The sequence below is a fragment of the Pseudomonas sp. NPDC077408 genome (assembly GCF_050269105.1).
Classification (GTDB): Bacteria; Pseudomonadota; Gammaproteobacteria; order Pseudomonadales; family Pseudomonadaceae; genus Stutzerimonas.
Genome location: NZ_JBNNHS010000002.1, coordinates 622,322 through 679,797, shown reverse-complemented (window position 1 = coordinate 679,797; position 57,476 = coordinate 622,322). Strand labels below are relative to the sequence as shown.

Below are 57,476 nucleotides of genomic sequence, written 5' to 3'. Positions count from 1 at the left end.
ACTCGCGTCCGACTCGCAGCATCTCCTTGAGCAGCTTGTCCGGGTAGTGGACCGCTTGCAGTGCCTGGGTCATGACCACCATGTCGAAACTGTCACTGGCGAAGTTGCCGAGGCCCTTGTCGAGGTCCTGCTCGATGACGTTGACGCCTTTTTCGACGCAGGCGGCAATGTTGTCTGCATCGATTTCCAGACCATAGCCGCTCACCTGCTTGTTGTCCCGCAGCCATGCCAGCAAGTCACCATTACCGCAGCCCAGGTCGAGCACGCGGCTTCCCGCCGGTATCCAGTTTTGGATGATTTCCAGGTCGGCGCGCATATAGGTTCCTTATACGGCGATGCGGTTCATGTAACCGCGAAAGGCCTGTAGATATCGAGGGATCGGAATCAGGAAGGCGTCGTGGCCTTGAGGGGCGTCGATCTCCAGATAACAAACGTTCTTGCGCGCCGCCATCAGCGCGTCGACGATTTCGTGCGAGCGCTCCGGTGAGAAGCGCCAGTCGGTTGTGAACGATATTACGCAGAAGTCCGCTTTCACCGTGGACAGGGCCTTGGCCAGATCATCGTCGTGCGTCGCCGCCGGGTCGAAATAATCCAGCGCCTTGGTCATCAGCAGATAGGTATTGGCATCGAAGCGGCCGGAGAACTCTTCGCCCTGGTAGCGAAGGTAGCTTTCGACTTGAAATTCGACGCTGTTGAAATCGTAATTCAGCTTTTCGCTCTTGAGTCCACGGCCGAACTTGGTGCCCATGGCGTCGTTGGACAGGTAGGTGATGTGCCCGACCATCCGCGCCAGCATCAGGCCCCGCTTGGGGATTACACCCTTCTCTTGAAAATGCCCGCCGTGAAACTCCGGGTCGGACAAGATGGCCTGGCGCGCCACCTCATTGAACGCAATGTTTTGGGCTGACAGCTTGGGTGCCGAGGCGATCGCCACACAATGGCGGACGCGCTCCGGGTAGCTCATGGTCCATTGCATGGCCTGCATGCCACCGAGGCTGCCGCCCACCACTGCGGCCCACTGCTCAATGCCCAGCATGTCGGCCAGGCGTGCCTGGCTGTTGACCCAGTCTTCCACGGTGACGACTGGGAAGTCAGCGCCATAAGGCTTGCCGGTTGCTGGGTTGATGCTGCTGGGGCCGGTCGAACCATTGCAGCCGCCGAGGTTATTCAGGCTGACCACAAAGAAGCGGTTCGTATCGATGGCTTTGCCCGGACCGATGCAGCTATCCCACCAGCCGGGCTTGCGGTCTTCAGCGTCATGGAAGCCGGCCGCATGATGATGGCCTGAAAGCGCGTGGCAGATGAGCACGGCATTGCTGCACGAGGCGTTCAGCTCGCCGTAGGTTTCGTAGATCAGCTGGTAAGCGTTCAGCGTGCGGCCGCAGGCGAGTGCCAGCGGCTCGGCGAAATGCGCGACCTTCGGACTCACCAGACCAACGGAATCGGCTGGAATAGCTGTGGGCATCGACCCTGGCTCGTACTGGAAGAAGGCGGCAAAGTCTAAAGGTTAGCGCGCCTCAATTCATCCTCAATCGCAACTTCGGTGTCAGCCGATGCTGGCACTGGTGAGACTGACGACTTTGCCCTGGCGGCGGATCGGTGCGGGTTTTCGCAGCAGTCGCAGCATTTCGCCGGCCTGGGCCAGTTGTTGTTCCAGCTCAAGGCTGTAACGCGTCAGCAGGCGGCCGCGCTGGCTGCTTTGCTGACTGTCCTGCGCCAAGCTCTTGAGGCGCAGCATATGCGCTTCCAGCTGCTGCTTGTGTTCCAGCGAATGCTGCATCAGCGGAAGCAGCGCTTCGTTGGCCCAATGCTCGGCTTCCTGGCGCAGCCGTTGATGCATCATGACCACCTCTTGTACAAGGGTGGCGAAGAAACGTCGGGTCAAGGTGCGCTGCTCGGTGAGCAGAGTCTTGAGCTGCAGGCGAAATTGGTCGGCCTTGCTTTGCAGGCCTTTAAGTTCGTTCTGGTATCGCGCCAGACGGAACAGCGGGGCGTCTACCCCGTGCAGCGGGTTTTCGTCGTTATGGCGCCGGTAGATGGCCGAGACCATCTTGTTTGCCAATGCCGCCTCGTGCTCAAGCGCACCAAGATCCTGCTCTACGGAGCGGAAGAAATGCACGATGCTCAGGTTGATGCCCAGTGTGGTCAGGCTACCTGTGAGGCTGCGACGCAGTCGGGCAAGGTGTTCCTCGAGACGTTCTGGGCGCACCGTCGAACGCAGAAGCTCGCCCTGACGTTGCAGCAGTCGCTGGTTGGTTTTTAACTGCAGCAAACGCTTATGGTGCTGGTTATGGTCATGGCGGGTTCGGGCTGTGAGCTCCATGAGCATCTGGCCGCTATCCTGGCGATGGCTGTCGAGCAGTTCGCATTGCTCGCGCACCTTGGCCAGTCGCTGGGTCAGGATGTGCTGGCTGTTTTGCAGCAGCGCGAGCACCTGGCGCACGACCTGTTGCTCAAGCACGCGCTCCTTTTGGGCGAGAATGCGCTCACAGAGCAGGTGCTCCAGCTCAACCAGTTGACTGCGTTTGAGCAGGTCCTCGTCGCCGCGAATTTTGGCCAGCAGGGCCTGCTTTGCTGAGAGTGGAAGCACATCCTTGATGGCAATACCCAGCTGTTGCGCCGTAGTGGCCTGCATCCGCTGGATCGCCTCACTGACGAAGGCGTCACCGGATACGTCGTCCCACAGGACATCTATCTTGTTAAGCACAGCGAACAAGCGGTTTTGTCCACCGTCGTCGAGTTGGCGAATGTGCTGTTCCCAGATGCTCATGTCGCTTGCCGTCACCCCAGCATCGGCTGACAGCAAAAAAATCACCGCCTGGGCGTTAGGCAGCATCGACAGGGTGAGCTCCGGCTCGCTGCCGAGGGCATTGAGGCCGGGTGTGTCGAGGATGCGCAGGCCTTGGCGCAGCAGGGGATGATCGAAGTTGACCATGGCGTGTCGCCAGGCCGGCACCATCACTTCCCCGTCGACATCGGACACCTCCAGCGCGTCGGGATGGAAGCCCAGCTGAATGGCTTGCTCCGCGGGCAGCGACCGGGTAGAGGCAACCTGGCCGAACGCTTCGACCATGGCGTCAGGGTTAGCGGGATCCAGTGCAATGTTGGTCCATAGATGCGGGGTGCGTTTGAGCTGGGCGATGCTGGTGTCTTCCAGGCGGGACTCGATCGGCAGCAGGCGAATGTATGAACGCTCCGCACGTGGATCGAAGAACAACTCAGTCGGGCACATGGTGGTGCGGCCGGCCCGCGATGGCAGGATGCGTTGGCCGTAGCCAGCAAAAAACAAGCTGTTGATCAGCTCCGTCTTGCCGCGGGAAAACTCGCCGACAAACGCAAGGGTGATGTGGTCAGTGCGTAACAGTTTGAGTGCACGGTCCAGTCTGGCTTCAACCACATCGGAGTTCAGTCGGTTGTGCGCCAGCCAGCTGCGATAACGCGTGATTTCGCGGATCAGGTCGCGTTTCCAGGAGACATAGGCATCCACCTGCCGGTCGAGTCGTTCCATGAGCATGGTGCTTCCTGATGGCGTAGGGGGCGATTATCCCTGCCGCCGGGTACGGGTCAATCGAGCCTTTTGTGATCCACCGCCCAAAAGGCTAAACGAGGCTATGGGCGGTTTCGGTTTTAGATGAGCGAACGCAGGATGTTGGGCATGTGCGTCATCATCGCCAGGTTGTTGATGACCAGCATGTCGATCAGTTTGATTGCCAGAAACGCAAAAATCGGCGAGATATCCAACCCACCCAGGTTCGGCAGCAGGCGGCGGAACGGTGCCAGTGCCGGTTCGCAAATCTGGCTGATCAATTGGGCGCCGGGGTTGTGGCTGCCAGGTGCGACCCAGGACAGGATCACGCTGATGATCAGCGCATAGAAAAAGATGTTGATGAACAGCCCGGTCACGCCAATGATCGCCCAGACCAGCAGCTGCAGCGGATTGCCGATGGTGCCGAACGCGATCATCAGGATAGCGGCCATTAGCAGGACCTGGACGATGATCGCCAATACCAACGACGACAGGTCGAGCCCGCCGATGCTGGGGATTACGCGACGCAATGGTTTGAGTAGCGGATGCGTGGCGCGGACGATGAACTGGCTCAGTGGGTTGTAAAAGTCTGCCCGGACCAGCTGCAGGATGAAGCGCAGCAAGACGATCAGCAGGTACAGGCTGCCTAGCGTTTGAACGATCAGGATCAGGGCTTGCGAGAGTTGCGACATGAAGGCTCCTTAGTTGCCCAATTGTTCAGCGAGTTCGGCCGAGCGTCGTGCGGCTGCAGCCATCGCTTGCTCGACCAGGCTTTCGAAACCGCCCGCCTGGAAGGCTTTGATCGCCGCTTCGGTGGTTCCGTTCGGCGAGGTGACGCGGCGTCGCAGTTCAGCGGCGCCGACATCGCTTTCGCAGGCCATTCGCGCGGCGCCCAAAGCGGTGTGCATGGTCAATTGTGCCGCGGTGTCACGTGGCAAGCCCATTCGCTCACCCGCCGCGGTCATGGCTTCGATCATCAGGAAGAAATACGCCGGGCCACTGCCCGACACAGCGGTCACCGCATCAATCAGCGATTCCTTGTCCAGCCAGAGCGCCAGCCCAACCGCTGAAAGCAGTTGTTCGGCCTGCTGTTTTTGCGTGTCGGTCACTTGATCGTTGGCGAACAGCCCGCTCACACCCTGGCGCAGCAAGGATGGGGTATTAGGCATGCAGCGCACGATCGCGCGCGGGGTTTGTTCACCTAACCACGCCTGCAGACTGGCGCAATCGATACCCGCTGCGATCGAGACAACCAACTGATTCGCTTGCAGGCTTGCGGCCAGATCACGGCAGACTGCTTGCAACACCTGCGGCTTAACTGCCAATACGACTACGTCTGCGCCTGCGATGGCCTGGGCGTTGTCGGCAAAAGCGTCGATGCCATGGGCTGCTTCGAGTTCGCTACGTTTATCCGCGCCGGGATCACTGGCACAAATCGAGGAGGCGGCAACGCCCTGGGCGCGTAAACCGCCGATTAGGCTTGCGGCCATGTTGCCGCCGCCGATGAAGGCGATACGGGGAGTGCTCAAAGTACGGTTCCTTTATTCATGCGTTGGGGCGTCTGCGGCTGCTTTCGAAGGATAAGCGCGGGCACCGAACAGTGCAGTGCCGATCCGAACCCAGGTTGCCCCTTCGGCGATGGCAGCTTCGAGGTCCTGGCTCATGCCCATGGAAAGAGTGTCCAGGTTCAACCGAAGTTCGGTTTGCAGCTGGCGCAGGCGGGCGAAGGCAGCGCGCTGCTCGGCTGGGTCATCGGTCGGTTCGGGTATCGCCATCAGGCCGCGTAGACGCAGACGGGGCAATGCGGAGATAGCCTGAGCCAGTTCGTGAACATCTTGCGGCTCGCAGCCGGACTTGCTGGCCTCACCGCTGACGTTGACCTGCAGGCAGAGGTTCAACGGAGCCAGGTGCTCGGGACGCTGATCCGAAAGACGTTGGGCGATTTTCAAGCGGTCCACCGAGTGCGCCCAGTCGAAATGCTCGGCGATCAGCTTGGTCTTGTTTGACTGGATGGGGCCAATGAAATGCCAGACCAATGGAAGGTCGGCGAGTTTGGCCTGTTTCTCCAGCGCTTCCTGTAGATAGTTTTCACCGAAATCGCGCAGGCCTGCTTCGCTGGCCTCACGGATGGCCTCGGCCGGTTGGGTCTTGCTCACCGCAAGTAGGAGCACTCCGTCGGGATCACGCCCTGCAGCTTGCGCCGCCTCACGGATGCGCGTTCCGACCTTTGCAATATTCGTCGCTATCGTGGACATTACCTGCGCCTGCCACCTTAGGGTCTGCGCGGCATTCTACCTGCTTGCTTGTAATTGGGGAGTCCCATGGATATCACTGAGCTGCTGGCGTTCAGCGCCAAGCAGGGTGCGTCGGATTTGCACCTGTCTTCCGGCCTGCCGCCGATGATCCGCGTTGACGGCGACGTGCGCCGCATCAACCTTCCAGCGATGGATCACAAGCAAGTACACGCGCTGATCTACGACATCATGAATGACAAACAGCGCAAGGATTTCGAGGAATTCCTCGAAACCGACTTTTCGTTCGAAGTGCCCGGCGTGGCACGTTTTCGCGTCAACGCATTCAACCAGAACCGCGGTGCAGGCGCCGTGTTCCGGACCATTCCGTCGAAGGTCCTGACCATGGAAGACCTCGGCATGGGCGAGGTCTTTCGCAAGATCACCGATGTTCCGCGCGGCCTGGTATTGGTCACCGGTCCGACTGGTTCAGGCAAGTCGACCACCCTCGCAGCGATGCTGGACTACCTGAACAGCACCAAATATCACCACATTCTCACCATCGAAGACCCCATCGAATTCGTTCACGAATCGAAGAAGTGCCTGGTCAACCAGCGCGAGGTGCATCGCGATACGCTCGGCTTCTCCGAAGCCCTGCGTTCGGCGCTGCGGGAAGACCCGGACATCATTCTGGTCGGTGAAATGCGCGATCTGGAGACTATCCGTCTGGCGCTGACTGCCGCGGAAACCGGTCACCTGGTGTTCGGCACCTTGCACACCACCTCTGCCGCCAAGACCATCGATCGGGTCGTGGATGTTTTCCCGGCGGAAGAAAAGTCGATGGTCCGCTCGATGCTGTCCGAATCTCTGCAGGCTGTGATTTCCCAGACCCTGTTGAAAAAGGTCGGTGGCGGTCGGGTGGCGGCGCACGAGATCATGATCGGCACCCCTGCGATCCGTAACCTGATCCGCGAGGACAAGGTGGCGCAGATGTACTCGTCCATCCAGACCGGCGGCTCGCTGGGCATGCAAACGCTCGATTCCTGCCTCAAAGGGCTGCTCGCCAAGGGGCTGGTCTCGCGTGACAGTGCCAAAGAAAAAGCCAAACAGCCGGAAAACTTCTAAACCTACCGGGGCCTGGCGCTAAGCCTGGTTCTTCGCTTTGCTATAGCGCGGCTACGCCGGACTACGAGAACGACGATGGAATTCGAGAAACTGTTGCGCCTGATGGTGGAAAAAGGCGGTTCCGACCTGTTCATTACCGCTGGCGTGCCGCCGTCGATGAAGGTCAACGGCAAGATCCTGCCAGTCAACAAGACACCGATGTCACCGGAAATGACCCGCGAAACGGTTCACGCGGTGATGAACGAGCAGCAGCGTCGCGAGTTCACGGAAAACCACGAATGCAACTTCGCCATCAGCGCGCGCGGCATTGGTCGTTTTCGGGTCAGCGCCTTCTATCAGCGCAACCTCGCGGGCATGGTATTGCGCCGTATCGAGACCAACATACCAACGCTGGAAGACCTGAAACTTCCCGAAGTGCTGAAAAAGCTGGCAATGACCAAGCGGGGGTTGGTGCTGTTCGTCGGTGCGACCGGTACCGGCAAATCGACCTCGTTGGCTGCGATGATCGGCTACCGCAACAAGAACTCCAGCGGCCATATCATCTCGATCGAAGATCCGATTGAGTTCATTCACCAGCATCAGAGCTGCATCGTCACCCAGCGTGAAGTCGGGATCGATACGGACTCCTTCGATGTAGCGCTGAAAAACACCCTGCGCCAGGCGCCGGATGTGATCCTCATCGGTGAAGTGCGGACGCGGGAAACCATGGACTACGCCGTTGCATTCGCCGAAACCGGCCACCTATGCCTGGCGACCCTTCACGCCAACAACGCTAACCAGGCGCTGGACCGGATCATCAACTTCTTCCCGGCTGATCGGCACCAGCAGGTCTGGATGGATCTGTCGCTGAACCTCAAAGCCATCGTCGCTCAGCAGCTGATCCCGACTCCCGATGGCAAAGGCCGCCGCGCGGTGATCGAAGTGCTGATCAATACCCCCTTGGCAGCTGATCTGATCCGTAAAGGAGAGGTTCACGAGCTCAAATCGCTGATGAAGCGCTCCACCGACCTTGGCATGCAGACCTTCGACCAGGCGCTGTACAGCCTCTACGTGCAAGGCGAAATCACTTATGAAGACGCCCTGGCGCATGCCGACTCCTCCAACGATCTGCGGCTGATGATCAAGCTGGGTTCGGAAACCGACGGTGAACATCTCACCAGCGTATCTCAGGGGCTGACGCTGGAAGTCAGTGACGACGATACGGGTCGCAGCTTCCGCTGATCATGCCTGTCCGGGCCGTTCGATGCGCTTGCCCGGACGGGTGGCGACACGCTCTGCCTGGCCGTCACGTTGCGCTCCAGCCCGGGCACGGCTCATCAGTTGCGGGATCAGCGGCCCTTCCGGCAGATTTTTCCAGAAGCGCACTGGCAGATTGTTCTGCAGCACGTCGCGGTTGAGCCGCGCCGGGTTGAACGTGCTTTCGTAATAAGTCTTCCATAACTCAGCGCCAGACTCCTGGGCGGTCTGTGCCAACTGGCGCCAGATGGCCGGACAGGGATTGGCGTAGTGCATGACGTCCCCGTCCCACAACACTGCATCATCCGGTGTCGCGATCAACCACGAGTGCAGGCCCATCCGCTCGGCGAAGTGCGGCGCGGCGCTGGTCAGGATGTCGTGCGCGGGCTCGAACCAGGCCGCATAGTCGGGGCCGCTCGGGCACGTAATCGGGCTGAACCGGAGAAAGGCGTGCAGATGGTGCATTTCGCGGCGGATTGTCTTGATTCGCGCGTGCAGTTCGCTGCCGTCGACATCGCCAACCAGCCTGGCCGTCTGGTCGCCCTTCGCGACCCGCCAAAGGATGCGATACAGCAGGCTCCAGCGGTCAGCTGTTCGAAAGCGCGCCGCAGTTTCCAGTTCGGCGAGCAACTGCCGAGGGATGCGTACCGGCGAGCTGGGCTCGATCGGCTCCGGTGCAACGTGGCCGCCGAACAAGCCACCCGCCTCGTCGCCAGCAAGCCATTCCACGTGATGTGGGGCGATTCCGCGGTGGAGCAAATCGCGAGCCGCCTGGCGCCAGCCATCGAAACGACCATCGAAACGAACCTGAAGCATTACCAGAGCCCCATCTGCACCGGGCCTTCGCTGAGCTGCTGGCGCAAGGCGGACGATTCTCGGTAGGCCAGGCTGGGGCGGTAGTCCTGAGTGATGATGAAGGGCTTGGCTTTTTCCAGCGAGCAGCGAAGGCGGGTTAGATCTTCAAAGCGGATTCGCTTCTGTCGGCGCAGGGCGACCAGCCGTTTGGCGCTGAGAATGCCGATGCCGGGGATGCGCGCAATCAATGCAGGTTCGGCGCTATCCAGATCAACCGGGAAATGCTCGCGATTGGACAGTGCCCATGCCAGCTTCGGATCGATGTCCAGCGGCAGGTTGCCCGGGCCCGTCAACAATTCGCCCGCCTTGAAGCCATAGCTGCGCATCAGGAAGTCGGCCTGGTATAGGCGATGCTCGCGCAGCAGCGGCGGTGCTTCGAAGGGTACTGTCTCCGGACTGTGCGGAATGGGGCTGAATGCCGAGTAATAGACGCGGCGCAGTCTGAAGTCGCCATACAGTGATTGGGCGGTATGCAGAATGGTGCTGTCATCGGTGGCGTCCGCCCCGACGATCATCTGCGTACTCTGACCTGCCGGTGCGAAGCGTGGCGCTCGCTGTTCCGCTTTCGCTTCGGTCTCGCCCTCATGAATGGCGTGCATCGCTTGCTTGATGGTCGCTACCTGTTTTTCCGGCGCCAGGCGAATCAGGCTGGCCTCGGTCGGAAGTTCGATGTTGACGCTGAGGCGGTCGGCGTAACGCCCCGCCTCTGCAATGAGTTGCGGGTCGGCATCTGGGATCGTCTTCAGATGAATGTAACCGCGAAACTCGTGCTCTTCGCGTAGCAGCTTGGCCACGCGATTGAGCTGCTCCATGGTGTAGTCAGCCGAGCGGATAATTCCCGAGCTGAGAAACAGGCCGCTGATGCAGTTGCGGCGATAGAAGTCCAGTGTCAGCGTCACCACTTCTTCTGGGGTGAAGCGTGCGCGCGGAACATCGCTGGAGCGCCGGTTGACACAATACTGGCAGTCGTACAGGCAGAAGTTGGTCAACAGGATTTTTAGCAGCGCCACGCAGCGACCATCCGGGGTAAAGCTGTGACAAATGCCCATGCCATCAGTGGCGCCGAGCCCACTGCGTCCCTTCGAACTGCGTTTGGGCGCACCGCTGCTGGCACAGGACACGTCGTATTTTGCGGCGTCGGCCAGGACGCTGAGCTTCTCGATCAACTGCATAACAATCACCATGATGCTGGTTGTATATACAGTATCATGGTGGCTCAGTTGAATGATGTCCGCCCGGCAGGCGCTGCAATGAGTGGTAATCAGATAAGCTCAAGGAATTCCACTATCGGACAGCGAGGCTCAGATGCGTCAAAACACCCATAGCACCCTGATTGGCTATCTTCTGTGGATTTTCGGCTTTCTAGGATCGCACCGCTTCTACTACGGCAAGCCGATCACCGGCACCATCTGGTTCTTCACGCTCGGGTTGTTTTTCGTCGGTTGGATCATCGACCTGTTCCTGATTCCGTCGATGGACCGTGAAGCCGACCTGCGCTTTCAGCCTGGCCCGATCGACTACACCGTCGCCTGGATTCTGCTGACATTCCTGGGTGTATTCGGCGTGCACCGGATGTACCAGGGCAAGTGGGTTACCGGGCTGATCTATCTTTGCACGGGTGGGCTGTTTTTCATCGGCATCCTTTATGACTTCTGGACGCTCAATAGCCAGGTGTCGATGCAGAATATGGAAAAGCGCATTGATCGTTGATCGTGCGCTGACCGTTCGCAGCCCTGCTCGGCTGCGAACGGCTGGGTAAGCGATCTAGCCGAGGAAGGCAACTCGCCCGTCAACCAGGGTGTAGCGCACAGCTCCGGGCAGGCAATGCCCGATGAACGGGCAATTCCGGCCTTTAGAGTGCCAGCGCTCGCCGGCCAGGGTCGAACTGCTCGGGTCGAAAAGGACCAGATCTGCGGCTCCGCCAATCGACAGGCGGCCGGCTGGCAGCCGCAGCGCCGTGGCCGGGCCGCTGCTCAGGCGAGCCAGCAGGGTCGGTAGATCCAGCAGGCCATCTTCGACCAGTGTCAGTGCGAGAGGCAGGAGAATTTCGGCGCTGCTGATGCCCGCCTCGGTCTCGCCGAACGGGGCCTGCTTGGCGTCGGCTTCATGCGGTTGATGGTGGCTCGAGATTACCGAGATGACGCCACTCTTGACCGCCTGGCGAAGGCCTTCACGGTCAGCGGCACTGCGCAGAGGCGGCTGTACATGGTAGAGACTGGAAAAGCCGTGCAGCGCTTCGTCGGTTAGGATCAGCTGATACATAGCGACATCAGCGGTGACTGGTAGGCCGCGAGCCTGCGCATCGGCAATCATCTGCGCGCCGCGGGCAGTGGTGAGTTGGCTGAAGTGTGCACGCACACCGGCTTGCTCCACCAGCAGCAGGTTACGCGCCAGGGCAATGGTTTCCGCTGTTTCGGGAATTCCGGCCAGGCCGAGAAAGGCCGCCGCCGGGCCTTCATGGGCCAAACCACCCTCTGCCAGATCGCTGTCCTGTGAATGGATGACGACCGTGAGGTCAAATGTGGCGGCGTATTCCAGTGCTCGGCCCAGGTTGCGATTGCTGGTGAAGTTGGCCAGGCCGTTGCCGAAGGCGACGCAGCCCGCGTCTCGTAGCGCGACCAGTTCCGACAGCTGCTCGCCGGCCAGATTGCGCGTCAGCGCGCCGACTGGAAAGACCTTGGCATGACCGGACTCGCGGGCGCGATCAAGGATCAGTTCAGCTACTGCTGCAGTGTCCAGCACAGGCTTGGTCTGCGGTGGGCAGCACAGGCTGGTGATGCCGCCGGCCGTTGCCGCGAGCGTTTCGCTGGCGATGCTGCCCTTGCGGCTGTAGCCAGGCTCACGAAGCGCTACCGATAGGTCGACCAGGCCAGGCGCTGCGACCAGGCCTTGTGCGTCAATGGTCTGGGCGGCGTTGAAGCCTGCCGGGGCTTGGCCGAACGCAGCAATCTTGCCGTCCTGGCAGTAGATATCAGTGACTTCGTCGCGCCCGCTGGCCGGGTCGATCAGGCGAGCACCGAGGATGTGGGTAGGCATCAATTCTGCTCCTCGGCTGCATATTCCTGTTCAAGTTGCCGCTGTGCGGTCTGTCCGCTCATCGCCATGGACAGCACCGCCATTCGAATCGCGATGCCATAGGTGACCTGGTTGAGAATGACCGACTGGGCACCATCCGCCACCGCGGACTCGATCTCAACGCCGCGGTTGATCGGGCCGGGATGCATGACGATGGCGTCCGGCTTGGCCAGCCCCATACGCTGGGTCGTAAGTCCATAGAGCCGATAGAACTCGCCCTCGCTGGGCAGCAGCCCGCCCTGCATGCGTTCACGTTGCAGGCGCAGCATGATCACCACGTCGACGTCGCGCAGGCCTTCGTTCATGTCGTGGTAGACGCTCACGCCATACTGCTCCAGGCCGACGGGTAGCAGTGTCTTTGGGCCGATGACACGAATGTCCGGGCAGCCCAGTGTTTTCAGCGCGAGCATATTGGAGCGGGCCACCCGCGAATGCAGAATGTCGCCGACGATGGCCACTGAGAGCTTTTCGAAGTCGCCCTTATGCCGGCGAATGGTGAGCATGTCGAGCATGCCCTGGGTCGGGTGCGCATGGCGCCCATCGCCGCCGTTTATGACCGCTACATCCGGGCAGACGTGTTCTGCAATGAAGTGCGCAGCGCCGGAATCCGCGTGACGGACGACGAACATGTCGGCGGCCATCGCCTCGAGGTTGCGCAGGGTATCGGTAAGTGTTTCGCCCTTACTGGTCGAGGAGGTCGAGACGTTCAGGGTGATCACGTCCGCCGACAGCCGCTTGGCCGCCAGCTCGAAGGTGGTGCGAGTGCGTGTGGAGTTTTCGAAGAATACGTTGCAAACGGTTTTGCCTCGCAACAGCGGGACTTTCTTCACCGCTCTGGCGCCGACCTCGAGGAACGAGTCGGCGGTGTCGAGGATTTCGGTAAGTAGCGCGCGGGGTAGTCCATCCAGCGAGAGAAAATGGCGCAACTGTCCATGGTCGTTCAGCTGGAGTGGGCGCTTGGCGTCGGTTGGCGTCATCGCGAGGGTCTCAATTGGCGGAGGCGAGGGTCTGGAACTCGAGCGTTAGCGGGATTGGGCCAAGCAATTTCACCCGTTGGTCAGGCGCCAGTGAGAGTGTCGCGCCAACTACGTCTGGCCGGATTGGCAGCTCTCGGGCGTTGAGGTCGAGCAGGCATACCAGGCTGACGCTGGCGGGTCGACCATAATCGAACAGCTCGTTGAGCGCGGCGCGAATGGTGCGACCACTCATCAGTACATCATCGACCAGTACCAGATGTTGCCCTTCGATTTCGAACGGCAGCTCCGAGGGGCGGACCTGGGGATGCAGGCCATTTTGGGTGAAATCGTCGCGGTAGAAGGAGACATCCAGAATTCCCAGCGCCTCGTTCTTGTTCCGCCGTTCAAGCAGCGCCTGGGCGACCCAGACGCCGCCCGTGCGGATGCCGATGAAGCGAGGTTCGCTGACGGCGCGGCTGTTCAGGTGTCGGTCCAGAGCGGAAGCCATTTCCGGGAGCAGCTGGTCGGGGTTGGGCAGGGTCATGATTTCTCCTGGGACCGCTTCAGGTGGTTTGCTGGGCACTCAGCCAGCCTTCGAGTAAAAGAGCGGCGGCCAGCGCATCGACAGGGCGTTCACGGTAACCGCCGCTCTGGCCGCCACGCAGGCGTTCGCCTTTGGCTTCGTATGTCGTGAGGCGCTCGTCATGGGTATGCACTGGCAGGTTGAAGCGACCGTTGAGGCGGCGGGCAAACTTCTCAGCACGAGCGCTCATCTCACTGGCACTGCCGTCCATGTTTAAAGGCAGGCCGACCACTAGTGCATCCGGTTGCCACTCACGCAGCAGTGCCTCGATCTGTGACCAGTCGGGTATGCCATTTTGCGCTTTGAGCACGCAGAGCTCGCGTGCCTGACCGGTGATCGCCTGTCCAACGGCGACACCGATCTGCTTGGTGCCGTAGTCGAAGCCGAGCAGCAGACGCAGCGCGCTCATGCGTGGCCGACCTGGCTGCTGAGCAATCTAAGGTCGACCCCTAGCGATGCGGCAGCGGCAGTCAAACGCTGATCATAGGGCAGGTCGAAAAGAATCTCTGGCTGCGCCTGGCAGCTGAGCCAGGCGTTTTCGGCCAGCTCCGCTTCCAGTTGGCCAGGTTCCCAGCCCGAATAGCCGAGGGCAATCAGGTGCTGCTTGGGGCCGTAGCCGTCGGCGATGGCGAAGAGGACGTCCTGGGACGTCGTCACTCCGAGCGGGCCTAGATCGAGCGTTGCCTGGAATTGGGCGTCGGCCGGATGCAGCACGAAGCCTCGATCGGTCTGGACCGGGCCGCCCGAAAAAATCGTCAGATGCTGGGTGCTGACATCGCCTGGCTGATCCGGGCGGAGTTGCTCAAGGATGTCCGTCAGGTTCAATCCGCTCGGACGATTAACAATAAGCCCCATCGCGCCGTCCCGGTTGTGCTCCACCAGATAGATCAATGTCTGGGCAAAATTGGGGTCCGCCATATGCGGCATGGCGATCAGAAAGTGATGCTTGAGGTAGCTGGGCGAGGTCGCGTTCATGGGTGCTAGCTTAAGCGTTGCGGGCTGGGCCGTGAAGCAGCCGCGCTAGATACCGTGGCCGACGCGGCGCGGACGTCTCTTGTCAGCGGCTTGACAGACGGTCGCCGCGCTCAAACCGCCAGGTTCTGATGATCTCGACCTGATCGAAGTTCTGCGCCAGCTCACCGGAAAAAGGGGCAAAAGGTGCGGCAAGCCTGACAATGCGCATAGCGGCCTGGTCGAGCATCGGCTCGCCTGACGATTCGAGTACTCGAAGCTCCTGTACCGCACCGTTTCGGTCAACGACCACCAGCATGCGCAGGCTGCCGTAGATACGTTGACGGCGCGCCTCGTCGGGGTAGTTCAGATTGCCGATGCGTTCGACTTTCTTGCGCCATTCGTCCCGGTACCAGGCGCTGATGTCGCGCATGGTGGCTGCACTGTTCTGACGACTGACGCGAGGCCGCTTGGCATATTGCTCGACCTGTTGGGCGAGTTCGGCTTCAAGGCTGGCGATTTCCGCGCTGAGCTGCGAACTGTCATAGACGGGAGCCGGCTGCGCCTGCGGCTGTGGCTTGTTCTTTTGTGTTTTTGCCGGTGTCTTGTCCGGCTGGGGGGCGCGGGTTGCTACGGCTGTCTTTGGCGCCTCGCTAGGGCTGCTAGGCGGTGGCGACGAAGCGGGCGACACCTTGCGCACCTGGGTATCCTGGAACGGCGCTTGCTCGGTTGTTTTCGGCGAGGCCTTATGCTCCAGCGTGCCGCTGCCTTGCTGATTGTCCTGAGCCAGGAAATCTGCTTCCTTTGGCTTGTCTTCGCTTTTGAACGTGGACAAGGTGATTTCCAGCGATTTGCTGGTCTGCTTCGGTTCGGAGAGCGTGAAGCCGAGCCCTAGAATGAGGGCACCATGGAGCGCGGCTGCGAGAAATATCGTAAAGCCGAGACGGTCTGCCGGACGGACACCGGTAGCGGCAAGAGAGGGCTGGCGGGTAGCGGCGTTCATCGCATTTCAGTCGGCTTGAAGTGCGCGCAGTCTGCCCAGCGTGACCGTAAAAGTCTATGAACCAGGCGGCAGCTTTGGTGGGTAAGCGTGGCGATGGTTCGCCCCAAACACAGGGGGCGTTCGGTGGAGAGGCGGTCGGCTAGGCCAACCGCGTTGCCACTAAACGTTGGGTCTGCTCAATTTTGCAGCGATAGCGTCCATCAGGCGCTCGCCGATGCGGGTATCGAACGCATTGTCGATCTCACGAATGCAGGTCGGGCTGGTAATGTTGATCTCGGTAAGGAAATCACCGATCACGTCCAGTCCGACGAAAAGCAGCCCGCGTTTGCGTAGCTCTGGCCCGACAATCGCGGCGATCTCCTTGTCACGCTCAGAAAGTGGCTGGGCGACGCCGCGTCCGCCGGCGGCAAGATTGCCCCGTGTTTCGCCCGCTGCTGGAATGCGCGCTAGGCAATAGGGCACCGGCTCGCCATCAATCATCAGGATGCGCTTGTCGCCCTCATTGATGGCCGGTATGTAACGCTGCGCCATAATCTGGCGACTACCGTGCTCGGTCAGTACTTCGAGAATCACGGAAAGGTTCGGGTCGCCTTCGCGGTGGCGGAAAATCGATGCGCCACCCATTTCATCCAGCGGTTTGAGAATGATGTCACGCTGCTCGCGAGCAAACTCCCGCAGAATGTCGGACCGCCGACTGACAAGGGTCGGTGGGGTGCATTGCGGAAACTGGGTGGCAAAGAATTTCTCGTTGCAATCGCGCAGGCTCTGCGGACGATTCACCACCAGCGTGCCGGCCTGCTCGGCAAGCTCCAGCAGGTAGGTGGCATAGACATACTCGCTATTGAAGGGCGGGTCTTTGCGCATCAGGATGACATTGAGATCGGCAAGAGCGCTGTCGATCTCCTCCCCTGTTTCGTACCAGCGCTGGGGGTCGTTGAAGACCTGGATCGGGCGCATGCGGGCCCGTGCCTCGCCGGCAAGCTGGTAAAGATCGCGCTGTTCCATGTAATAGATCGTCCAGCCGCGGTCCTGGGCTGCCAGCAGCATGGCCAGTGAGCTGTCTTTCTTGAATGCGATCTGCGCGATTGGGTCCATGATGATCCCGACGCGAACAGTCATGTGGTGGTCTCCAACGAGGGGCAGCAGGAGCTGCCAGGGGCTTGAAATACCGACGCAGATTGGCCGCGGTTGTGCGCTGGGTCAAGGAAAATCCCGCTGCTCCGGCGGCAGATAGCTTGCATTTGAGGAGTGTGCTAAAAAGGTCCGGCGATTGGGTGCAGCCCATCGATGACAGGGCCTCCGGCGCACTGACATAACGATAAACTACGACTCACCGAGGCGATGGTAGGGCGAAATGGAACAGCACTCCGAGGGCTTGAAGGTCATGGTGATCGACGATTCGAAAACGATTCGTCGCACCGCCGAAACGCTACTGAAGAAAGTAGGTTGTGATGTGATCACGGCGGTGGATGGCTTCGATGCGCTCGCCAAGATCGCGGATAGTCACCCGCGCATCATCTTCGTCGATATCATGATGCCCAGGCTGGATGGTTATCAGACCTGCGCGCTGATCAAGAACAATAGTTCTTTCAAGTCCACGCCGGTGATCATGCTGTCCTCGAAGGATGGCTTGTTTGACAAGGCCAAGGGGCGGATCGTGGGGTCGGACCAGTACCTCACCAAGCCGTTCAGCAAAGAAGAATTGCTCGGTGCTATCAAGGCACATGTGCCGGATTTTGCACCGGTTGAGCAAGTATCCTGAAGTCCGGCCCCTGTGTGCCGCTGAAGCCTTTCCCACGGAGAAACCATGGCTCGCGTTCTGATTGTTGATGACTCGCCGACCGAGATGTACAAGCTGACAGCCATGCTGGAAAAGCATGGACACGTCGTGCTCAAGGCCGAAAACGGTGCCGATGGCGTAGCGCTTGCGCGCCAGGAGAAACCGGACGCGGTTTTGATGGATATCGTAATGCCCGGCCTGAACGGTTTTCAGGCAACTCGCCAACTGACCAAAGATGCTGAAACCAGTCACATTCCGGTGATCATTGTGACCACCAAGGATCAGGAAACCGATAAGGTCTGGGGCAAGCGTCAAGGTGCCAAAGATTACCTGACCAAGCCGGTGGACGAAGCGACACTGCTGAAGACCCTGAGCGCCGTACTTACCGGTTAATCGACGATTTCGGGATTCGGACAAAGGAAGTTGCAGCATGTCGGATACGCCTTCGCCTTTTCAGCGACTCTTGGAGATCGACAGCCGTTGTAGGGCTTTGGCTGCCGGACTGCCGTCGCAGCAAGAAGCTGTCCAGACATGGGCGGGTATAGGTTTCCGGATGGGTGGCCGACTGTTTGTTGCCCCGATGGGGGAGGTTGGCGAAATACTCCACGAGCCGCGCTACACCTTGCTCCCCGGAGTGAAAGCCTGGGTGAAAGGGGTTGCCAACGTCCGCGGCAGGCTTTTGCCTATCATGGATCTGTGCGGTTATCTAGGACTGGAGTTATCGCCGCTACGCAAGCAGCGGCGCGTGCTGGTGGTAGACCATCAGGAAGTGTTTGCGGGATTGACGGTCGATGAAGTGTTCGGCATGCAGCATTTTCCGGTAGATGCTTTTTCCGAACAGCTGCCTCCTGTCGAGGCATCGATTCAACCATTCATTCACGGTGTTTTTCAGCGTGAGCAACCCTGGCTGGTCTTCAGTCCGCACGCGCTTGCCGCGCACCAGAAATTCCTGGACGTGGCGTATTGATTTAGGTGGGGTCGGCTGATGCCGGCCTTTTGGTTCTTGGAAGGAAACGTACGGGTGGTCCAGGCGGGGGCCGGAAAAAATGAAAAAAATGAACGCGAATGCATTGTTGGCAGGTGTACGTAGCAATACGTTGATTGCTGGCCTGTTTATCCTCTTGATCGTGTCGATGGTGCTGCTGTTCGTGAACTTTGCGTACATCAATACACAGGCCGACTATGATAACGAATACGTTGGACACGCAGGTGAGCTGCGAGTTCTCTCCCAGCGCATTGCGAAGAACGCGGTTGAGGCGGCCACTGGTACTCCCGAAGCATTCGACTCCCTGAAAGATGCTCGCAATGACTTCAGTGAACGTTGGAGCTATTTGTCCGTTGGTGATGAGCGCATTGGACTACCAGCGGTGCCGGAGTCGCTTCAGTCTGAGGTGACGGCAGTGCAGCAGGATTGGGATACGCTGCGGCAGAATACTGATGCGATTCTTGCGAGCGAACAAACCGTACTGTCCTTGCACCAGGTTGCTGCGACCCTCGCCGAAACCATCCCCCAGCTTCAGGTTGAGTATGAGGAGGTCGTGGACATCCTTCTCGAAAGTGGTGCCCCAGCCGCTCAGGTTTCAGTAGCGCAGCGTCAATCGCTGCTCGCCGAACGTATTCTGGGTTCGGTCAACAAGGTACTTTCCGGCGACCAGGACTCAGTGCAGGCTGCAGACATGTTTGGTCGTGACGCCAGCCTGTTCGGTCGCGTCCTCAGCGCCATGCTCGAAGGCAACGAAGCCATGGGGATCACCCGGGTGAGCGACGTCGAAGCATTGGATCGGCTGGCGGCGATCTCTGAGCTGTTCCAGTTCGTGTCCGGATCAGTGGATGAGATTCTGGAAACCTCACCGGAACTGTTCCAGGTGCGTGAGTCATCGAACAGTATTTTCGAGGTCTCGCAGACCCTGCTCGACAAAACGTCCGAACTCACCCAAGGGCTTCAAAATCGTGCCGAAGCCCGTTACGTCAATACACTGGCAGGCTATGTCCTTGGTGCATTGGCACTGGCTTCAATTCTGTTGATCGGCCTGGTCATGGTCCAGGTTACGCGTCGTCGATTGAGCGAAACCGCGGAAAAGAACGAGCGCAACCAGACAGCGATTTTGCGTCTGCTCGACGAAATCGGCGATCTGGCTGACGGTGACCTGACGGTAGCCGCCACGGTTACCGAAGACTTCACCGGCGCCATCGCCGACTCGATCAACTATTCCATCGACCAGTTGCGTGACCTGGTTGAAACGATCAACCAGACCGCCGTACAGGTCTCTGGTGCGGCCCAGGAAACCCAGGCGACTGCAATGCATCTGGCCGAGGCATCCGAGCATCAGGCTCAGGAAATTGCCGGTGCATCGGCAGCGATCAACGAAATGGCGGTGTCGATTGACCAGGTATCGGCCAACGCTGCCGAATCCTCGGCGGTAGCCGAGCGCTCGGTAGCGATCGCAAACAAGGGCAACGAGGTGGTGCATAACACAATCACGGGCATGGATAACATTCGGGAGCAGATTCAGGACACCTCCAAGCGAATCAAGCGTCTCGGCGAGTCCTCGCAGGAGATCGGGGATATCGTTAGCTTGATTAACGACATCGCCGACCAGACCAACATCCTCGCGTTGAACGCTGCGATCCAGGCCTCCATGGCAGGTGATGCCGGTCGAGGCTTCGCAGTAGTTGCGGACGAAGTACAGCGCCTTGCGGAGCGATCCTCTGCTGCAACTAAGCAGATCGAAGCCCTGGTGAAAACGATTCAGACCGACACGAACGAAGCGGTTATCTCGATGGAGCAGACTACTTCCGAAGTGGTTCGAGGTGCACGTCTGGCCCAGGACGCCGGGGTTGCTCTGGAGGAAATCGAAAAGGTATCCAAGAGCCTCGCGGCGCTTATCCAGAACATTTCCAACGCGGCTCGCCAGCAGGCGTCTTCGGCTGGTCATATTTCCAACACCATGAACGTGATTCAGGAAATTACTTCGCAAACCTCCTCGGGCACCACCGCTACTGCGAGGAGCATTGGTAACCTCGCCAAGATGGCCAATGAAATGCGGCATTCGGTGTCCGGCTTTACCCTGCCGGAAGCGCAGGATCAGGCCTGATTGGAGAACGCGGCGGCCTGAGATGGCCCGCTGTGGAAGTTCATGGATAAGGGGCAGGGCATGCAGCCAGGTGTTGATTGGTCACTGAGACCCTTGGCTGATATGTCAGCGGCGGAATTCAATGACTGGCAGGCCCTGCTCGAAGAGCGCTCCGGTATGGTCGTGACCGAGCAGCGTCGGGCCTTTCTTCAGACCAATCTGAGCAGCCGCATGCGCGAAGTCGGGGCGCAGGACTACGCGAGTTATTACCGCCAGGTCACTGACGGCCCCCGCGGTGCTGTGGAATGGTCCACCCTGATGGACCGGCTGACGGTGCAGGAGACTCGCTTTTTCCGTCACCCGCCGTCGTTTGCAGCGCTTTCCGATTACATAAAGAGGCGTGTCGAGTCGCGAAGCGCTGCTCACCCCTGGTCGCTGTGGAGCGTTGGTTGCGCAAGCGGCGAGGAAACATACTCCTTGGCGATTTGTACCGCAGAGGCGCTTGCGTGCGCTGGAGGCGAAACACAGTTTGGTGTGATAGGAACCGATATCAGTCTCAGCGCGTTGAGCCGTTCTCGCGAGGGCCTTTACGGTCTTCGTCGGCTCGAGCAGCTGGACCCCGACCTACGCGAGCGGTATTTCCAACCACTGGCGGGTGATCGTTTCCGAGTAGTGCCCAGCCTGGCAGCAAGGGTGTGCTTTGCCCGACTTAACGTGCTGGAGCTGGCCGGTGCGCCAATGTCCGATGTGGACGTCATTTTTTGTCAGAACCTGTTGATTTACTTCCGCCGCTGGCGCCGCCGCGAAATCCTCAATCGTCTTGTCGAGCGCCTGGCGCCGGGAGGATTGCTGGTTATTGGTGCGGGCGAGGTTGTCGGTTGGCAGCACCCGGATCTGGTTCCGGTGGCTGATAGTCAGGTTCTGGCCTTTACCCGGAAATGTTTATGAGCGGAGTCGCTATGGGTGATCGGCACGATTATGTCGCCCTGGAGTGGGTGAAAGGCGAAATTGCCGAAACGCTGAAGCAGGCACGGCAGGCCTTGGAAGCGTTCGTCGAAAACCCGCAAGACTCGACGCGGATGCGCTTCTGTCTGACCTACGTGCATCAGGTGCTCGGCACCTTGCAGATGGTTGAGTTTTATGGCGCTGCACTGCTTGCCGAGGAAATGGAGCAGCTCGCCCGTGCGCTGTTGGATGAAAGCGTCGCCAGCCAGACCGAGGCGCTTGAAGTGCTCATGCAGGCGATTCTGCAGATGCCGGTTTATCTGGATCGCATCCAGAGTGCGCGGCGCGATCTACCCATGGTCGTGTTGCCGCTGCTTAACGATCTTCGGGCGGCGCGTGGCGAGAAGCTGTTATCGGAAACCAGCCTGTTTTCGCCAAATATGTCCGCGCGGGCGCCGGCCCTGTCGGGCGAGTTTTTGGCGCAGCGACAGACCGAAGATCTGCCGAGTTTGCTGCGAAAGCTACGGCAGATGTTGCAGGTCGCGTTGGTTGGGGTCATTCGCAACCAGGATCTACCTACCAACCTAAGCTATATGGCGCGAGTCTTCGCGCGTCTGGAAATGCTCTGTAAGGATGCGCCGTTGGGCGCGCTGTGGCAGATCGCATCCGGCGTGGTTGAGGGGCTCGCCAGTGGCGCTGTCGCTAATGGCACCACGGTTCGGAACCTGTTACGGCAGGTAGACAAAGAGCTGAAGCGTCTGGTCACTCAGGGCGCAGAGGGCATCAATCAGGCCGCTCCTGACGAGCTGACCAAGAATCTGCTGTTTTATATCGCCAAGGCGCCGGCTCAGTCGCCCCGCATCCAGGCCTTGAAAGCTGAGTACAGTCTGGATGATGCGTTGCCCGACAGCACGCTAGTCGACGAAGAGCGGGCTCAGCTGGCCGGACCGGACCGCGGCGCCATGCGCTCGGTTGTGGCCGCATTGTGTGAGGAGCTGGTTCGGGTCAAGGACAGCCTGGACCTCTTTGTACGTAGCGACCGTCTGGGACTCACTGAGCTTGGCGCGCTGCAGCCTCCGCTCAAGCAGATTGCCGATACGCTCGCCGTGCTCGGTTTCGGTCAACCACGCCGGATCATTCTAGAGCAGATCAGCCTGGTCGAAGCCTTGGCCAATGGGCAGCAGCAGCCTGACGACGCTGCTTTGATGGATGTCGCGGGCGCCCTGCTGTACGTTGAGGCGACGCTCGCTGGCATGGTTGGGGGTACCGCAGCCGAGCATCGAGGCGAGGAGAGTCACCTCCCAACCACGGACGTCGGCCAGATCCATCGCCTGGTTATCCGAGAGGCGCGTACGGGCCTGGAACAGGCGAAAGACGCGATTATCGAGTTCATCGCCTCCCAATGGAATCACCAACATCTGGCACGTGTTCCGGAGTTGCTGACCCAATCCCGCGGCGGGCTCGCAATGGTTCCCCTTGCCCGCGCTGCGGCCTTGCTGGATGCCTGCAACCGCTACATACAAGAGCAATTGCTGGCGAAGCAGGCGATTCCAGATTGGCAAAGCCTGGATACGCTGGCTGATGCAATAACCAGCGTCGAGTACTACCTCGAGCGTCTCAGCGAAGACTGCGGCTCGCAGGGCGACCTGATTCTGGATGTCGCTGAAGAGAGTCTGCAGGCGTTGGGCTATCCGCTCAGTGAGCAGCCTTCTAGCGAGTTTGGAGAAGCCAGCCCTGAGGCGAGCGTCGAGTCGTCGGATCCGCTCGATGACATCGAAGTGCTGCCTTCCGAGCCAGCGCTGGCCTCCGAGCCTACTGCCGAAATGCAGGAGCAGGCCTCGATACGATCAGATTTTCCGCCTTCCGAGCAGCATCTGGGAGCCGATACCGAGTGGGCCAACGAAGAAGCATTGGGCGTCGACGGTGTGGCGGAGGCTGATTCGTTCGATTGGTCAGGCGAAACTCTCGAACCGACCGAGTTGGAGTCTTTTCAGGCAGATGCTGCTGCGGCAGACGATGCGTCGCATGCTGCTGAAGGACAGCCTGCGGATGATTCGCCGGCCTACGAGCTGGAGTGGAGTGAAGCCGAGATGGCTGCGCTCGATATGCCTGAGGTCGTGCTGCCCGGCCCCATGGTCCATTCAGCTTCTGACGAGTCGGCTATGACCATGGAAGATGTCATGGCTACGCCTGTCGTCTCGGTCAACCCCCCAGCTCGGGATGTTCCGCCGAGCCTTCTGCCTCCGCCTGACGGTGAGGAGGCAGTCGATGATGATTTGCTCGAAGTGTTCATCGAGGAAGCCGCCGAGGTGCTCGAAACCATCGCCGAGTACCTGCCACGTTGGTGTGAGGATCCTTCTGACAAGGGGGCCCTCGGCGAGGTGCGGCGCGCCTTCCATACTCTCAAGGGCAGCGGGCGCATGGTCCGTGCATTGATCATCGGCGAACTCGCCTGGTCAGTCGAAAACCTGCTCAATCGGGTCCTTGATCGCAGCATTGACGTAGGCGAGCCGGTCAAGCAACTGGTACGTGACGTAGTGGCTCTGATGCCAACCCTAGTCGAAGAGTTTGCAGCTAAGGCACAACGCCAGCGCGACGATGTCGATCGGTTGGCTGCCAACGCTCACGCCTTGGCCAAAGGTGAGTTGCCTGAACCTGACCCTCAGGGCAGAGTCGCGATTGACCAGCCGGCCCAGGAAGAGGTGATTGACGAAGTGCTGGATCCGCAGTTGCTGGAGATATTCCGCAACGAGGCAGAAGCGCATCTTGCCACGCTCGTCGACTTTCTCGCCGATTGCGCGCAACGCCTGCCGCAACCAGTTACCGACCCTTTGCAGCGCGCGCTACATACCCTCAAGGGGAGCGCGCACATGGCCGGGATACTTCCGATGGCGGAGATCGCCACGCCATTGGAAAGAATGGTCAAGGAGTTTAAGGCCAACCTGATACAGATGGATCTGGCTGAGGCCGAACTGTTACATACCGCAGAGCAGCTGCTCAGGCGAGGGCTGGAAAATCTTGAGCGTGAGCCGCTGGCAACGATCGAGGGAGCAGAAGATTTCATCGCCAGCGTGCATGCGCTGCATCAGGCACGGCTGGCGGACGCTGGCGAGCGTGGCGATACAGAACAGGGTGAGCCACGCGATCCAGGCATGATTGCGATGTTTCTCTCTGAGGGCATGAACATCCTGCTCGACGCCGAAGCGCTTCTGCAGAGCTGGCGCGAACATCCTGCCGAGCGGCAGGAGCTGACGGCGCTGTTGGAAGAATTGACGACGCTTGGTCTCGGCGCTCAGATGGCCGAGCTTCCGCAAATCGACACGCTGTGCCAGGTGTTACTCGACTTGTATGCGGTCGTGCAGGAAGGTCGTCTCGCAGTCAGTGCACGGTTCTTCGATGACGTTGAACAGGCTCACGAGGCGCTGGTTGGCATGATGGATCAGGTGGCGGCCGGTCTGCAGGTGACCGGACAGCCAGAGCTGGTGGCCCGGCTTGAACAGTTGCTGGCCGAAGCGATTGATCCGCTCACCTTTGATCAACCGGCCGAAGAAAGCTCCATGGCGCCGTCTGCTGCGTTTGACTCAGTCGACGGTGCCAGACAGCCTCAAGCCGAAGCCGAAGCCGAAGCCGAAGCCGAAGCCGAAGCCGAAGCCGAAGCCTGGCTCGCCGAGCCTTTGTTGGGCCAGGACGAGCTAGACGAGGAAATGGTCGAGATCTTTCTTGACGAAGCTGTCGATCTGCTGGAAAGCGCTGGCGGTGCGCTGGAACGCTGGCTGGGAGACCCAGCCAATCAGTTGGCGTTATCGGCCTTGCTGCGTGACCTGCATACCCTCAAAGGCGGCGCGCGGATGGCTGAAATTCGGCCGATTGGCGATCTCGCGCATGAGCTCGAAACCCTCTATGAAGGGCTTTCAGACGGCCGCTACGTGCATACGGATGATCTCGCCACGCTGCTCCTACGCAGCCACGATCAGCTGGCTATTCAACTTGAGCAACTCCAGGCGCACAAGCCAATGGATCCCGCTGCGCGGTTGATTGAGCATATTCGCGCTTACCGGCAAGGGATCGCACCGAGCTTCGACCCGGCTGTTTCGGCCGACGACGAAATGCAAATGGTTGACGAGGACCCGCAGAGGGCTGAGCCCGCTACTGATGACTCAGAGCAACTTGAAGCTGCGGATAGGGCCGATTCCTTACTCGGGCTTGATACCGGCACCGATGAACCTGAGGTCGAACGTGCACCGGGCGACGCCCTCCCGCTTGAAGCGTTGGACCAGCCAGTGGAGCAGGTCGTCGTAGAACTGCCCAAAGAGCCGGAACTGGTCGAATCGCAGGAGCCGACTTCGGCGACCGAGTCAGGCAAGGCAGGAGCCGGCAGCTGGGAAAACCGCGATCCAGAGCTGGTAGAGATCTTTCTAGAGGAAGGGTTTGACATCATCGAGCGCGCCGGAGCCTCGCTTCAACGCTGGATCGATGATGTTGACAATAGTTTTGAGATCGAAGCGTTGCAACGGGATCTGCACACCCTGAAAGGCGGTGCGCGGATGGCGGACATACGCGAGATCGGCGATCTGGCCCACGAGCTGGAGTACCTCTACGAGGGACTGTGCGCCGGTCATTACCGCGCCAGTCCAACCTTGTTCGCCCTACTGCAAACATGCCATGACCGGCTCGCGGCGATGCTCGATGCCGTGCGCGCTTTCCGTGAGCTGCCGGACGGACAAGACCTGATCGCAACCATTCAGCGTTTTCGGGCGAACCCTGAAGAGCAATTGAGCATGCCCAGCAGCGTTGCGTTGAAGGCAGCGCAGGATGCCGCGCAAGACGCTGCCGAAGCCGAGATTCTCGATATTTTTGTCGAAGAAGCGGACGAGCTGTTGGAGGAAATGGAGTCCGCTCTCGGGCGCTGGGAAGCCACAGGTGATGGCGTCGCGCCCCTGGCCGACATGATGCGGGTGCTCCATACCCTGAAAGGTGGTGCGCGGCTGGCGGCTCAAGGTCGTTTGGGCGACATGGCACATGACCTGGAGCAACGTCTCAGTGAGGCGCAACTGCAAGGCGGCCCATGGACTGACAGCCTGTTTCTGGACGTGCAGGGCAGCTATGACGCATTGCTCAAAGAGGTCGAGTCGATGCGCTCGCGGCTTATAACTGAGCCCTATCTGGAGACAGACTCACAGCCGCAGGACAATGCACAGGCGGAGCACACAAGCTCGTCCGTCATCGTGCTCGAAACGCCTATCGTGGCCGCCAGTGCCCAGGCTCCGATCAGCACCTTGCCGGCTAAGGTTCTGCCATTCATCCGGCGCGCCGAACAGGCTGCACTGGATGCCGCTTCACGCCGCGCACCGCAGGAACTGGTCAAGGTGCCTGCGGACCTTTTGGAGGGATTGGTCAACCTGGCGGGCGAAACATCAATTTTCCGCGGTCGGGTTGAGCAGCAGGTCAGCGACGTTGGCTTCACCCTGGGCGAGATGGAAGCCACTATCGAGCGGGTACGCGACCAGTTGCGACGGCTGGACACCGAAACCCAGGCGCAGATTCTTAGCCGCTATCAGGCCGAAGCGGAGCGTGCAGGCTACGACGACTTCGATCCGCTGGAAATGGACCGGCATTCGCAGTTGCAGCAGCTGTCACGCGCGCTGTTCGAGTCGGCATCGGACCTGCTGGATCTAAAGGAAACCCTGGCCGCGCGTAATCGCGACGCCGAAACCTTGCTGCTGCAGCAGGCGCGGGTCAACACGGAGCTGCAGGAAGGCCTCATGCGCACCCGCATGGTTCCCTTCGATCGGTTGGTGCCTCGTTTGCGCCGGATCGTTCGTCAGGTGGCTGGCGAGCTAGGCAAGCAGGTCGAGTTCCAGGTGGGCAATGCGACAGGTGAGATGGACCGCAGCGTACTCGAGCGCATCGTTGCGCCATTGGAGCATATGCTGCGCAACGCGGTTGACCACGGTATTGAAGTCGGCGCCAAGCGTGTCGCAGCAGGTAAGCCCGAGCAGGGCAACATTCGCCTGGACCTGAGCCGTGAAGGCGGGGATATCGTGCTGGCGTTGAGCGATGACGGTGCAGGCATCAACCTTGAAGCCGTTCGCCGCAAGGCGATCGAGCGCGGCTTGATGCAGTCCGGCATCGAACTGTCGGACCATGACGTGCTGCAGTTCATTCTCGAGGCCGGTTTCTCGACCGCCGAGCAAGTGACGCAGATATCCGGCCGTGGCGTCGGAATGGATGTTGTGCACTCCGAGGTCAAGCAGCTCGGGGGCTCCATGAGCATCGAGTCTACGCTTGGTAAAGGGACACGCTTCCTGATCCGCCTGCCATTCACGGTGTCGGTCAATCGGGCGCTGATGGTGTACTCCGGCGAGGACCTTTATGCGATTCCGCTGAACACGATCGAGGGTATCGTGCGTGTGTCGCCTTACGAACTCGAAGCCTATTACCAGCCTGGTGCTTCGCGCTTCGAGTATGCGGGACAGACCTATGAGTTGCGCTACCTAGGCGAGCTGCTTAACAACGGTCAGCGGCCAAAGCTGGTCGGGCAAAGCCTGCCATTACCGGTGATCCTGGTGCGTTCGAATGACCACAGTGTGGCGGTACAGGTCGATAGCCTTGCAGGCTCCCGAGAAATTGTGGTGAAGGGCTTGGGGCCGCAATTTGCCACTGTGCCCGGTATTTCCGGTGCGACCATCCTCGGCGATGGCCGAGTGGTGGTGATCCTCGATCTGCTCGCGACCATCCGTGTTCTGCATGCGCATCTGCTCACCCAGCAGCAACCATTGCGCCTGCTCGGCGAAGACGAGCCGGGCGATATTGAAGTCGATCGGCCGACGCTGGTGATGGTCGTTGACGATTCGGTGACTGTGCGCAAGGTCACCAGCCGCCTCCTCGAGCGGAACGGAATGAACGTGCTGACGGCCAAGGATGGTGTCGACGCAATCACGCAGCTGCAGGAGCGCAAGCCGGACATCATCCTGCTGGATATCGAGATGCCGCGGATGGACGGTTTCGAAGTTGCGACGCTGGTGCGCCACGATGAGCATCTGAAGGATCTGCCCATCATCATGATTACCTCGCGAACCGGCGAAAAGCACAGGGATAGGGCCATGGCCATCGGTGTGAACGAGTACCTTGGAAAGCCTTATCAGGAATCGCTGCTACTCGAGACAATCCAGAAGTTGGTTCCGCGTCATGAGTGAAGTCAGCCCCGCCCGTATCGGTGTGATCGCAGACACTTCGTTGCAGCGCCATGTGTTGCAGCAGGCCTTGAGTGCCAATGGTTACAACGTCGTGCTCAACTGCGACCCGGCGCGGATTGAGGAATCAGACCTGGTGGCAGCGCAAGCCGACCTGTGGCTGGTTGATCTGGCGCAGACGGAGGATTCCCCGCTGGTCAATGCCTTGCTCGAGCGGGACAGCTGTCCGGTTTTGTTTGGCGAGGGGCACGCGCCGGAGCGTCACTCCGAACATTATCCGCGCTGGGAACGGCGCATGTTTGGCAAGCTGAAGCGGTTGGTTGGCGACCCTTCTCGAGTTGTGGGCCCACGTCTTGAGGTTCTGCGTGGAGAAGCGGAACGTGCCACCCGCCTGGCGTTGCCTGGCACGCTGCTGGCTGCGGCTGATTCGATCGCCGGGGAACCTGCCCGCGAAGTATGGCTACTGGCGGCATCGCTGGGCGGGCCAGAGGCGGTAAAGGCTTTTCTTGATGCGCTGCCGGTGGGACTGCCGGTTGGCTTCGTCTACGCCCAGCATATCGAGGCAAGCTTCGAATCGGCCCTATCGCAAGCGGTGGGGCGCCACAGTCAGTGGAGCGTTAATCAAAGTCGTGCAAACGACTCGATACGTTGCGGTGAGGTGGTCGTGGCGCCTATCAGCGAGGAGATGGGGTTCGGCAAGGACGGCGTCATGCTGCTCCATGGGCGAAGCTGGCCCGAGCCCTATAGTCCGTCCATCGATCAGATGATGCTTAATCTGGCTCAGCAGTTCGGTGATCGTTGCGGTGTTATCGCATTCAGCGGCATGGGCAGCGATGGCAATGCCGCAGCCGCCTATGTTTTACGTCAGGGCGGCAGGGTCTGGACCCAACGAGCCGACTCTTGCGTCTGCTCGAGCATGCCCGACAGCCTCCGCGAGGGTGGTTATAGCTCGCTCAGCGGTGACCCTCGCGAGCTGGCTCAGGCCTTGGTCAATCATTTTGCGCAACAGGCCAGCCAGCCCGTTGCGGCATTGCAACTGGATAACCTATGAGTCAAGCCGCTATTACTCAGGATGCCTCTGCCAGCCTAACCGGGCTTCTGGTCCCCTTAGCCGACCGAATGCTTCTAGTGCCAAACGTCGCGTTAGCCGAGCTTATTCCTTATCGCGCTCCGCAGTCGGCGCAAGGCACCCCGCCCTGGTTCCTTGGGCAGGTGTCGTGGCGAGACCTGACATTGCCGCTGTTGTCCTTCGAGGCGGCATCGGGCGGTCAACCCAGCACCGGGGCCGGTTCGCGCGTAGCCGTGCTAAATGCCCTGGGTGGGCGTGATCATGTGAAGTTCATCGCTTTGCTGGTTCAGGGTATCCCGCGCTCGGTCAAGGTTGACCCAAATTTGGCACGCTCGGACGTCCCGTTGGCCCCCCTGGAGTTGGATGCGGTCAACCTGGGCGATGTCCAGGCGCGCATACCGGACCTTATCGCGCTGGAGCAGAAACTGGCGGACGCCGGCCTGATCTGAGTCGGGACATGCCGGTCGTGTCGGCCGGTCGTCAGGTCAACTGCCGTGTTTTTCCGCTCAGGCGTCAGACTGGAAGTCACCCCAGAGTTGCTGCGCGATGCTAAGTGCCACCACCGGGGCGGTTTCTGTGCGCAATATTCGTGGCCCTAGGCGGGCCGGTTGAAACCCTGCATTGCGCGCCAGTTCAACCTCGGCGTCATTCAAGCCGCCTTCGGGGCCAATTAGAAACGCCAATGTAGCCGGTGGGCGATGCGAGGATAGCGGCTCAGCTACCGGATGCAGGACCAGTTTCAGCTCCGCGTCCAGCTCCAGCCAATCCTGCAGTGGCATTGGTGGGTGAATGGTCGGGACGACCGAACGTCCACACTGTTCGCATGCGCTTATGGCGATCTGGCGCCAGTGCGCCAAGCGCTTATCGGCACGTTCGTCATTCAGCCGTACTTCACAGCGCTCGCTGACGATTGGCGTGATTTCCGCAGCGCCCAATTCGGTCGCTTTCTGAATGGCCCAATCCATACGCTCGCCGCGCGACAGCCCTTGGCCCAGGTGGATCTTCAGCTTTGATTCGGGCAAGCCAGGGCGCTGCTCATGCAGTCGGACCTTCACATGCTTCTTGCTCACCTCCACCAGTTCGCCGCAGAACTCCTGGCCGCTGCCGTCGAACAGCTGCACTCCAGCGCCCACGGGCAGTCGCAGAACCCGGCTGAGGTAATGCGCTGAAGCTTCCGGTAGCTCGCATGTACCAAGTGAGAGAGGCGTGTCGATGAAGAGTCGGGATATGCGCATCGGAAAGCTACGGTCGAAGGTTGGGGCGGCAGTTTATAGCGTCGGCCGTGTACCCTGAAGCCCAAAGCCTGTGTCGGTGCTAGCCGGGATCGTGGAATGTGCTGGGCGCGCCCGGTGCCAGAGCAACGCTGATTGCCGCGCGTGTCGCAATATCGATGCCTTCGGTAGCCACGTCGGCAAGAAAGTCGATCTGCTCCTCGGTGATGGTATAGGGCGGCAGGAAGTACACCACGCTGCCCAGCGGGCGTAACAATGCGCCACGTTGCAGAGCGTGCTGGTAGACCTTCAAGCCGCGGCGTTCTTGCCAGGGATAGGGAGTTTTGCTGGCTTTGTGCTGCACCATCTCGATGGCAACGGCCATGCCGGTCTGGCGCACCTCGGCCACGTTCGGGTGATCGCTCAGGTGTGCGGTGGCCTTGGCCATGCGGGTTGCCAACACTTTGTTGGCCTCTAGGATGTTGTCTTGCTCGAAGATGTCGAGGGTGGCCAACGCCGCCGCGCAGGCCAGGGGATTGCCGGTATAGGTGTGCGAATGAAGAAAGGCCCGTAAGGTCGAGTAATCGTCATAGAACGCCTGGTACAGCTTGTCGGTGGTCAGCACAGCGGCCATGGGCAGGTAGCCGCCGGTCAATGCCTTTGACAGACAAAGGAAGTCCGGTGTGATCCCGGCTTGCTCGCAGGCAAACATGGTGCCGGTGCGGCCGAAGCCTACCGCAATCTCATCATGGATGAGATGCACCTCGTACCGGTCACAGGCCTCTCGTAGCAGCTTGAGGTAGATCGGGTGGTACATGCGCATGCCGCCTGCACCCTGGATCAGGGGCTCGACGATCACTGCCGCAATGTCGTCATGGTGCTCGGCCAGGGTTTGCTCCATATGGGCGAACATGGTGCGCGAATGATCTTCCCAGCTCACGCCTTCTGGACGCAGGTAGCAATCCGGGCTCGGTACCTTAAACGTGTCCAGCAAGAGCGGCTTATAGGTGTCGGTGAACAGCGCTACATCGCCTACCGACATGGCTGCGACCGTTTCGCCGTGGTAGCTGTTGGTCAGGGTGACGAACCGTTGCTTGCCTGGGCGTCCGATATTGCGCCAGTAGTGGAAGCTCATCTTCAGCGCGACTTCAATGCCGGTCGATCCATTATCGGTGTAGAACACCCGATCGAGCCCGGCAGGCGTGATGTTGACCAGCCGCTCCGACAGTTCAACCACCGGCTGGTGGCTGAAGCCGGCAAGCATGACGTGTTCGAGCTGATCGAGCTGGTCTTTGATGCGTTGATTGATGCGCGGGTTGGCGTGCCCGAATACATTGACCCACCAGGAGCTGACGGCGTCCAGATAGCGTTTCCCATCGAAATCCTCAAGCCAGACGCCCTCGCCGCGCCGGATTGGAATCAGAGGAAGCTGCTCATGATCTTTCATCTGAGTGCAGGGGTGCCAGAGCACGGACAGGTCACGCTGCATCCAGCTGTCATTCAGGCTCATCGTTGCTCCTTGGTATAGACATCGGCGCAGCCTAGCAGAAACCGCGCGGCGGTCCGTTCAGTGAAAGCGGACCTATCTACCGGGCCGATATTTTGAAACGAAAAAATGCGATTCATTTCGATCTGTTAGCCGTTAGGCTAAGCGCGTTAATCAGTTCGGGACTTAGCAATGCAATGGCGAAACTCTTCCACTAACTACGGTCTGGTCAGCATCACGATGCATTGGCTGGTAGCGGTTGCCGTAGTCGGCCTGTTTGCGCTGGGTTATTGGATGGTCGGGCTGACCTATTACAGCAGCTGGTACCGCACGGCGCCGGACATCCACAAAAGTATCGGCTTGCTCTTGCTGGCCCTGATGATTCTGCGCGTCACCTGGCGCTTCCTTAGCAGCGGCCCAGCGCCACTTGCTAGCCACGGCCGATTGACGCGGTTGGCGACCAAGGCGGGTCACGGTGTGCTCTACCTTGGCCTGTTCGCAGTGATGATTTCGGGCTACCTCATTTCCACGGCAGACGGCCGCAGCATTAGCGTGTTCGGCTGGTTCGAAGTGCCTGCGCTGATCACCTCGATTCCGGATCAGGAAGACATAGCCGGACTGATCCACGAATACCTCGCCTGGGGACTGGTAATTTTCTCCGGTCTGCATGCCCTGGCGGCTCTGAAGCACCATTTCATCGATCGCGATCCGACGCTCAAGCGAATGTTCGGACGCGCCGATGCCTGACAAACCTCGAAAGGAGTATTCCATGTTGAAGAAAAGCTTCGCTGCACTGGCCCTGGGCTCGATGATGCTTGCTGGCCAGGCGTTTGCTGCTGACTACGCGATCGACACCAAAGGCCAGCACGCCTTCGTTAACTTCAAGATCAGCCACCTGGGTTATAGCTGGCTTTGGGGCTCCTTCAGGGAGTTCGACGGCAGCTTCAGCTTCGATGCCGCGAAGCCTGAAGCAAGCAGCGTGAAGGTAACGCTGAAGACGGACAGCGTCTTTTCCAACCATGCCGAGCGTGACAAGCATCTGCGCAGCGAGGATTTCCTGAACGTGTCTGAGCACCCAACGGCGACGTTCGCGTCCACCTCGGTCAAGCCGACTGGTGACGGTACTGCTGATATCACGGGCGATCTGACCCTAAACGGCGTCACCAAGCCGGTGGTCATTGCGGCTAAGTTCCTCGGCGAAGGCAAGGACCCATGGGGCGGCTACCGTGCAGGCTTTGAAGGCACGACGACGCTCAAGTTGAAAGACTTCGATATCAAAATGGATCTTGGCCCGGCTTCGCAGTCAGTTGATCTGCTCATCTCGGTCGAAGGCATCCGCCAGTAATCGACAATAGTCACCAGGCGCCGGCGTAAGCCGGCGTTCTGCTTTTTGTGCGGTGGTCAGGGGCGCGTCCAGGCATTTTGCAGCGTTCTTGACAGCATCGGTATCAGCGCGATAGCCCGTCGGAGACGCAATCGCCTGTTTACAAACACTAATGCATGTAAGTATATTCGCCGCATTCTGCCATTCGAGTCTGCCCAGGCTGTTCAGCTCTAGGGCCATTTGTTCAATGAGGTCACTCCCGATGCTGATCAAACCAGCCAGTGCTGTTCTGATTCCACTTTTCGTCGCCGTAGCACTGCTCAGCGGTTGTCAGGACGAACAAGCGGCGGCGCCGGCGGGGAAGCCGGCCCCTCAGGTTGGCATCGTGACACTCGGAGCTGAGCCGTTCGAACTGACAACGGAGCTGCCGGGGCGAACCACAGCCTTCCGCGTTGCCGAGGTCCGGCCGCAGGTCAGCGGCATCATTCAGAAGCGCCTGTTCACAGAAGGGAGTGAAGTAAAGAAGGGTCAGCAGCTCTATCAGATCGATCCGGCCGTATACGAGGCCACCCTGAAAAGTGCTCAGGCGCGGCTGGCGTCGGCCAAGTCGCTGTCTGATCGCTATGCGCTGCTGGTCAAGGAACAGGCGGTGAGCCAGCAAGCCCATGATGAGGCTCGGGCTGCGTCTCTGCAGGCCCAGGCCGAGCTGGAACGGGCGAAAATCGATGTTCGCTATACCAAAGTACTTGCGCCCATCTCCGGGCGTATAGGCCGCTCCGCGGTGACGGAAGGGGCGTTGGTCAGCAATGGCCAGGCGCAGGAGTTGGCGACCATCCAGCAGCTCGATCCGATCTATGTCGACGTGACCCAGCCGGTACAGGACTTGATTGCGCTGCGGCGCGACCTGGAAAGCGGCCGGCTGCAGCAGGCCGGGGACAGCGCGGCCAAGGCCCGGCTGATCTTGCCGGACGGCTCCGAATATCCGCATGACGGTACGCTGGAAGTCTCCGAAGTGTCCGTGGACGAAGGCACGGGCTCGGTCACCATACGCGCCAAGTTCCCTAATCCTGAGAAAGAGCTGCTGCCTGGCATGTTCGTTCACGCGCGCTTGCCGGCTGGTGTTCGAGAGCAGGCATTGCTGGTGCCTCAACAGGGCGTTACCCGTGACGCTCGTGGTGAGCCGACGGCGATGGTTGTAGGCGCCGACAACAAGGTCGAACTGCGTCAGATCAAAACCGAGCGTGCAGTCGGTAATCGCTGGCTGGTGAGTGAAGGCTTGCAGCCAGGTGACCGCGTGATTACCGAAGGGCTACAGTTCATTCGCCCAGGTGTTGAGGTCAATGCGCAGCCAGCCGGTAACGTCAAGCAGGCCGGGCAGAGCAATGGCCAGGCTGGCGCAGCCGCCGCTGGCCAAGAGGGATAACCAGACATGTCCAAGTTCTTCATCGACCGGCCCATCTTTGCCTGGGTGATCGCCCTGGTGCTGATGCTTGCCGGAGCGTTGGCGGTCCTCAAGCTGCCAGTCAACCAGTACCCGAGCATCGCGCCGCCGAACGTCTCGATTTCGGTCAACTACCCGGGCGCTTCGGCGCGAACGGTTCAGGACACCGTCGTCCAGGTCATCGAACAGCAGCTCAATGGCCTCGATGGTCTGCGTTACATCTCATCGGAAAGTAACTCCGATGGCAGCATGACGATCAACGTGACGTTCGAGCAGGGCACCGACCCTGATATCGCGCAGGTGCAGGTACAGAACAAGCTGCAGCTCGCCACGCCGCTGCTGCCCCAAGCAGTTCAGCAGCAGGGCATACGTGTGTCGAAGTCGGCGCGCAACTTCCTGATGGTGGTGGCGCTGGTGTCCAAGGACGGGCAACAGAGCAACTTCGACCTGGCCAACTACATCGTCGCTAACGTGCAGGATCCAATTTCGCGTACGCCTGGTGTCGGTGACTTCCAGGTGTTCGGCGCCCAGTATGCGATGCGGATCTGGTTAGACCCGGCCAAACTGCAGCAGTACCAACTGACCGCAGTGGACGTCCGGTCTGCGATCCAGGAGCAGAACGTCCAGGTTTCATCCGGTCAGCTCGGTGGTCTGCCGGCGGTGGAAACCCAGCAGCTCAACGCCACGATCATTGGCAAGACCCGTCTGGAGACGCCGGAGCAGTTCGCGAAGATCTTGCTGAAGGTTAACGCCGATGGATCACAGGTGCGCCTGCGTGACGTGGCCAAGGTCGAGCTCGGCGCCGAAAGCTATGCAATTCGCGCCGAGTACAACGGCCGGCCTGCAGCAGGTTTGGGGATACGCCTAGCGGCGGGTGGCAACGCGCTTGATACCGCAACAGCGGTCCGCCAGACGATCTCCGAGCTGGAGCCTTTCTTCCCGCCTGGCGTCGAAGTGGTCTACCCCTACGACACCACGCCGGTCATCTCGGCCTCTATCGAAGGCGTAGTCCACACGCTGATAGAAGCCTTTGTACTGGTGTTCCTGGTGATGTTCCTGTTCCTGCAGAACCTGCGGGCCACGCTTATCCCGACGCTGGCCGTGCCGGTGGTAATCCTCGGCACCTTCGCGGTCCTGCTGACATTCGGATACAGCATCAACACGCTCACCATGTTCGCCATGATTCTGGCGATCGGTCTGCTGGTGGACGATGCCATCGTGGTGGTGGAGAACGTCGAACGGGTGATGCGCGAGGAGGGGCTCTCGGCGCGTGAGGCGACGCGCAAATCGATGGGGCAGATCCAAGGCGCGCTGGTAGGCATCGGGGTGGTGCTTTCCGCTGTACTGTTGCCGATGGCGTTTTTCGGCGGATCCACCGGGGTTATTTACCGTCAGTTCTCCATCACCATGGTTTCAGCCATGGTGCTCTCGGTACTGGTCGCGCTGATTTTCACGCCAGCGCTGTGCGCCACCATCCTCAAGCCGCACAGTGGCGATCATGAGGGTAAGCGCGGTTTCTTCGGCTGGTTCAACCGCACCTTCGAGCGCGGAACCCTGCGCTACGAGCGTGGTGTGACTGCGGTGCTGCGGCGCAAGGCACCCTATCTGCTGATGTATCTGCTTATCGTCGGCATCATGATCTGGATGTTCACGCGCATTCCAACTGCATTCCTTCCCGAGGAAGATCAGGGTGTGCTGTTCGCCCAGGTGCAGACACCTGCCGGTTCGTCTGCTAGCCGCACCCAGGAAGTCGTCGAGCAGATGCGGGATTATCTGCTGACCGAGGAAAGCGAGACGGTTAATTCGGTATTTACCATTACCGGCTTCAACTTCGCAGGCCGTGGCCAAAGTTCAGGCATGGCCTTCATCATGCTCAAGCCGTGGGAAGAGCGCACCGAGCCTGGGCAGGGTGTATTCGAGCTGGCTGAGCGTGCCCAGGGGTACTTCTTCAGTCTTCGCGATGCCATGGTGTTCGCCTTCGCGCCGCCTGCGGTGATGGAGCTGGGTAATGCCACTGGTTTCGATGTGTATCTGCAGGACCAGGCCGGGCTCGGCCATGAAGCCCTGAGCAACGCGCGTGACCAGTTCATGCAGCTGGCCGCTGAGGACCCAGCGCTCACCGGCGTTCGTTTCAACGGGATGCGCGACGAACCGCAGTACCGCCTGATCATCGACGACGAAAAGGCGCGCGCCCTTCAGGTTTCCCTTGCCGCGATCAACGACTCGCTGTCCATCGCCTGGGGCTCGAGTTACGTCAATGACTTCATTGATCGTGGGCGGGTCAAGCGCGTCTACATGCAGGGCGAACCTACTTCGCGGATGAACCCGGAAGATCTCGGCAAATGGTATGTGCGCAACGCTGCAGGCGAAATGGTGCCGTTTACTGCCTTCGCCACCGGTGAATGGACGTATGGCCCGCCCAAGCTGACTCGTTTCAATGGCGTGCCGGCGATGGAAATTCTGGGAGCGGCTGCACCAGGCTACAGCTCCGGTGAGGCCATGGCGGCGGTCGAGCGGATCGCCGCGCAATTGCCGGCTGGCATCGGTTTCTCATGGACTGGCCAGTCCTATGAAGAGAGGCTGTCCGGATCGCAGGCACCGGCACTGTATGCCCTGTCGCTGCTCGTGGTATTCCTCGCGCTCGCGGCCCTGTACGAGAGTTGGTCGGTTCCGCTCTCGGTCATGCTCGTTGTGCCGCTGGGTATTGTTGGTGCGCTGGCGTTCACCATGGGGCGCGGGTTGTCGAATGACGTCTTCTTCCAGGTTGGTCTGCTGACCACCGTAGGCTTGTCGGCGCGTAACGCAATCCTGATCGTTGAGTTCGCGAAGACCTTGCACGAGCAGGGCATGACACTAACCGAGGCGGCGATCGAAGCCTGCCGCATTCGTTTACGTCCTATCATCATGACCTCGCTGGCATTCATGCTTGGCGTACTTCCGCTGGCGATTTCCAGCGGGGCGGGTGCTGGCAGCAAACATGCGATCGGTACAGGTGTGATCGGCGGCATGCTCAGCGCCATGCTGTTGGCGATCTTCTGGGTGCCGCTGTTCTATGTCCTGGTGTCTTCGCTGGGTAAGCGCAGAAAGACAGTAGGCGACGAGCAAAACGGAGAGGCGCAATGAACAAGTCAGTACTGAGCCTGGCGCTGATGGCAGCGCTGAGCGGTTGCTCGTTAATGCCTGATTACCAGCGCCCCGACGCACCAACGCCCGAGTCCTGGCCCGAGGGTGAGGCTTACATCGGTTCTGCCAGTGCGGTGAAAGGGCGACAGATGGAGATGGAGTGGCAGGCCTTCTTCAGGGATCCCGCCCTACGTGAGTTGATACGCGTAGCTCTGGAAAACAACCGCGACCTTCGGGTTGCGGCGCTAAATGTCGATGCGTATCGCGCGCTCTACCGTGTTCAGCGGGCCGATCTGTTGCCGCTGGTAAGTGGCGACGCGGCCGGCAGTCGTACTCGAACGCCTGGAGATCTGAACCAGACCGGCGACGGTGCCATCAGCAGCCAGTACAGCGCGACGCTCGGTGTCTCGTGGGAACTGGACCTGTTTGGGCGCCTGGGTAGTCTGCGTGAACAGGCGCTACAGCAGTATTTCGCCACCGAGGCAGCACAGCGGAGCACTCGGATCAGTCTGATCGCGAGCGTTGCCAATGCCTGGCTGACCTTGCAGGCCGATCAGGCTCTGTTGCAGGTGAGCCGTGACACGCTGAATGCCTATGAGGAAAGCCTCTCACTTACTCAGCGCAGCTTCGATGTCGGCGTAGCCTCGGCGCTCGAGCTGAGCCAGGCGCGCAGCGCGGTCGATACCGCACGAGTGGGGATCGAGCGTTATACCCGCCAGGTTGCTCAGGACCGCAACGCCCTCACGCTGCTGCTTGGCCAGAACATTCCATTGAACTTGCCGGCCGATGGTCGGCTGGAGCGCGACCTGCTGGCCACGGTTCCGGTAGGGCTACCGTCAGACTTGCTCTATAAGCGTCCGGACATCATTCAAGCTGAATATCAGCTACGCGCTGCCAACGCGAATATCGGGGCGGCGAGGGCGGCGTTCTTCCCGCGTATCAGCCTCACTGGTGCGGTAGGTACCGCGAGCAGTGAGCTGTCCGGGCTGTTCGATGGTGGCTCCAGCTACTGGAACTTTTCTCCGAGCATCAGTGTGCCCATCTTCAATGCCGGGCAGCTGCGTGCCAACCTCGACTACGCCGAGATCAGCCGCAACATCCAGGTGGCTCAGTATGAACAGGCAATCCAGACGGCGTTCCGTGAGGTAGCGGATGGGCTGGCCGCCCAGGCGACCTATGTTCGCCAGTTGCAGGCTCAGCGTGACTTGTTGGAGACCAGCGAAGACTACTATCGTCTCGCCGAGAGGCGTTACCGGACGGGCGTAGACAGCTACCTGACGTTGCTCGATGCACAGCGTCAGCTGTTCGAAGTGCAGCAGCAATACATAAGTGACCGTCTGGCACAGATGATCAGTGAAGTGGAGTTGTTCAAGGCGTTGGGTGGCGGTTGGGATGCTAACGCCGAGGCTATCCCAGGGCCGGGTTGAGTCTGTCTCGCGACGCTTGCCGTCGGTCGATGGTGTGATTACCGAGCTAACGCTCAAACAAAAACGCCGCCTTTGAGGGCGGCGTTTTTATTCGTGCGGCGTTTCAGCGATTGCGGGTCAGCAATGCTGGCTTCTCGCCGCGAGGCTTGGTTGGCAGCTGTTCCAATTGCTCAATGCTGGGCAGTCGGTCCAGTTTCGACTCCTTGTGGATGATGACCGGCTGCTTTTCCTTCGGCTTCTCCGCAACGTCCCGGCGGGCACCACCGCTATCACCGTCGATCCGACGCCCTTCGTTTTTGCGGCGTGGCTGCGCGCCACGTGCAGGCTGCCCTTGACGCTTGCCTTTACCTTGAGCGCCTGCACTGGCAGCGCCGCTGCGTGGGGCTGCCGCGGCACGTGGCTGGCCAGCCGGTTGAGCCGGCGCGCCGGGACGACGGCCACGTCCCTGCTTGTTCTGGTAGGGACTGACATAGTCGACGCTGTTGCCGAAGTTATCGACTTCGTCATCAAGAAATTCGTCCGGAGCGCGATCATTCGGTAGGCGAGGCGGACGGCTCACCGGAGCTGCAGCTGTCTGCTCTGCTGAGCCCTGCGCTGGACGCGCACTGCGCGGCTTGTTGCGTCCGCGACGGTTGCGGTCACCCGCTTTCGGCTCGCTGGCTGCAGCTTCGGTGGTTTTCGCAGCGCGCTCAGGGCGTGGCTTGCGCTCGCCGTTACGTGGTGGACGCGGCTGGCGTGGTTCACGTACTTCAGGTTTTTCCGCCTCGATGGTGCTGGCGTCGAAGCCCAGCAAATCGCCGTCCGGAATCTTCTGCTTGGTCATCCGCTCGATGCCCTTGAGCAGCTTTTCCTCGTCGGGTGCAACCAGCGAAATCGCTTCACCGCTGCGGCCAGCCCGACCGGTACGCCCGATCCGGTGAACGTAGTCTTCCTCGACGTTCGGCAGCTCGAAGTTGACCACGTGAGGCAACTGGTCGATGTCCAGCCCGCGCGCGGCGATATCGGTGGCAACCAGGATACGTACCTGGTTGGCCTTGAAATCCGCCAGCGCCTTGGTACGCGCGTTCTGGCTCTTGTTACCGTGAATCGCGACTGCCGGCAGACCGTGCTTGTCGAGGTACTCGGCAAGGCGGTTGGCGCCATGCTTGGTGCGGGTAAACACCAGCACCTGTTCCCAGGCACCTTTGGTGATCAGGTGTGCCAGCAGTGCACGCTTGTGCGAGGCCGGCAGGCGGAACGCGCGTTGCTCGATCCGCTCGACCGTGGTGTTCGGCGGCGTGACTTGGATCTTCTCCGGCTCGTGCAGCAACTTGCTGGCGAGATTGGTGATGTCTTGGGAGAAAGTGGCCGAGAAGAGCAGGTTCTGGCGCTTGGTCGGCAGCTTGGCCAGGACCTTCTTGACGTCATGGATGAAGCCCATGTCGAGCATGCGGTCGGCTTCATCGAGGACCAGAATCTCTACATGAGAGAGGTCGACGGCCTTCTGGTTCGCCAAGTCGAGCAAGCGGCCCGGGCAGGCGACAAGCACGTCGAGGCCCTTTGCAATGGCTTGAACCTGCGGGTTCATGCCCACGCCTCCGAAGATCACCGCGCTTTTCAGCGGCAGGTCGCGGGCGTACAGCTTGAAGCTATCGTGTACCTGGGCGGCGAGCTCACGTGTTGGCGTCAGCACCAGTACGCGCGGCTGGCGCGGACCGTGGCGGTGCTCGCGGTCAGGATGGCCGCCTGGGAAAAGAATTTCGAGTACGGGGAGGGCAAAGCCACCGGTCTTGCCGGTTCCCGTCTGTGCAGCGACCATCAGGTCGCGTCCTTGCAACACGGCGGGAATGGCCCGCTGTTGCACCGGTGTAGGCTGGGTGTAACCGGCGGCCTCGACGGCACCGGCCAAAGCCTCGGAGAGACCGAGGGAAGCAAAGGACATGAGTAATCCTGTCTTGTGTAGGGCGTTGCCCTGGGATGGTCATGCCTGGCTCGAATCGCGACTGGCGTGCGATCCCGTCCGGTCCTGCCGCATTTGACGATGCTGGCATCCGGGCGTAAGCCTGGCGGAAGCGCGGAGTATAACAGAGCCTGTTAACGCCGCATTGGTAGGACAGTGTGGCAGTTCTCAGGTTCATTGGCCAGCTCCCTGTTTCGCAGGGAGCTGAGCAAGTTCAGCGAACCAGCTTTAAGTTTTCCCAGACGGCCAGGCTGGGTTCGGCCTGGTTCAGGGTATAGAAGTGCAGCCCAGGCGCGCCACCGGCGAGCAGTTTCTCGCACATCTCGGTGATCACTTGCGTGCCGAAAGCCTGGATGCTTTCGATGTCGTCGCCGTAGGCTTCCAGCTGCTTGCGCACCCAGCGTGGAATTTCCGCACCGCAGGCGTCAGAGAAGCGCGCCAGCTTGCTGTAGTTGGTGATCGGCATTATGCCCGGGACGATCGACATATCCACGCCCAGCTTGCGCACACGCTCGACGAAGTAGAAGTAGCAGTCGGCGTTGAAGAAATACTGGGTGATGGCGCTGTCAGCACCGGCCTTGGCCTTGCGCACGAAATTGGCCAGGTCATCTTCGAAATGGCGCGCCTGCGGATGCATCTCCGGATAAGCCGCGATTTCGATATGGAAATGATCGCCCGTTTCGGCGCGAATGAATTCCACCAGCTCATTGGCATAGCGCAGCTCGCCGCTGGCCATGCCCATGCCGGAGGGCAGGTCGCCGCGCAGGGCGACGATGCGCTGGATCCCGGCGTCCCTGTAGATGTTCAGCAGTTCGCGCAACTCAGCCTTGGTGTCGCCAACGCAGGACAGATGCGGCGCCGTGGAGACCTTCACTTCGCCGTCGAGCTGCAGCACGGTATTTAGGGTGCGATCACGCGTCGAACCGCCGGCACCGTAGGTGCAGGAGAAGAAGTCCGGCTTGTATTCGGCCAGGCGCCTGGCGGTGGCCAGAAGTTTTTCGTGTCCGGCGTCGGTCTTGGTCGGGAAGAACTCGAAGCTGAAGCTATGGCTACGTGTTTGTGACATGACAATTCCTTTCGGCAGTCAGCCACACCGCGCTTACCCGAGCTGGCTCGTGCAAAGCGCTGGTGCGGCTCTGGCCGTTATTAGTAGCGGTAGCTATCCGGCTTGAACGGACCTTCGACTTCCACGCCAATGTACTCGGCCTGGGTCGGGGTCAGGCGGGTGATGACCCCACCGAAGCCCTTGACCATTTCGGCTGCGACTTCTTCGTCGAGCTTCTTCGGCAGCACCATGACGGTGACGTTCTTGGTCTTTTCCGTCACCGGCAGCTCAGCGAACTTCTCGTTGAACAGGTGGATCTGTGCCAGCACCTGGTTGGCGAACGAACCATCCATGATCCGGCTCGGGTGGCCGGTTGCGTTGCCCAGGTTCACCAGACGGCCTTCGGCCAGCAGAATCAGGTAATCATCGTTATGCGCATCGAAGCTGCCCGGGCCGGTGCGGTGGATCTTGTGCACCTGCGGCTTGACCTCTTCCCATGCCCAGTTCTTGCGCATGAAGGCGGTATCGATCTCGTTGTCGAAGTGGCCGATGTTGCACACCAGCGCGCGCTTTTTCAGCGCCTTGAGCATGCCGGCGTCGCACACGTTGGCATTGCCAGTGGTGGTGACGATCAGGTCGATCTTGCCCAGCAGGGCTGCGTCGATGCAGGCGTCGGTGCCGTCGTTGAGGCCGTCCTTGTAAGGAGACACCAGCTCATAGCCATCCATGCAGGCCTGCATGGCGCAGATCGGGTCGACTTCCGAAACCTTGACGATCATGCCTTCCTGACGCAGCGACTGCGCCGAGCCCTTGCCCACGTCGCCATAGCCGATCACCAGTGCCTGCTTGCCGGAGAGCAGGTGGTCGGTGGCGCGCTTGATGGCGTCGTTAAGGCTGTGACGGCAGCCGTACTTGTTGTCATTCTTGCTCTTGGTGACCGAGTCGTTCACGTTGATCGCCGGGATCTTCAGGGTGCCTTTCTTCAGCATGTCCTGCAGGCGATGCACGCCAGTAGTGGTTTCCTCGGTGACGCCATGCACGCGCTCGAGCACCTGTGGGTACTTGTCGTGCAGGATCTGGGTCAGATCGCCGCCGTCGTCGAGAATCATGTTGGCGTCCCACGGCTGGCCGTCCTTGAGGATGGTCTGCTCAATGCACCACTCATACTCTTCTTCAGTTTCGCCTTTCCAAGCGAATACCGGGATGCCGGCAGCAGCGATGGCGGCGGCGGCCTGGTCCTGAGTCGAGAAGATGTTGCAACTGGACCAGCGGACTTCGGCGCCGAGGGCGGTCAGCGTCTCGATCAGGACGGCGGTCTGGATGGTCATGTGGATGCAGCCGAGGATCTTTGCGCCTTTCAGCGGCTGCTCGCCTGCGTACTTGTGGCGCAGGCCCATCAGGGCAGGCATTTCCGATTCGGCGATGATGATCTCGCGACGGCCCCAGTCAGCCAGGGAAATGTCGGCGACCTTGAAATCGTTGAAGCCGGCAGGCGTCATGACAGCGCTCATTGAAGAGTTCTCCATTCGTTTTGTGCGAATGGGCGCCGTTGATGCGTATGGTTAACGCCCTATCCGAGCCTGACAGGTGAAACCTGATTTGGATCTGCTGCGGCGCGACAGATAAGCCGCGTGGCTTGTGAGATCCAAAACAGGCTTTCGCCCTGCTGCAGCGCCCCTCGGACAGGTGGCGGGCACGGCCGAACGGTGTCGGCGATGTAAAACCCGGCGATTATAGCCGCGCCCGCAGAAGATCCCAAGCCCGGCGCGCAACCCTGATCAGCGAGCGTGATGGGTATCGCGGGCGCAGATCCACCGATCAATACGCCGGCCTACATGCCGGCCAGCTGGCCGGCGGTCAGACTGTTTTTCAACTGGCCCCGGAAGGGCTCAGATGAAGCCCAGTATACGAGGGAGGAAAAGCGAGAGCTCCGGCACGAAGGTCGTGACTATCATCACGGGCAACGCCACGAAGGCCATCAGTGCCAGTGCTGGCGCTACGGTTTTGTGGATAGACACTTTGCCGATTCGGCACGCCATATAGAGGATTGGGGCCACCGGTGGGCTGTTGGCGCCGATCACGACGGAGCAGGCGACGATCGAGGCGAAATGAACCGGATGCACGCCGCTTTCGACCATCAAAGGCAGGAACAAAGGCGCAATCACCACGGTGACCGACACATCGTCCATGATCATGCCGGCGATGATCAGAAAGATGTTCACAGCGATCAGGATCAACAATGGATTCTGAATCAAGTGGGTCACCAGCTCGGTCAGATCCTGCGGGATCCGCTCGGATGCCAGGATTCGCCCGATCATAAAGCTGAACAGGAGGATGAGAATCACCGTGCCGGTGGTCTCGGCCGCGGAGACCACGCTGCGGGCAAAGCTGGCCAGGTTGAGATCCCGGTAGACGAAAAAGCCGATGAACATGGCCGCGAACGCAGCCACCGCTGCGGCTTCGGTAGGGGTGAATATGCCCCCGTAGATGCCGCCGAGAATGATCACGGGCAGTGACAGCGCCGGAATGGCGCGAAGGGTTGCCTTGCCCTTACCCGGAAGCTGCCCGATACCGTCGCCTGCGGCACTCGTGACTTCAGTGAAGAAGCGACCGACACTGAAACGGTTGGCCGCGATTAAGCCGATGATCAGTAGAACCGCCGGTCCAACCGAGGCGGCAAAACAGGCTGCCACTGACTGACGGGTTACCACTGCAAACAAGATCATCGTGATCGAGGGTGGAATCAGAATGCCCAGCAACGATGAAATGCCTAGCAGCGCGGCCGAGTAGCTGCGTGGGTAACCGCGTTGCTCCAGTGGGCCGATCATGATCGTGCCGATCGAGGCGACAGCAGCGGTAGCCGTACCAGCGATGGCGCCAAAGATGCCGGATGCCATCACCATCGACGCACCCATGCCGCCACGGCGCTTGCCGATCATGACTTCGATGAAGTCGACCAGCCGACGGGCGATTCCTCCGCTCTGCATCAAGTAGCCGGTTAATACGAACAGCGGCAGCGCAATCAGAATTACCGAGTCGAGAGAGCGGTAGCCCTGCAGCATCATGGTGTTCAGATTGGCGTCGTAGGCGTACACCAGATACGCCAAGACGCCGGCGAACGACCAGGCGACAGGTACACCGATGATCATCAGCAGTATCAACAGGCCAATTGCAATAAAACCTTCCATATCAAAGCTCCTTTTGGCTCAGCTGTTTAATGCCGGCCAGTGAGCCGATGACGTCTCTCAGCGAATAGCAGCTGCAACCGATGGCCGCGAGCATGATGGATGCTTGGGGCAACCACAGCGGGATGCCCATTCCCGGGGTCGATTGCGGACGGCGAAGCCCCCAGCTCAGCATGCGGTAGGCGAGTACCACGAAGAACAGGCAGATCAGGAACGAAATCAGGGAGATCAGGGCCTTGTGCATCAGCTGAAATCGCTGGTCGGTGATCTTCAACTCGATGAAGTCGACCTTGAGATGCTCGTTGCGCCGGCAGGCGATCGTGCCCCCAAGCATATAAAGCCACATGCCGAACAGCATGATCAGCTCCAGCAATCCCACCATGGACCAGCCGAACACATAGCGGGCCAACACCAGAAACAACATCAGACCAACCACCAGCAGACTGGCAACGAACGCCGCGGCCTCTAACAACCAGCCCACGCCTTTATCCAGTCCGGAAAAGAATTCTCGGATCATTTTTCTTCCAGCGTATGAACAAGCCGGCCCGCAAAGCGGGCCGGTTGTGGATTAAAGCCTGAAATTCGCTGATTACAGCGGAGAGGCGTTCTTGCGGATGGTGTCCATGATCTCTGGGCCCACTTCCGTGTCCATCTGTGGCCAGACCTTCTCGCGCGCGGCTTTGGCGAATTCGCGGATCTGCTCCTCGTTTGGCTCGAAGTACTTCATGCCCGCTTCCTGAGCTTTGGCGATGTAGTAATCGTCCTGCTGTTTGGCAGCTTTGAACTGCTCGTTCATGATTTCGATAGCCGCGTCGCTGACGATCTTCTGTTCCTCTTCGCTCATGTTTTCCCAGGTGTCCTGGTTGGCGGACAGAATGCCAGTCATGAAGAAGTGCTTGGTCTGCACGTAGTAATCCAGGGAATCGCGGAAGTACTCGTAGTCCCAATAGATGACGTTGCCGGCTTCCCCATCGACCACGCCGGTCTGCAACGCTGTGTAAACCTCGCCCCAGTCGATTGCGGCGGTTTGGTAACCCAGCGCCTGCATGGTCTGTGGCGCCGGGAACACGGTCATGGTGCGCACTTTGAGGCCATTTGCATCGGTAATATTCAGTGCATATTTGCCTTTAGAGGCAACACCGTTGAAACCTTCCGGCCAGGGGCCGAAAAACTTCAGGCCGATATCGCTGTAAATCCCGCCCAGCATGTTATTGACCCAGCCGCCAGGGCTGTAGGCCTTGAGCGCTTCATCCCAGGACAGCGTCATGTAGGGTGTGTAGATAACGCCGATGCGCTTGTCGTAAGACGTCATCGGCCAGTTCAGCATCAGATCGACGTCACCGGCGACATGCAGGTCAAACACTTCCTGCTGGCCGCCAAGCTCGTTCTGGTAGAAAACCTTGGCCTTGATCTCGCCGTCCGACTTCTGCTCGATCAGCTCACCCCACTTTTTCAAGGCGTCGCCCGCGGGTGAACCCTTGGTGCCAGAGTCTGTAGCGAGTTTTAACGTCAGTGCCTGGGCATGCGTGCTCATTATCAAGACAGATGCTGCCGCACCAGCGAGCAACGTCTTCAGCGTGGCTTGGATTGTTCTCATTTTCTTCACCCTAGCTCCCTAACGGTTATCGAAAAGTGCGCAGATAGGCGACAGGCCTGTGCGATGTCTAATAGGTTCTGCGCAACCAGCAGGGCCCACTCCGACATGCCTTCCGCCCCGACCATCAAGCATCGGGGCCTGTCAGCGCTTTGAAACAGGACCGCATTGCGCGGTGCATCAAGGCCTATTCCTGATGCACGGGGTTTGTCAGGGCTTCACGGATCAGCCGGAGCGACAGGGCACAAGGTTTACGGTCAAGTACGGAATCGATGGTACGAATGCCATCCTGGGCGAGTGTTCTGGAAGCGACGCGCTGGCACCGGAAAACGATGCGGCAGTGACGGATATTGATTTATATCAATGCTCCAGAGGGTTGGAGCCAGCAGCTAGCTGGCGGAAGCAAGGGCCGTATGGCTTTGGATCCTCTCAGGAGTTCGAGCGCTTCGAGCTGACGCAACGCGATTGGCTTTCTCCAAATGAGCGGCCGCTGGCGCAAAGATGCTCGCCCAGGCCGGCTATAGTCGTGATCGTGGTAAGGCCTACCCCTGGCGCTGACCCAGGGATCAGCGATCGCGGTCCGTATCGTGTGTGCAGATCTGCCGAACCAGCCTGCCAATGCTCAATCCCTGGACCAGAATCGAGAACAGCACGATGAGATAGGTGATGTTCAGCAGCAGATTGCGTTCGTCGCTTGCCGGCAATGCCAGCACCAGCGCGACAGAAATTCCGCCTCGCAGCCCACCCCAGGTCAGGATGCGTACCGTTCCATTGGGCAGTGCGCGACCCATCTTGCGCAGCAACAGCGCGGGCGGCCCGACGGCCACCAGGCGCGTGCCCAGAATCAACAGCGTGATGCACAGTGCGATCAGCAGGTATTGCGCGCTGAATGGCAGCAGCACCAGTTCCATGCCGATCAGCACGAACAGCACCGCGTTGAGGATCTCGTCGAGCAGCTCCCAGAAATTGTCCAGGTTCTCCCGGGTATGATCCGACATCGCGTGGCGCCGCCCCTGGTTACCGATGATCAGGCCGGCCACCACCATCGCGATCGGACCGGAAAGGTGCAGATGGGTTGCCAGGGTGTAGCCACCCAGAACCAGCGCCAGGGTCAGCAGGACCTCCACTTGGTATTGGTCGATGCTCTTGAGTAGGGCAAAGGTCAATGCGCCGAGCAGCGCACCGAGCAGCATGCCGCCGCCGGCTTCCTCGACGAACAGCCAGACAGCCTCACCTGCGCCCGGAGCCTCCCCCCGAGCCAGCACACCCAGAAGCACGGTGAACACCACCACCGCGACGCCGTCATTGAACAGTGACTCACCGACGATGGTGGTTTCCAGCGCTTTTGGCGCGCCGGCTGAGCGCATGATGCCGAGCACGGCGATCGGGTCGGTCGGCGAGATCAGCGCGCCGAACAGCAGGCAATAGATCAACGGCGGCTGCAACCCGAACAGATCGAGGATCCACCAGCTACCGAAGCCGATCACCGCAGTGGAGAACAGGACGCCTACGGTGGCCAGCAAACCGATCGCCCAGCGGCGGGCACGTAGGTCGGCCAGGTTGATATGCAGGGCGCCAGCGAACAGCAGAAACGACAGCATGCCGTCCATCAACAGGTGATTGAAGTCGATTCGCCCGACCAGCGCCTCGATCTGCGCTTCCAGCAGCGGCAGGCCCAGCATGGTCAAACCATGAAGCAGCAGCGAAAACACCAGTGCTGTGGCCATTACGCCGATGGTGGGTGGCAAGCCGATGAAACGGTAGTTGAGGTAGGCGAGCAGTGCAGTGAGGCTGATGAAAATGGCCGAAAGTTCGAGCATGGGGTCCTCAGGTCAGCATCGATAGCGAATGCAGAGTGGACTAGGTTTCGAGGCAAATGGTGCCAGGCGAATCGCGAACTCAGCTAAGGATCGAAGGGTCGAAGGATAAGGTTCGGTGAACCTCGCCGGGCGAGTGATCCTTTCAGGAGCTGCCAACATGAACCTCTTGTTTCGTTCTGTTCTGCTAGCCATTGCGGCCGGGTTGAGCCTGCCGGCTGCCGCCAATTCCTGCTACGTCAGCGCCGAAACCTCCGGCGCAGTGCCGCCCCCGGTGGTGACCGAAAAGTGTTTCCGCTATGAGGGCATGCAAGACAACAACATCGACTGGGTCTGTCAAAACAACGAGGCGGTGAAGAATTCTCGGCGGGAGATCCTCGAAAGTTGCCCATCCGGTCACTTCGGCGTGTGTACTGCCGCGTTGACGCCCGCGACGCTGGCCAACGAGCGCGCCACTGGCAGTCAGGCCGCCAGCACGCCCGCGCCCACCACGGTGCCCGAGCAGGCACGCATCGTCACCTTCTACTACAAGGCAACGGACCACGCCCAGGCCAAGGTCGATTGTGAAAGCGCGGGTGGTGAATGGTCGCAGTAGGCTTGTGACGTTTGGTGATACGGCCGGCAGGGGCGATAATCGCCGGCCGTTGTATTTCCGAGTGGTAGAACCATGAAGCTGTTGCCGTTGAGTGTGTCGCTGGTCGCCGTGTTGGCGCTGTTGGCTGGCTGTGATCGCATCGATCCCAACTCTCCGCTCGGCAAACGCAAGGCGATCTATCAGCAGATGCTCGACGTCAAAGAGGACCTGGGCGGCATGCTGCGCGGTCGCTTGCCGTTCGATCCAGAAGGCTTCACCAGCGGAGCGGCGAAGCTAGATCAGCTATCCCGTCAGCCCTGGCAGCATTACCCGGAAGTGAAGGAAGCGCAGAGCGATGCCCGCGACGATGTATGGCAGCAGCAGGCGCGATTTAACCAGATGGCCCGAGAGCTAGAAGCCCGAACTGCCGCGCTCGTTGCCGCGACCACTCAGACGCCGGTGACGTCCGAAAGCGTCGCGCCGGCGTTTCAGCAGGTAGAAGACGCCTGCGAGGCGTGCCACAAGGAATTCCGCGCTTACTGATCGAGGCGGCGCACCGATCAGCGCTTGGCCGCTTCCAGCTCTTTACGGGCCTGATCCAGGCGCCGTTTGCTCACTTCGATCACCTGAGGATCGCCAGTTCCCAAGGCCTCGCGCAGCTGCGCTTCACGGGTCGTAGCCAGGCGCATCGCGCGTTCGATCTCGGCGTGGTTGGGTTGCAACGGGACCACGCCGCTGCAGCGCTCGGTCAGGTGTTGCAGTTGAGCCTCTAGTATCGCGCGCTGACTGCTGTCGCCCTTCAGGCGTGCATCCTTGATTTGCTGGCTGATGCGCTCGCGCGGTTCGCTGCAGGCTGCGTCCGTCTCTGCGATGGCCATCGTCGGCACACTGCAACAGAGACAGATCAGCAGATACGCAAGGGGATTGTGCCGGCCGGTCATGCACAGGTCCTTTTTGTTGTTGTGATGTCATAAGACTGGAGTCCAGCGGTGAAGTGCCCTCAGAATCCGGCAATCCCGACCTCATGCAATTGCTGACGCAGCCGAAGGATTTCCGGCGCCGTGAAGAAGGTCCGAAGCTGCTTAGCGCGTGTCGCCCCGATGCCGGGCTCGGACTGCCATTGCGTCATGGAGATTGCCTCTAGGTCGTCCCAGCTGTCGGCCGGTATTGCATCTGCACCCGGTGGCGCGCCGAGCGCTCGTAGCCAACTGGCGAGAGGGCGGGCGCGTGCCAGCTGGAAACTGGCGACCAGTGTGCTGGCGCTGGCTTCGCCGATACCTGGCACCTGTTGCAAACGACGCTGATCGAGGTGCAGCCAGTCAAGTAGGCCATCGACCAGCCTGGCATCCACCAATGCCTGCCAAGTCCCCGGTCCCAGGTGGGGCAGGTCGAGCCCTTTCTTTCCGCTGAGCCAGACGAGGCGTGCGACGAACTGCTGATCACAGCCGGGGGCCGTATGCCAGCAACTCATGAAGTGGTAGTCGTCCGGCGTGGGCGCTTCGACTCGCCGCCGCTGCTGCATGCGCCAGACGACACGCTCGAAGCGTGGGATGGTCAGGCCGGCCAGGGCGATCGCGACCTGATCGTCAGGTTGTACGTCTGCCTGCTGCCAACGCCTCACGGACCCGAGGCTGACGCGGCTGACAAGGCGGTCATCGAGCTGTACCGGCTCCAGTTGCAGTACCGGTGTGATTCTGCCGCTGCGACCGATGCTGAACGTCACCTCGCGCACCCGGGTAACGGCTGTGCGCAGCGGATATTTCCAGGCAATTGCCCAGTGCGGCGGCTGGGCCTGCCAGCGGGTGGCGTCCGGGCGCTCACCCTGGCGCAGCACGATCCCATCACTGGCGAACGGAAGACTATGGCGGAACCAGTGGTCACGCCAATGGCCAGCTTGTTCCGCAGTTTCCAGCGGCACGGTCAGTGCAGCGCTTTCATCGAATCCCATCGCCACCAGGCCGGCGAGGCGAGATCGCATGTCGGACGGGCCGTTGGGCCAGTCCCAGATGAACAGGCCGATCTGTGCGGCGGTCGCCTCATCCAGCACCAACCTCGCCATCGCTCCGGTGACCTTGCTGCGCGCCCCGGCACTGCCGGCTTGCGCTTGCACGTGGTCCTGCACGCGCCAGTAGAGCTCGCCCTGCAGGATCAACTCTTCTTTAATCGGCAGCTGCAGCGGTATGGCCTGCAGTTGCCGGGCGCGGTCGGTCCAGTCCTGTCCATGGCTGCCGTCGCCGCGGCTCACCACCCGGACCAGTGAACCCTGTTGGTAATGCAACGTTACCGCGACGCCATCGACTTTGGGCTGGATCCAAACATCCGAGCGGGCCGTGAGCCAGTCTTTGGCCGCCTCGGCATCGGCGAGCTTGGCCAGGCCGGTCTGGGCGACTGGATGGGCAACGGGCCCGTCGCTGCCGTCAAGCGGGTCTGCAGCTGTTGCTGCGCTGTTAGTCGCAAAGCAGGCTTGCCATTGCTCCAGACGCCGCCGGGTCTGGTCGTAGATTTCGTCGTCGACCAGCGAGAGACCTCGCCGATGATAGGCGTCGTCCCATTGCGCCACCTGGGCAGCCAAGGCTGCGATCTCCATTTCAGCACGGCGGTTCGGCGAGTCAGGGCAATCGGCCATTGCCAGGCAGGAAAGGGTACAGAGTGCTGTCGCAATCAAGCGCTGCATAGAGAGCATCCTTGCTCGTTGAGGTCGCCCATTCTGCTCCGCGGGGGCAGCTAAGGCCGTGCGCTAGCGCATGTTGAACAATTCCTGATGGAAATCGCTGGCCGGCAGGCCGTGCTCGGTCAGGTCTTGGCGCAGTTTGCTGCCGAAGCGGGCCGGTCCACAGAACCAGACGTCACGCTGCAGCCAGTCTGGCACCTCTTGGCGGATCTGGTCAGGCGTCAGCCGACCATGCTCCCTGGCCACCTGTACGTGCAGGCGTATCCGGGCGGACGCAGCGAGTGCTTGCAGCTGCGCGATGAAGCGTTGGTCCGGTGCGCTGGTGCAATAGAACAGATCGATGGTGTTGTCCTCACTGCTGCCGGCCAGCGCCTGCAGCCGGCTCATGAACGGGGCGACTCCAATGCCTCCCGCTACCCAGATTTGCCCGGCTTTGTGTCCGCCGAAATCAAAGCAGCCGTAAGGGCCTTCTACCGTAACCGCATCGCCGTTGCGCAGGGTTTGCGGCAAACGGCGGGTGTAGTCCCCGAGCCCCTTGATCGCGAAGGAGAGCTTGCCGCCGTTTTGCCAGGCACTGGAAAGACTGAAAGGATGTGGTCCTTCCTTTTGCTCAAAGCTGGCAAAGGCAAATTGTCCGGGTTTGTGGCCGGGCCAGGGCCCTTCCAGCGATACATTCACATGCAGGACCTGATTGTCGGGGTGATAGGTCAGGCCATCGACGCGGCCCACAACCTGATGTGCGCGTCCGACCTGGCGCAGCAGCGAAACAGTAGCGGCAAAGGTCCCGCCAATAAGCAACACAGCTATCACCGCACCCAGTAGGGACGGCCAATAGGCGGGTGGCATCAGCATGAGGCTGTGTACCGCCAGCACCAGATAGACCAGTGCCAGCCAGCGATGGGTTTTGAAGAACCAGCGGTACGGGAACTGTTTTATCAGTGCGAGAACAATCAGTAACGCGGCGACATAAAAGGCCCATTCGCCGATGTCCTCAGCGAACCCCCGTTGCCCATGCAGCCAGCCGAGCAGGCCATCCTCTGCTTTGCCGGCGCCGCGTCGGACTGGGGCTGCGAGCCAGCCCAACCCCACCAGCCATTTCGGAACCTGCGCCCAGCCCCAATGTACGGTTGATACCACCAACACGCCGATTCCCAGCCATTTATGCAACCGATAGCTCTTGTCCAGGCCGCCTAGCAGGCGCTCCAGCCACTGGGGGCGGATGGCGAGGTAGATCGCCACGCTCATTGCGCTGATGGCAAGAGCGCCACTGTAGTGAACCATGTCTGCGCGCAGCGGCCAGAAACGGGGATAGCCGCCAGTGATGCCGCCCGCAGTAGCGAGCCAGAGAAGGGTCACGGTGATGAACAATGTGACTAAGGCCAGTCTGATCCGTTGCATGGCGGTGCCCCTCTGCTGTGATGAAGCATGAGAAGCATGCGCTTGCGATGCAGTGGTGGGCATGATCGTTATCAACGGCATTGATTAGTGAGCTAATTAACTGCGTCGTACAATCGTCAGCCAAAAGTTTTGCGGAGTGATTCATCAGTGCAACCCGTGATCACCATCGAGCACCTCACCAAGACCTACGCGTCGGGGCATCCAGCGCTCAAGCAGATCGATCTGGAGATCCACAAGGGCGAGATCTTTGCCCTGCTCGGGCCCAACGGGGCGGGCAAAACCACGCTGATCAGCATCATCTGCGGGATCGTCAATCCCGGTAGCGGTCGAGTTCGGGTCGATGGCTTCGATATCATCGATGACTACCGCGCCGCACGTTCCAAGATCGGCCTGGTGCCACAAGAACTCTTCAATGAAGGCTTCGAGAGTGTCTGGGCGACGGTGCGCTTTTCCCGCGGACTGTTCGGCAAGGCGCCGGATGATGCCTACCTGGAGCAATTGCTGCGCGACCTGTCGCTTTGGGACAAGAAGAGTGCGCGCATCATCGAGCTGTCCGGCGGCATGAAGCGCCGCGTGATGATCGCCAAGGCCTTGTCCCACGAGCCGACCATCCTGTTTCTCGACGAGCCCACGGCGGGCGTTGACGTCGAGCTGCGCCGCGATATGTGGGAGATGGTCCGCCGTCTGCGTGAGCGCGGGGTAACCATCATCCTGACTACGCACTACATCGAAGAGGCCGAGGAGATGGCTGATCGCATCGGGGTGATCAGCAAGGGCGAGATCATCCTGGTCGAGGACAAGAAAGCGCTGATGCAGAAGCTTGGCACCAAGCAGCTGACCCTGCATCTGCAACGACCGCTGGCGGAGATTCCGGCGGATCTGGCCGGATATCCGCTCGAGCTGGTCGACTCGGGCAATCAACTGGTGTTCACCTTCGATGCTCAGCATGAAGACACTGGTATTGCCGAGCTACTCAGGCGGCTGGCGGCGCACGGCATCGATTTCAAGGATCTGCAGTCGAGTCAGAGTTCGCTGGAAGAAATCTTCGTCAGCTTGGTAAAAGGCAGCCGCACATGAATTTCCACGCAATTCGCGCCATCTACCTATTCGAGCTGGCGCGCACCTGGCGCACGCTGTTGCAGAGCATCGCCACGCCGGTCATATCCACCTCGTTGTATTTCGTCGTCTTCGGCTCGGCCATCGGCTCGCGGATGGAGGCGATGCACGGCATCCCTTACGGTGCCTTCATCATCCCCGGCCTGATCATGATGGCGCTGCTTACCGAGAGCATTTCCAATGCGTCGTTCGGCATCTATATGCCGCGCTATTCGGGGACCATCTACGAAGTGCTGTCGGCACCGGTGTCGTACCTGGAGATTGTCATCGGCTATGTCGGCGCCGCGGCGACCAAGTCGATTATTCTCGGCTTGGTGATTCTGCTGACGGCCCGGTTATTCGTCGATTACGAGATAGCCCATCCGTGGGTGATGGCGCTGTTCCTGGTGCTCACCGCGGTGACCTTCTGCCTGTTCGGTTTCATCATCGGCATCTGGGCGGATGGCTGGGAAAAGCTGCAGATCGTGCCGTCGCTGATCGTCATGCCACTGGCCTTTCTAGGCGGCAGCTTCTACTCCATCGAAATGCTTCCGCCAGTCTGGCAGAAGGTCACGCTGTTCAATCCGGTGGTGTACCTGATCAGTGGCTTCCGCTGGAGTTTCTACGGGGTTTCCGACGTTAACGTCGGTATAAGCCTGGCCATGACGCTGGGCTTCCTGGCGCTGTGTCTGGTGCTGATCTGGTGGATCTTCAAGACGGGTTATCGCCTGAAAAATTGAGCCGGGCGGGGCTTCTCCATGCGCTGGCCATCTCGTAGGGTGGGCAGGGCGGCGTTCCGCTTCAATCCACCGCGTCGCTGGCAGGTCCGTGGTGGTGGGCTGAAGCCCACCCTACGGTTTGGGGCGGGTCGAGGCCGAAGCGGTGCTGCGGGGCGCCGGCCTTGTCGGGGTGGTAGAGAACCGTCGCACCTGTAAAAAAGCCCCGTCCGGCTTTCGCTGGCGGGGCTTTTTCATGCGTTTGGCCGTCTCGTAGGGTGGGCCGGGCGGCGTTCCGCTTCAGCCCACCGAGTTGGCGACAACTCCGCGGGGGTGGGCTAAAGCCCACCCTAGGGATTGGAGGCGGGTCAGAGCCCGGCAGCAGCGCGCAGGGCGTCGGCTTTGTCGGTCTTTTCCCAGGTGAAGGCGGTGAAGGTGTCGTTACCGACCGTCATTTCAACTGGAGTACGGCCGAAGTGGCCATAGGCGGCGGTGGCCTTGTACATCGGGTGCAGCAGGTCGAGCATGGTGGTGATTGCGTACGGGCGCAGGTCGAAATGCTCGCGGACCAGGGCGACGATCTTTTCGTCGCTGAGTTTGCTGGTGCCGAAGGTGTTGATCGAGATCGAGGTCGGCTGGGCCACGCCGATGGCGTAGGAAACCTGGATTTCGCAGCGCTCGGCCAGGCCGGCGGCGACGATGTTCTTCGCCACGTAACGACCCGCGTAGGCGGCCGAACGGTCGACCTTGGACGGGTCCTTGCCGGAGAAGGCGCCGCCGCCGTGACGGGCCATGCCGCCGTAGGTGTCGACGATGATCTTGCGCCCGGTCAGGCCGCAGTCGCCCACCGGGCCGCCGATGATGAACTGGCCGGTCGGGTTGATATGGAACTGGGTGTCCTTGTGCAGCAGTTCGGCCGGGATCACGTGCTTGACGATCAGCTCCATCACCGCTTCCTTGAGGTCGGAATGCTTGACCTCCGGGTTGTGCTGGGTGGATAGCACGATGGCGTCGATACCGACCACTTTGCCGCCTTCGTAACGGCAGGTGACCTGGCTCTTGGCATCCGGACGCAGCCACGGCAGCAGGCCGTTCTTGCGTGCTTCGGCCTGGCGCTCGACCAGTGCGTGGGAGAAGCGGATCGGCGCCGGCATAAGCACGTCGGTTTCGTTGCTGGCATAGCCGAACATCAGGCCCTGGTCGCCGGCGCCCTGGTCTTCCGGCTTGCTGCGGTCAACGCCTTGGGCGATGTCCACCGACTGCTTGCCGATGATGTTGATGATGCCGCAGGTGGCGCCATCGAAGCCGACTTCCGAGCTGTTGTAGCCGATGTCGATGATGACGTCGCGTACCAGCTGCTCGAGGTCGACCCAGGCGCTGGTGGTGACTTCGCCAGCGACGATCGCAACGCCGGTCTTGACCAGCGTCTCACAGGCCACGCGGGCGTGCTTGTCCTCGGCGATGATGGCGTCCAGCACCGCATCGGAAATCTGGTCGGCAATCTTGTCCGGGTGCCCTTCGGACACGGACTCGGAGGTGAAAATCGAATATTCGCTCATCTATCGGTTCCTAATTACCGGTGGGTGAGTCGGCTGTCAGGGGCGAGCCGGGAAAAGTACCGGGTCTGGATCTGAAAACCGTTCTTCAAGCCAATGTAGAGGCTCTCGCCGGGCGTGAGCCCCGCGGCATCGGCCCAACGGGCCAGATCATCCTGTTCGAAGCCCAACCAGAGGTCGCCGCAGGCCTCCCTGGCCCAACTCTGGTTGTGGCTGCACAGCTCGGTGATCAGCAGGCTACCGCCCATGTTCACCAGCCGTGCAAGTTGCTT

Annotated in this window: 49 protein-coding genes and 1 riboswitch (2 of these 50 running past the window's edge); of the genes, 20 read left to right on the top strand and 29 right to left on the bottom strand. The window is 60.4% G+C overall.

What is annotated here, in order from left to right; all coding sequences use genetic code 11:
* From metW to ACQKEK_RS08075, 6 genes are all read right to left on the bottom strand, one after another.
* Positions 1-316: the 5' portion of a methionine biosynthesis protein MetW gene (gene metW, locus ACQKEK_RS08100; RefSeq protein ID WP_499141946.1), read on the bottom strand. Its footprint begins 284 nt before the window's first position; the window shows 316 of its 600 coding nt (coding positions 1-316); it begins with the start codon at positions 314-316; the stop codon falls past the left edge of the window.
* A 9-nt stretch (positions 317-325) separates the two neighbouring features.
* A complete protein-coding gene (gene metX / locus ACQKEK_RS08095) occupies positions 326-1,465 on the bottom strand; it encodes a homoserine O-succinyltransferase MetX (RefSeq protein ID WP_499141944.1) in 1,140 nt (379 codons plus the stop codon).
* A gap of 81 nt (positions 1,466-1,546) precedes the next feature.
* Positions 1,547-3,514 (bottom strand): dynamin family protein, encoded by a 1,968-nt coding sequence (locus tag ACQKEK_RS08090; protein WP_499141943.1) that lies wholly within the window; start codon positions 3,512-3,514, stop codon positions 1,547-1,549.
* A gap of 113 nt (positions 3,515-3,627) precedes the next feature.
* A complete protein-coding gene (locus ACQKEK_RS08085) occupies positions 3,628-4,218 on the bottom strand; it encodes a YggT family protein (protein WP_045423695.1) in 591 nt (196 codons plus the stop codon).
* Positions 4,219-4,227: 9 nt separating this feature from the next.
* Positions 4,228-5,055 (bottom strand): pyrroline-5-carboxylate reductase, encoded by an 828-nt coding sequence (proC, locus tag ACQKEK_RS08080; protein ID WP_499141941.1) that lies wholly within the window; start codon positions 5,053-5,055, stop codon positions 4,228-4,230.
* 12 nt (positions 5,056-5,067) lie between these two features.
* A complete protein-coding gene (locus ACQKEK_RS08075; protein WP_499141940.1) occupies positions 5,068-5,781 on the bottom strand; it encodes a YggS family pyridoxal phosphate-dependent enzyme in 714 nt (237 codons plus the stop codon).
* Positions 5,782-5,847: 66 nt separating this feature from the next.
* Between ACQKEK_RS08075 and ACQKEK_RS08070 the strand changes: the two genes are divergently transcribed.
* Together ACQKEK_RS08070 and ACQKEK_RS08065 are read left to right on the top strand one after the other, a co-directional pair.
* Positions 5,848-6,882 carry a type IV pilus twitching motility protein PilT gene (locus ACQKEK_RS08070; protein ID WP_045423701.1) on the top strand — a complete coding sequence of 345 codons (1,035 nt, stop codon included), beginning with the start codon at positions 5,848-5,850 and terminating at the stop codon, positions 6,880-6,882.
* Between the two features lie 75 nt (positions 6,883-6,957).
* Positions 6,958-8,103, top strand: coding sequence for a PilT/PilU family type 4a pilus ATPase (locus ACQKEK_RS08065; RefSeq protein WP_046161609.1), 1,146 nt, complete (start codon positions 6,958-6,960; stop codon positions 8,101-8,103).
* On the opposite strand, the gene ACQKEK_RS08060 is transcribed toward ACQKEK_RS08065, so the two are convergent.
* Entirely contained in the window at positions 8,104-8,934 is an 831-nt protein-coding gene (locus ACQKEK_RS08060; protein ID WP_499141938.1) for a TIGR03915 family putative DNA repair protein, read from the bottom strand.
* Positions 8,934-10,145: a putative DNA modification/repair radical SAM protein gene (locus ACQKEK_RS08055; protein WP_499141937.1), complete on the bottom strand. Its 1,212-nt coding sequence runs from the start codon at positions 10,143-10,145 to the stop codon at positions 8,934-8,936. Before ACQKEK_RS08055 ends, ACQKEK_RS08060 begins: the two co-directional genes overlap by 1 nt.
* Positions 10,146-10,278: 133 nt before the next feature.
* Between ACQKEK_RS08055 and ACQKEK_RS08050 the strand changes: the two genes are divergently transcribed.
* On the top strand, positions 10,279-10,683 hold the full coding sequence (locus ACQKEK_RS08050; RefSeq protein WP_499141936.1) for an NINE protein: 405 nt from the start codon (positions 10,279-10,281) through the stop codon (positions 10,681-10,683).
* Between the two features lie 54 nt (positions 10,684-10,737).
* On the opposite strand, the gene ACQKEK_RS08045 is transcribed toward ACQKEK_RS08050, so the two are convergent.
* The 7 genes from ACQKEK_RS08045 to gshB all read right to left on the bottom strand — a co-directional run bounded on the left by ACQKEK_RS08045 (position 10,738) and on the right by gshB (position 16,660).
* A complete protein-coding gene (locus ACQKEK_RS08045) occupies positions 10,738-12,009 on the bottom strand; it encodes a dihydroorotase (RefSeq protein WP_499141934.1) in 1,272 nt (423 codons plus the stop codon).
* The gene (locus tag ACQKEK_RS08040; RefSeq protein ID WP_045423712.1) at positions 12,009-13,025 is read right to left on the bottom strand and encodes an aspartate carbamoyltransferase catalytic subunit; all 1,017 of its coding nucleotides are present in this window, start codon (positions 13,023-13,025) and stop codon (positions 12,009-12,011) included. The genes ACQKEK_RS08045 and ACQKEK_RS08040 overlap by 1 nt, the downstream gene beginning before the upstream one ends.
* A gap of 10 nt (positions 13,026-13,035) precedes the next feature.
* Positions 13,036-13,548 (bottom strand): bifunctional pyr operon transcriptional regulator/uracil phosphoribosyltransferase PyrR, encoded by a 513-nt coding sequence (gene pyrR, locus ACQKEK_RS08035; RefSeq protein WP_499141932.1) that lies wholly within the window; start codon positions 13,546-13,548, stop codon positions 13,036-13,038.
* Positions 13,549-13,567: 19 nt separating this feature from the next.
* Positions 13,568-13,996 (bottom strand): Holliday junction resolvase RuvX, encoded by a 429-nt coding sequence (ruvX, locus tag ACQKEK_RS08030; protein WP_499141931.1) that lies wholly within the window; start codon positions 13,994-13,996, stop codon positions 13,568-13,570.
* A complete protein-coding gene (locus ACQKEK_RS08025; protein WP_499141930.1) occupies positions 13,993-14,562 on the bottom strand; it encodes a YqgE/AlgH family protein in 570 nt (189 codons plus the stop codon). The genes ruvX and ACQKEK_RS08025 overlap by 4 nt, the downstream gene beginning before the upstream one ends.
* A gap of 82 nt (positions 14,563-14,644) precedes the next feature.
* The gene (locus ACQKEK_RS08020) at positions 14,645-15,541 is read right to left on the bottom strand and encodes an energy transducer TonB (protein ID WP_499141929.1); all 897 of its coding nucleotides are present in this window, start codon (positions 15,539-15,541) and stop codon (positions 14,645-14,647) included.
* 159 nt (positions 15,542-15,700) lie between these two features.
* Positions 15,701-16,660, bottom strand: coding sequence for a glutathione synthase (gene gshB, locus ACQKEK_RS08015; protein ID WP_128120385.1), 960 nt, complete (start codon positions 16,658-16,660; stop codon positions 15,701-15,703).
* A gap of 235 nt (positions 16,661-16,895) precedes the next feature.
* On the opposite strand from gshB, the gene pilG reads away from it, so the two are divergent.
* From pilG to ACQKEK_RS07975, 8 genes are all read left to right on the top strand, one after another.
* Positions 16,896-17,303, top strand: a complete 408-nt coding sequence (pilG, locus tag ACQKEK_RS08010; protein ID WP_019339789.1) for a twitching motility response regulator PilG — start codon at positions 16,896-16,898, stop codon at positions 17,301-17,303.
* A 45-nt stretch (positions 17,304-17,348) separates the two neighbouring features.
* A complete protein-coding gene (pilH, locus tag ACQKEK_RS08005; protein ID WP_102836674.1) occupies positions 17,349-17,714 on the top strand; it encodes a twitching motility response regulator PilH in 366 nt (121 codons plus the stop codon).
* A 37-nt stretch (positions 17,715-17,751) separates the two neighbouring features.
* Positions 17,752-18,288 (top strand): chemotaxis protein CheW, encoded by a 537-nt coding sequence (locus ACQKEK_RS08000; RefSeq protein ID WP_045423728.1) that lies wholly within the window; start codon positions 17,752-17,754, stop codon positions 18,286-18,288.
* 79 nt (positions 18,289-18,367) lie between these two features.
* Positions 18,368-20,416, top strand: coding sequence for a methyl-accepting chemotaxis protein (locus tag ACQKEK_RS07995; RefSeq protein ID WP_128120384.1), 2,049 nt, complete (start codon positions 18,368-18,370; stop codon positions 20,414-20,416).
* A gap of 60 nt (positions 20,417-20,476) precedes the next feature.
* Positions 20,477-21,343, top strand: a complete 867-nt coding sequence (locus ACQKEK_RS07990; protein WP_499142237.1) for a protein-glutamate O-methyltransferase — start codon at positions 20,477-20,479, stop codon at positions 21,341-21,343.
* Between the two features lie 11 nt (positions 21,344-21,354).
* Positions 21,355-28,536 carry a hybrid sensor histidine kinase/response regulator gene (locus tag ACQKEK_RS07985; RefSeq protein ID WP_499167586.1) on the top strand — a complete coding sequence of 2,394 codons (7,182 nt, stop codon included), beginning with the start codon at positions 21,355-21,357 and terminating at the stop codon, positions 28,534-28,536.
* A complete protein-coding gene (locus ACQKEK_RS07980; RefSeq protein WP_499141927.1) occupies positions 28,529-29,584 on the top strand; it encodes a chemotaxis protein CheB in 1,056 nt (351 codons plus the stop codon). Before ACQKEK_RS07985 ends, ACQKEK_RS07980 begins: the two co-directional genes overlap by 8 nt.
* A complete protein-coding gene (locus tag ACQKEK_RS07975; RefSeq protein ID WP_499141926.1) occupies positions 29,581-30,051 on the top strand; it encodes a chemotaxis protein CheW in 471 nt (156 codons plus the stop codon). The genes ACQKEK_RS07980 and ACQKEK_RS07975 overlap by 4 nt, the downstream gene beginning before the upstream one ends.
* Positions 30,052-30,108: 57 nt before the next feature.
* Here ACQKEK_RS07975 and ACQKEK_RS07970 read toward each other — a convergent pair whose 3' ends face one another.
* Positions 30,109-30,837 (bottom strand): 16S rRNA (uracil(1498)-N(3))-methyltransferase, encoded by a 729-nt coding sequence (locus ACQKEK_RS07970; RefSeq protein ID WP_499141924.1) that lies wholly within the window; start codon positions 30,835-30,837, stop codon positions 30,109-30,111.
* Between the two features lie 79 nt (positions 30,838-30,916).
* The gene (locus tag ACQKEK_RS07965) at positions 30,917-32,323 is read right to left on the bottom strand and encodes an adenosylmethionine--8-amino-7-oxononanoate transaminase (protein WP_499141923.1); all 1,407 of its coding nucleotides are present in this window, start codon (positions 32,321-32,323) and stop codon (positions 30,917-30,919) included.
* Positions 32,324-32,491: 168 nt separating this feature from the next.
* Between ACQKEK_RS07965 and ACQKEK_RS07960 the strand changes: the two genes are divergently transcribed.
* The 5 genes from ACQKEK_RS07960 (at position 32,492) to adeC (ending at position 39,614) form a co-directional block, all read left to right on the top strand.
* Complete coding sequence (locus ACQKEK_RS07960) at positions 32,492-33,046, top strand: cytochrome b (protein WP_045423743.1); 555 nt, start codon at positions 32,492-32,494, stop codon at positions 33,044-33,046.
* Positions 33,047-33,068: 22 nt separating this feature from the next.
* A complete protein-coding gene (locus ACQKEK_RS07955) occupies positions 33,069-33,644 on the top strand; it encodes a YceI family protein (protein WP_499141921.1) in 576 nt (191 codons plus the stop codon).
* A gap of 241 nt (positions 33,645-33,885) precedes the next feature.
* On the top strand, positions 33,886-35,046 hold the full coding sequence (locus tag ACQKEK_RS07950) for an efflux RND transporter periplasmic adaptor subunit (RefSeq protein WP_064480813.1): 1,161 nt from the start codon (positions 33,886-33,888) through the stop codon (positions 35,044-35,046).
* 6 nt (positions 35,047-35,052) lie between these two features.
* The gene (locus ACQKEK_RS07945; RefSeq protein WP_499141920.1) at positions 35,053-38,187 is read left to right on the top strand and encodes an efflux RND transporter permease subunit; all 3,135 of its coding nucleotides are present in this window, start codon (positions 35,053-35,055) and stop codon (positions 38,185-38,187) included.
* Positions 38,184-39,614 (top strand): AdeC/AdeK/OprM family multidrug efflux complex outer membrane factor, encoded by a 1,431-nt coding sequence (gene adeC / locus ACQKEK_RS07940; protein WP_499141919.1) that lies wholly within the window; start codon positions 38,184-38,186, stop codon positions 39,612-39,614. The genes ACQKEK_RS07945 and adeC overlap by 4 nt, the downstream gene beginning before the upstream one ends.
* Before the next feature lie 103 nt (positions 39,615-39,717).
* Here the strand turns inward: adeC and rhlE2 are convergent, their stop codons facing one another.
* From rhlE2 to ACQKEK_RS07905, 7 genes are all read right to left on the bottom strand, one after another.
* The gene (gene rhlE2 / locus ACQKEK_RS07935; protein WP_499141918.1) at positions 39,718-41,535 is read right to left on the bottom strand and encodes an RNA helicase RhlE2; all 1,818 of its coding nucleotides are present in this window, start codon (positions 41,533-41,535) and stop codon (positions 39,718-39,720) included.
* Positions 41,536-41,767: 232 nt separating this feature from the next.
* Positions 41,768-42,619, bottom strand: coding sequence for a methylenetetrahydrofolate reductase [NAD(P)H] (gene metF, locus ACQKEK_RS07930; protein ID WP_499141916.1), 852 nt, complete (start codon positions 42,617-42,619; stop codon positions 41,768-41,770).
* Between the two features lie 80 nt (positions 42,620-42,699).
* Positions 42,700-44,109: an adenosylhomocysteinase gene (ahcY, locus tag ACQKEK_RS07925; protein ID WP_499141915.1), complete on the bottom strand. Its 1,410-nt coding sequence runs from the start codon at positions 44,107-44,109 to the stop codon at positions 42,700-42,702.
* 23 nt (positions 44,110-44,132) lie between these two features.
* Positions 44,133-44,284: riboswitch (S-adenosyl-L-homocysteine riboswitch) on the bottom strand.
* Positions 44,285-44,487: 203 nt separating this feature from the next.
* Positions 44,488-45,786 (bottom strand): TRAP transporter large permease, encoded by a 1,299-nt coding sequence (locus ACQKEK_RS07920; RefSeq protein WP_499141914.1) that lies wholly within the window; start codon positions 45,784-45,786, stop codon positions 44,488-44,490.
* A gap of 1 nt (position 45,787) precedes the next feature.
* A complete protein-coding gene (locus ACQKEK_RS07915; RefSeq protein ID WP_499141913.1) occupies positions 45,788-46,300 on the bottom strand; it encodes a TRAP transporter small permease in 513 nt (170 codons plus the stop codon).
* A 72-nt stretch (positions 46,301-46,372) separates the two neighbouring features.
* Positions 46,373-47,380 (bottom strand): TRAP transporter substrate-binding protein DctP, encoded by a 1,008-nt coding sequence (gene dctP / locus ACQKEK_RS07910; RefSeq protein ID WP_499141912.1) that lies wholly within the window; start codon positions 47,378-47,380, stop codon positions 46,373-46,375.
* Positions 47,381-47,943: 563 nt separating this feature from the next.
* Positions 47,944-49,197, bottom strand: coding sequence for a cation:proton antiporter (locus tag ACQKEK_RS07905; protein WP_499141911.1), 1,254 nt, complete (start codon positions 49,195-49,197; stop codon positions 47,944-47,946).
* A gap of 157 nt (positions 49,198-49,354) precedes the next feature.
* On the opposite strand from ACQKEK_RS07905, the gene ACQKEK_RS07900 reads away from it, so the two are divergent.
* Together ACQKEK_RS07900 and ACQKEK_RS07895 are read left to right on the top strand one after the other, a co-directional pair.
* On the top strand, positions 49,355-49,789 hold the full coding sequence (locus ACQKEK_RS07900; protein WP_128120372.1) for a hypothetical protein: 435 nt from the start codon (positions 49,355-49,357) through the stop codon (positions 49,787-49,789).
* A gap of 72 nt (positions 49,790-49,861) precedes the next feature.
* Positions 49,862-50,311, top strand: coding sequence for a c-type cytochrome (locus ACQKEK_RS07895; RefSeq protein WP_046161632.1), 450 nt, complete (start codon positions 49,862-49,864; stop codon positions 50,309-50,311).
* 17 nt (positions 50,312-50,328) lie between these two features.
* Here the strand turns inward: ACQKEK_RS07895 and ACQKEK_RS07890 are convergent, their stop codons facing one another.
* From ACQKEK_RS07890 to ACQKEK_RS07880, 3 genes are all read right to left on the bottom strand, one after another.
* Positions 50,329-50,709: a DUF1090 family protein gene (locus ACQKEK_RS07890; RefSeq protein WP_499141909.1), complete on the bottom strand. Its 381-nt coding sequence runs from the start codon at positions 50,707-50,709 to the stop codon at positions 50,329-50,331.
* 59 nt (positions 50,710-50,768) lie between these two features.
* Entirely contained in the window at positions 50,769-52,442 is a 1,674-nt protein-coding gene (gene ligB / locus ACQKEK_RS07885) for an NAD-dependent DNA ligase LigB (protein ID WP_499141907.1), read from the bottom strand.
* 63 nt (positions 52,443-52,505) lie between these two features.
* A complete protein-coding gene (locus ACQKEK_RS07880; protein ID WP_499141906.1) occupies positions 52,506-53,837 on the bottom strand; it encodes a ferredoxin reductase family protein in 1,332 nt (443 codons plus the stop codon).
* Between the two features lie 147 nt (positions 53,838-53,984).
* Between ACQKEK_RS07880 and ACQKEK_RS07875 the strand changes: the two genes are divergently transcribed.
* Both ACQKEK_RS07875 and ACQKEK_RS07870 read left to right on the top strand, forming a co-directional pair.
* Entirely contained in the window at positions 53,985-54,914 is a 930-nt protein-coding gene (locus ACQKEK_RS07875) for an ABC transporter ATP-binding protein (protein ID WP_499141905.1), read from the top strand.
* Entirely contained in the window at positions 54,911-55,672 is a 762-nt protein-coding gene (locus ACQKEK_RS07870; RefSeq protein ID WP_127840325.1) for an ABC transporter permease, read from the top strand. Before ACQKEK_RS07875 ends, ACQKEK_RS07870 begins: the two co-directional genes overlap by 4 nt.
* 344 nt (positions 55,673-56,016) lie before the next feature.
* Here ACQKEK_RS07870 and metK read toward each other — a convergent pair whose 3' ends face one another.
* Positions 56,017-57,207 (bottom strand): methionine adenosyltransferase, encoded by a 1,191-nt coding sequence (metK, locus tag ACQKEK_RS07865; RefSeq protein ID WP_046161637.1) that lies wholly within the window; start codon positions 57,205-57,207, stop codon positions 56,017-56,019.
* A gap of 14 nt (positions 57,208-57,221) precedes the next feature.
* On the bottom strand, positions 57,222-57,476 hold the final stretch of the coding sequence (locus ACQKEK_RS07860) for an ArsR/SmtB family transcription factor (RefSeq protein ID WP_499141904.1). Its footprint extends 747 nt past the window's final position; 255 of the gene's 1,002 nt are visible here — the last part of the coding sequence; its start codon lies off the right edge, out of view; its stop codon occupies positions 57,222-57,224.

Bases quoted from the DNA above. Each gene is read 5' to 3' on its own strand.
- metX (WP_499141944.1), bottom strand. From the start codon at position 1,465: ATGCCCACAGCTATTCCAGCCGATTCCGTTGGTCTGGTGAGTCCGAAG.
- ACQKEK_RS08090 (WP_499141943.1), bottom strand. From the start codon at position 3,514: ATGCTCATGGAACGACTCGACCGGCAGGTGGATGCCTATGTCTCCTGG.
- ACQKEK_RS08085 (WP_045423695.1), bottom strand. From the start codon at position 4,218: ATGTCGCAACTCTCGCAAGCCCTGATCCTGATCGTTCAAACGCTAGGC.
- ACQKEK_RS08075 (WP_499141940.1), bottom strand. From the start codon at position 5,781: ATGTCCACGATAGCGACGAATATTGCAAAGGTCGGAACGCGCATCCGT.
- ACQKEK_RS08070 (WP_045423701.1), top strand. From the start codon at position 5,848: ATGGATATCACTGAGCTGCTGGCGTTCAGCGCCAAGCAGGGTGCGTCG.
- ACQKEK_RS08065 (WP_046161609.1), top strand. From the start codon at position 6,958: ATGGAATTCGAGAAACTGTTGCGCCTGATGGTGGAAAAAGGCGGTTCC.
- ACQKEK_RS08060 (WP_499141938.1), bottom strand. From the start codon at position 8,934: ATGCTTCAGGTTCGTTTCGATGGTCGTTTCGATGGCTGGCGCCAGGCG.
- ACQKEK_RS08055 (WP_499141937.1), bottom strand. From the start codon at position 10,145: ATGCAGTTGATCGAGAAGCTCAGCGTCCTGGCCGACGCCGCAAAATAC.
- ACQKEK_RS08050 (WP_499141936.1), top strand. From the start codon at position 10,279: ATGCGTCAAAACACCCATAGCACCCTGATTGGCTATCTTCTGTGGATT.
- ACQKEK_RS08045 (WP_499141934.1), bottom strand. From the start codon at position 12,009: ATGCCTACCCACATCCTCGGTGCTCGCCTGATCGACCCGGCCAGCGGG.
- ACQKEK_RS08040 (WP_045423712.1), bottom strand. From the start codon at position 13,025: ATGACGCCAACCGACGCCAAGCGCCCACTCCAGCTGAACGACCATGGA.
- pyrR (WP_499141932.1), bottom strand. From the start codon at position 13,548: ATGACCCTGCCCAACCCCGACCAGCTGCTCCCGGAAATGGCTTCCGCT.
- ruvX (WP_499141931.1), bottom strand. From the start codon at position 13,996: ATGAGCGCGCTGCGTCTGCTGCTCGGCTTCGACTACGGCACCAAGCAG.
- ACQKEK_RS08025 (WP_499141930.1), bottom strand. From the start codon at position 14,562: ATGAACGCGACCTCGCCCAGCTACCTCAAGCATCACTTTCTGATCGCC.
- ACQKEK_RS08020 (WP_499141929.1), bottom strand. From the start codon at position 15,541: ATGAACGCCGCTACCCGCCAGCCCTCTCTTGCCGCTACCGGTGTCCGT.
- gshB (WP_128120385.1), bottom strand. From the start codon at position 16,660: ATGACTGTTCGCGTCGGGATCATCATGGACCCAATCGCGCAGATCGCA.
- pilG (WP_019339789.1), top strand. From the start codon at position 16,896: ATGGAACAGCACTCCGAGGGCTTGAAGGTCATGGTGATCGACGATTCG.
- pilH (WP_102836674.1), top strand. From the start codon at position 17,349: ATGGCTCGCGTTCTGATTGTTGATGACTCGCCGACCGAGATGTACAAG.
- ACQKEK_RS08000 (WP_045423728.1), top strand. From the start codon at position 17,752: ATGTCGGATACGCCTTCGCCTTTTCAGCGACTCTTGGAGATCGACAGC.
- ACQKEK_RS07995 (WP_128120384.1), top strand. From the start codon at position 18,368: ATGAAAAAAATGAACGCGAATGCATTGTTGGCAGGTGTACGTAGCAAT.
- ACQKEK_RS07990 (WP_499142237.1), top strand. From the start codon at position 20,477: ATGCAGCCAGGTGTTGATTGGTCACTGAGACCCTTGGCTGATATGTCA.
- ACQKEK_RS07985 (WP_499167586.1), top strand. From the start codon at position 21,355: ATGGGTGATCGGCACGATTATGTCGCCCTGGAGTGGGTGAAAGGCGAA.
- ACQKEK_RS07980 (WP_499141927.1), top strand. From the start codon at position 28,529: ATGAGTGAAGTCAGCCCCGCCCGTATCGGTGTGATCGCAGACACTTCG.
- ACQKEK_RS07975 (WP_499141926.1), top strand. From the start codon at position 29,581: ATGAGTCAAGCCGCTATTACTCAGGATGCCTCTGCCAGCCTAACCGGG.
- ACQKEK_RS07970 (WP_499141924.1), bottom strand. From the start codon at position 30,837: ATGCGCATATCCCGACTCTTCATCGACACGCCTCTCTCACTTGGTACA.
- ACQKEK_RS07965 (WP_499141923.1), bottom strand. From the start codon at position 32,323: ATGAGCCTGAATGACAGCTGGATGCAGCGTGACCTGTCCGTGCTCTGG.
- ACQKEK_RS07960 (WP_045423743.1), top strand. From the start codon at position 32,492: ATGCAATGGCGAAACTCTTCCACTAACTACGGTCTGGTCAGCATCACG.
- ACQKEK_RS07955 (WP_499141921.1), top strand. From the start codon at position 33,069: ATGTTGAAGAAAAGCTTCGCTGCACTGGCCCTGGGCTCGATGATGCTT.
- ACQKEK_RS07950 (WP_064480813.1), top strand. From the start codon at position 33,886: ATGCTGATCAAACCAGCCAGTGCTGTTCTGATTCCACTTTTCGTCGCC.
- ACQKEK_RS07945 (WP_499141920.1), top strand. From the start codon at position 35,053: ATGTCCAAGTTCTTCATCGACCGGCCCATCTTTGCCTGGGTGATCGCC.
- adeC (WP_499141919.1), top strand. From the start codon at position 38,184: ATGAACAAGTCAGTACTGAGCCTGGCGCTGATGGCAGCGCTGAGCGGT.
- rhlE2 (WP_499141918.1), bottom strand. From the start codon at position 41,535: ATGTCCTTTGCTTCCCTCGGTCTCTCCGAGGCTTTGGCCGGTGCCGTC.
- metF (WP_499141916.1), bottom strand. From the start codon at position 42,619: ATGTCACAAACACGTAGCCATAGCTTCAGCTTCGAGTTCTTCCCGACC.
- ahcY (WP_499141915.1), bottom strand. From the start codon at position 44,109: ATGAGCGCTGTCATGACGCCTGCCGGCTTCAACGATTTCAAGGTCGCC.
- ACQKEK_RS07920 (WP_499141914.1), bottom strand. From the start codon at position 45,786: ATGGAAGGTTTTATTGCAATTGGCCTGTTGATACTGCTGATGATCATC.
- ACQKEK_RS07915 (WP_499141913.1), bottom strand. From the start codon at position 46,300: ATGATCCGAGAATTCTTTTCCGGACTGGATAAAGGCGTGGGCTGGTTG.
- dctP (WP_499141912.1), bottom strand. From the start codon at position 47,380: ATGAGAACAATCCAAGCCACGCTGAAGACGTTGCTCGCTGGTGCGGCA.
- ACQKEK_RS07905 (WP_499141911.1), bottom strand. From the start codon at position 49,197: ATGCTCGAACTTTCGGCCATTTTCATCAGCCTCACTGCACTGCTCGCC.
- ACQKEK_RS07900 (WP_128120372.1), top strand. From the start codon at position 49,355: ATGAACCTCTTGTTTCGTTCTGTTCTGCTAGCCATTGCGGCCGGGTTG.
- ACQKEK_RS07895 (WP_046161632.1), top strand. From the start codon at position 49,862: ATGAAGCTGTTGCCGTTGAGTGTGTCGCTGGTCGCCGTGTTGGCGCTG.
- ACQKEK_RS07890 (WP_499141909.1), bottom strand. From the start codon at position 50,709: ATGACCGGCCGGCACAATCCCCTTGCGTATCTGCTGATCTGTCTCTGT.
- ligB (WP_499141907.1), bottom strand. From the start codon at position 52,442: ATGCAGCGCTTGATTGCGACAGCACTCTGTACCCTTTCCTGCCTGGCA.
- ACQKEK_RS07880 (WP_499141906.1), bottom strand. From the start codon at position 53,837: ATGCAACGGATCAGACTGGCCTTAGTCACATTGTTCATCACCGTGACC.
- ACQKEK_RS07870 (WP_127840325.1), top strand. From the start codon at position 54,911: ATGAATTTCCACGCAATTCGCGCCATCTACCTATTCGAGCTGGCGCGC.
- metK (WP_046161637.1), bottom strand. From the start codon at position 57,207: ATGAGCGAATATTCGATTTTCACCTCCGAGTCCGTGTCCGAAGGGCAC.